The 57,671-nt window shown below is 35.9% G+C and carries 56 protein-coding genes, 1 other RNA gene and 2 pseudogenes (1 of these 59 running past the window's edge); 29 read left to right on the top strand and 30 right to left on the bottom strand.

Annotation, left to right across the window (positions count from 1 at the left end; translation table 11 throughout):
- The 3 genes and pseudogenes from C0512_RS04855 to C0512_RS04865 form a co-directional block, all read left to right on the top strand.
- Positions 1 to 295 (top strand): annotated as a pseudogene (locus C0512_RS04855) (nucleotidyl transferase AbiEii/AbiGii toxin family protein); the annotation flags it as partial.
- A 70-nt stretch (positions 296 to 365) separates the two neighbouring features.
- Positions 366 to 3,368: a DEAD/DEAH box helicase gene (locus C0512_RS04860; RefSeq protein WP_290859364.1), complete on the top strand. Its 3,003-nt coding sequence runs from the start codon at positions 366 to 368 to the stop codon at positions 3,366 to 3,368.
- A 1,787-nt stretch (positions 3,369 to 5,155) separates the two neighbouring features.
- Positions 5,156 to 5,578, top strand: a complete 423-nt coding sequence (locus tag C0512_RS04865) for a hypothetical protein (protein WP_290859365.1) — start codon at positions 5,156 to 5,158, stop codon at positions 5,576 to 5,578.
- A gap of 185 nt (positions 5,579 to 5,763) precedes the next feature.
- On the opposite strand, the gene C0512_RS04870 is transcribed toward C0512_RS04865, so the two are convergent.
- The 4 genes from C0512_RS04870 to C0512_RS04885 all read right to left on the bottom strand — a co-directional run bounded on the left by C0512_RS04870 (position 5,764) and on the right by C0512_RS04885 (position 7,596).
- The gene (locus C0512_RS04870; protein ID WP_290859366.1) at positions 5,764 to 6,006 is read right to left on the bottom strand and encodes a hypothetical protein; all 243 of its coding nucleotides are present in this window, start codon (positions 6,004 to 6,006) and stop codon (positions 5,764 to 5,766) included.
- Positions 5,993 to 6,259 carry a hypothetical protein gene (locus C0512_RS04875; protein WP_114754027.1) on the bottom strand — a complete coding sequence of 89 codons (267 nt, stop codon included), beginning with the start codon at positions 6,257 to 6,259 and terminating at the stop codon, positions 5,993 to 5,995. Before C0512_RS04875 ends, C0512_RS04870 begins: the two co-directional genes overlap by 14 nt.
- Positions 6,260 to 6,271: 12 nt before the next feature.
- Positions 6,272 to 6,640, bottom strand: coding sequence for a DUF5675 family protein (locus tag C0512_RS04880; RefSeq protein ID WP_290859467.1), 369 nt, complete (start codon positions 6,638 to 6,640; stop codon positions 6,272 to 6,274).
- Between the two features lie 152 nt (positions 6,641 to 6,792).
- Positions 6,793 to 7,596, bottom strand: coding sequence for a hypothetical protein (locus C0512_RS04885; protein ID WP_290859370.1), 804 nt, complete (start codon positions 7,594 to 7,596; stop codon positions 6,793 to 6,795).
- 97 nt (positions 7,597 to 7,693) lie between these two features.
- Here C0512_RS04885 and C0512_RS04890 point away from each other — a divergent pair, with 97 nt between their 5' ends.
- From C0512_RS04890 to C0512_RS04940, 11 genes are all read left to right on the top strand, one after another.
- Entirely contained in the window at positions 7,694 to 8,185 is a 492-nt protein-coding gene (locus C0512_RS04890) for a thermonuclease family protein (protein ID WP_290859372.1), read from the top strand.
- Between the two features lie 127 nt (positions 8,186 to 8,312).
- A complete protein-coding gene (locus C0512_RS04895; protein WP_290859374.1) occupies positions 8,313 to 8,801 on the top strand; it encodes a GNAT family N-acetyltransferase in 489 nt (162 codons plus the stop codon).
- Complete coding sequence (locus C0512_RS04900) at positions 8,798 to 9,223, top strand: DUF1801 domain-containing protein (RefSeq protein WP_290859376.1); 426 nt, start codon at positions 8,798 to 8,800, stop codon at positions 9,221 to 9,223. The genes C0512_RS04895 and C0512_RS04900 overlap by 4 nt, the downstream gene beginning before the upstream one ends.
- Positions 9,224 to 9,476: 253 nt before the next feature.
- The gene (locus tag C0512_RS04905) at positions 9,477 to 9,833 is read left to right on the top strand and encodes a cupin domain-containing protein (protein ID WP_290859378.1); all 357 of its coding nucleotides are present in this window, start codon (positions 9,477 to 9,479) and stop codon (positions 9,831 to 9,833) included.
- A 159-nt stretch (positions 9,834 to 9,992) separates the two neighbouring features.
- A complete protein-coding gene (locus C0512_RS04910) occupies positions 9,993 to 10,436 on the top strand; it encodes a hypothetical protein (protein WP_290859380.1) in 444 nt (147 codons plus the stop codon).
- Positions 10,437 to 10,681: 245 nt separating this feature from the next.
- Positions 10,682 to 13,072, top strand: coding sequence for an arylsulfatase (locus tag C0512_RS04915; RefSeq protein WP_290859382.1), 2,391 nt, complete (start codon positions 10,682 to 10,684; stop codon positions 13,070 to 13,072).
- A gap of 102 nt (positions 13,073 to 13,174) precedes the next feature.
- On the top strand, positions 13,175 to 13,996 hold the full coding sequence (locus C0512_RS04920) for a hypothetical protein (protein WP_290859384.1): 822 nt from the start codon (positions 13,175 to 13,177) through the stop codon (positions 13,994 to 13,996).
- Between the two features lie 168 nt (positions 13,997 to 14,164).
- A complete protein-coding gene (locus tag C0512_RS04925) occupies positions 14,165 to 14,686 on the top strand; it encodes a GNAT family N-acetyltransferase (RefSeq protein ID WP_290859386.1) in 522 nt (173 codons plus the stop codon).
- Positions 14,687 to 14,951: 265 nt separating this feature from the next.
- Entirely contained in the window at positions 14,952 to 17,645 is a 2,694-nt protein-coding gene (locus C0512_RS04930) for a T9SS type A sorting domain-containing protein (RefSeq protein WP_290859387.1), read from the top strand.
- A 402-nt stretch (positions 17,646 to 18,047) separates the two neighbouring features.
- Complete coding sequence (locus tag C0512_RS04935; protein WP_290859388.1) at positions 18,048 to 19,019, top strand: tetratricopeptide repeat protein; 972 nt, start codon at positions 18,048 to 18,050, stop codon at positions 19,017 to 19,019.
- 80 nt (positions 19,020 to 19,099) lie between these two features.
- Positions 19,100 to 19,492, top strand: a complete 393-nt coding sequence (locus tag C0512_RS04940) for a DUF1398 family protein (protein WP_290859389.1) — start codon at positions 19,100 to 19,102, stop codon at positions 19,490 to 19,492.
- A gap of 115 nt (positions 19,493 to 19,607) precedes the next feature.
- Here C0512_RS04940 and C0512_RS04945 read toward each other — a convergent pair whose 3' ends face one another.
- The 7 genes from C0512_RS04945 to C0512_RS04975 all read right to left on the bottom strand — a co-directional run bounded on the left by C0512_RS04945 (position 19,608) and on the right by C0512_RS04975 (position 28,805).
- Positions 19,608 to 20,030, bottom strand: coding sequence for a lipocalin family protein (locus C0512_RS04945; RefSeq protein WP_290859390.1), 423 nt, complete (start codon positions 20,028 to 20,030; stop codon positions 19,608 to 19,610).
- 214 nt (positions 20,031 to 20,244) lie between these two features.
- On the bottom strand, positions 20,245 to 21,681 hold the full coding sequence (locus tag C0512_RS04950; protein WP_290859392.1) for an MFS transporter: 1,437 nt from the start codon (positions 21,679 to 21,681) through the stop codon (positions 20,245 to 20,247).
- A gap of 242 nt (positions 21,682 to 21,923) precedes the next feature.
- Positions 21,924 to 23,678: a discoidin domain-containing protein gene (locus tag C0512_RS04955; protein WP_290859393.1), complete on the bottom strand. Its 1,755-nt coding sequence runs from the start codon at positions 23,676 to 23,678 to the stop codon at positions 21,924 to 21,926.
- 68 nt (positions 23,679 to 23,746) lie between these two features.
- The gene (bglX, locus tag C0512_RS04960; protein WP_290859394.1) at positions 23,747 to 26,044 is read right to left on the bottom strand and encodes a beta-glucosidase BglX; all 2,298 of its coding nucleotides are present in this window, start codon (positions 26,042 to 26,044) and stop codon (positions 23,747 to 23,749) included.
- Positions 26,045 to 26,094: 50 nt separating this feature from the next.
- Positions 26,095 to 26,787 carry a glucoamylase family protein gene (locus C0512_RS04965; protein WP_367160532.1) on the bottom strand — a complete coding sequence of 231 codons (693 nt, stop codon included), beginning with the start codon at positions 26,785 to 26,787 and terminating at the stop codon, positions 26,095 to 26,097.
- A 22-nt stretch (positions 26,788 to 26,809) separates the two neighbouring features.
- Entirely contained in the window at positions 26,810 to 27,520 is a 711-nt protein-coding gene (locus C0512_RS04970) for a hypothetical protein (protein ID WP_290859395.1), read from the bottom strand.
- Positions 27,521 to 27,602: 82 nt separating this feature from the next.
- The gene (locus C0512_RS04975) at positions 27,603 to 28,805 is read right to left on the bottom strand and encodes an NAD(P)-dependent oxidoreductase (RefSeq protein ID WP_290859396.1); all 1,203 of its coding nucleotides are present in this window, start codon (positions 28,803 to 28,805) and stop codon (positions 27,603 to 27,605) included.
- A 152-nt stretch (positions 28,806 to 28,957) separates the two neighbouring features.
- Between C0512_RS04975 and ssrA the strand changes: the two genes are divergently transcribed.
- Positions 28,958 to 29,356: a transfer-messenger RNA gene (gene ssrA, locus C0512_RS04980) on the top strand.
- Between the two features lie 722 nt (positions 29,357 to 30,078).
- On the opposite strand, the pseudogene C0512_RS16000 reads toward ssrA, so the two are convergent.
- From C0512_RS16000 to C0512_RS04990, 3 genes and pseudogenes are all read right to left on the bottom strand, one after another.
- Positions 30,079 to 30,867 (bottom strand): annotated as a pseudogene (locus tag C0512_RS16000) (recombinase family protein); the annotation flags it as partial.
- Entirely contained in the window at positions 30,851 to 31,006 is a 156-nt protein-coding gene (locus C0512_RS04985; protein ID WP_290859398.1) for a hypothetical protein, read from the bottom strand. The gene C0512_RS04985 and the pseudogene C0512_RS16000, both read right to left, overlap by 17 nt.
- A gap of 294 nt (positions 31,007 to 31,300) precedes the next feature.
- Entirely contained in the window at positions 31,301 to 31,483 is a 183-nt protein-coding gene (locus C0512_RS04990; RefSeq protein WP_290859400.1) for a hypothetical protein, read from the bottom strand.
- 16 nt (positions 31,484 to 31,499) lie between these two features.
- Between C0512_RS04990 and C0512_RS04995 the strand changes: the two genes are divergently transcribed.
- From C0512_RS04995 to C0512_RS05050, 12 genes are all read left to right on the top strand, one after another.
- Entirely contained in the window at positions 31,500 to 31,892 is a 393-nt protein-coding gene (locus tag C0512_RS04995; protein WP_290859401.1) for a single-stranded DNA-binding protein, read from the top strand.
- 34 nt (positions 31,893 to 31,926) lie between these two features.
- Positions 31,927 to 33,000 carry a DUF932 domain-containing protein gene (locus C0512_RS05000; protein ID WP_290859403.1) on the top strand — a complete coding sequence of 358 codons (1,074 nt, stop codon included), beginning with the start codon at positions 31,927 to 31,929 and terminating at the stop codon, positions 32,998 to 33,000.
- A gap of 52 nt (positions 33,001 to 33,052) precedes the next feature.
- Complete coding sequence (locus tag C0512_RS05005; protein WP_290859405.1) at positions 33,053 to 33,529, top strand: hypothetical protein; 477 nt, start codon at positions 33,053 to 33,055, stop codon at positions 33,527 to 33,529.
- Positions 33,526 to 33,735, top strand: coding sequence for a hypothetical protein (locus C0512_RS05010; RefSeq protein ID WP_290859407.1), 210 nt, complete (start codon positions 33,526 to 33,528; stop codon positions 33,733 to 33,735). Before C0512_RS05005 ends, C0512_RS05010 begins: the two co-directional genes overlap by 4 nt.
- Positions 33,732 to 34,337 carry a PRTRC system protein E gene (locus C0512_RS05015; protein ID WP_290859409.1) on the top strand — a complete coding sequence of 202 codons (606 nt, stop codon included), beginning with the start codon at positions 33,732 to 33,734 and terminating at the stop codon, positions 34,335 to 34,337. Before C0512_RS05010 ends, C0512_RS05015 begins: the two co-directional genes overlap by 4 nt.
- Before the next feature lie 18 nt (positions 34,338 to 34,355).
- On the top strand, positions 34,356 to 34,574 hold the full coding sequence (locus C0512_RS05020; RefSeq protein WP_074590740.1) for a PRTRC system protein C: 219 nt from the start codon (positions 34,356 to 34,358) through the stop codon (positions 34,572 to 34,574).
- Between the two features lie 16 nt (positions 34,575 to 34,590).
- Positions 34,591 to 35,757 (top strand): hypothetical protein, encoded by a 1,167-nt coding sequence (locus C0512_RS05025; RefSeq protein ID WP_290859414.1) that lies wholly within the window; start codon positions 34,591 to 34,593, stop codon positions 35,755 to 35,757.
- Positions 35,754 to 36,476 (top strand): PRTRC system protein B, encoded by a 723-nt coding sequence (locus tag C0512_RS05030; protein ID WP_290859416.1) that lies wholly within the window; start codon positions 35,754 to 35,756, stop codon positions 36,474 to 36,476. The genes C0512_RS05025 and C0512_RS05030 overlap by 4 nt, the downstream gene beginning before the upstream one ends.
- Positions 36,476 to 37,282, top strand: coding sequence for a PRTRC system ThiF family protein (locus C0512_RS05035; RefSeq protein WP_290859418.1), 807 nt, complete (start codon positions 36,476 to 36,478; stop codon positions 37,280 to 37,282). Before C0512_RS05030 ends, C0512_RS05035 begins: the two co-directional genes overlap by 1 nt.
- Before the next feature lie 331 nt (positions 37,283 to 37,613).
- Positions 37,614 to 38,603, top strand: coding sequence for a hypothetical protein (locus C0512_RS05040; protein ID WP_290859419.1), 990 nt, complete (start codon positions 37,614 to 37,616; stop codon positions 38,601 to 38,603).
- A gap of 111 nt (positions 38,604 to 38,714) precedes the next feature.
- Positions 38,715 to 40,316, top strand: coding sequence for a hypothetical protein (locus C0512_RS05045; RefSeq protein ID WP_290859421.1), 1,602 nt, complete (start codon positions 38,715 to 38,717; stop codon positions 40,314 to 40,316).
- A complete protein-coding gene (locus C0512_RS05050; RefSeq protein ID WP_290859423.1) occupies positions 40,316 to 42,967 on the top strand; it encodes a hypothetical protein in 2,652 nt (883 codons plus the stop codon). Before C0512_RS05045 ends, C0512_RS05050 begins: the two co-directional genes overlap by 1 nt.
- Before the next feature lie 27 nt (positions 42,968 to 42,994).
- Here the strand turns inward: C0512_RS05050 and C0512_RS05055 are convergent, their stop codons facing one another.
- From C0512_RS05055 to C0512_RS05115, 13 genes are all read right to left on the bottom strand, one after another.
- Complete coding sequence (locus C0512_RS05055) at positions 42,995 to 43,810, bottom strand: TIGR02391 family protein (RefSeq protein ID WP_290859425.1); 816 nt, start codon at positions 43,808 to 43,810, stop codon at positions 42,995 to 42,997.
- 27 nt (positions 43,811 to 43,837) lie between these two features.
- Positions 43,838 to 44,110, bottom strand: coding sequence for a molybdenum ABC transporter permease (locus C0512_RS05060; protein ID WP_290859426.1), 273 nt, complete (start codon positions 44,108 to 44,110; stop codon positions 43,838 to 43,840).
- A gap of 101 nt (positions 44,111 to 44,211) precedes the next feature.
- Positions 44,212 to 44,661 carry a DUF3872 domain-containing protein gene (locus C0512_RS05065; RefSeq protein WP_290859469.1) on the bottom strand — a complete coding sequence of 150 codons (450 nt, stop codon included), beginning with the start codon at positions 44,659 to 44,661 and terminating at the stop codon, positions 44,212 to 44,214.
- A gap of 11 nt (positions 44,662 to 44,672) precedes the next feature.
- Positions 44,673 to 45,233, bottom strand: a complete 561-nt coding sequence (locus C0512_RS05070) for a conjugal transfer protein TraO (RefSeq protein WP_367160539.1) — start codon at positions 45,231 to 45,233, stop codon at positions 44,673 to 44,675.
- A gap of 21 nt (positions 45,234 to 45,254) precedes the next feature.
- The gene (gene traN, locus C0512_RS05075) at positions 45,255 to 46,154 is read right to left on the bottom strand and encodes a conjugative transposon protein TraN (protein WP_290859430.1); all 900 of its coding nucleotides are present in this window, start codon (positions 46,152 to 46,154) and stop codon (positions 45,255 to 45,257) included.
- Between the two features lie 26 nt (positions 46,155 to 46,180).
- Positions 46,181 to 47,494: a conjugative transposon protein TraM gene (gene traM / locus C0512_RS05080; protein WP_290859432.1), complete on the bottom strand. Its 1,314-nt coding sequence runs from the start codon at positions 47,492 to 47,494 to the stop codon at positions 46,181 to 46,183.
- 10 nt (positions 47,495 to 47,504) lie between these two features.
- On the bottom strand, positions 47,505 to 47,771 hold the full coding sequence (locus tag C0512_RS05085; RefSeq protein ID WP_290859433.1) for a TraL conjugative transposon family protein: 267 nt from the start codon (positions 47,769 to 47,771) through the stop codon (positions 47,505 to 47,507).
- A 6-nt stretch (positions 47,772 to 47,777) separates the two neighbouring features.
- On the bottom strand, positions 47,778 to 48,401 hold the full coding sequence (gene traK, locus C0512_RS05090; RefSeq protein WP_290859435.1) for a conjugative transposon protein TraK: 624 nt from the start codon (positions 48,399 to 48,401) through the stop codon (positions 47,778 to 47,780).
- 31 nt (positions 48,402 to 48,432) lie between these two features.
- Positions 48,433 to 49,440 carry a conjugative transposon protein TraJ gene (gene traJ / locus C0512_RS05095; protein ID WP_290859437.1) on the bottom strand — a complete coding sequence of 336 codons (1,008 nt, stop codon included), beginning with the start codon at positions 49,438 to 49,440 and terminating at the stop codon, positions 48,433 to 48,435.
- Positions 49,441 to 49,443: 3 nt separating this feature from the next.
- Entirely contained in the window at positions 49,444 to 50,076 is a 633-nt protein-coding gene (locus C0512_RS05100) for a DUF4141 domain-containing protein (protein WP_290859439.1), read from the bottom strand.
- Positions 50,077 to 50,095: 19 nt separating this feature from the next.
- On the bottom strand, positions 50,096 to 52,603 hold the full coding sequence (locus tag C0512_RS05105; RefSeq protein WP_290859440.1) for a TraG family conjugative transposon ATPase: 2,508 nt from the start codon (positions 52,601 to 52,603) through the stop codon (positions 50,096 to 50,098).
- Complete coding sequence (locus C0512_RS05110) at positions 52,603 to 52,929, bottom strand: DUF4133 domain-containing protein (protein ID WP_290859442.1); 327 nt, start codon at positions 52,927 to 52,929, stop codon at positions 52,603 to 52,605. The genes C0512_RS05105 and C0512_RS05110 overlap by 1 nt, the downstream gene beginning before the upstream one ends.
- A 14-nt stretch (positions 52,930 to 52,943) precedes the next feature.
- Entirely contained in the window at positions 52,944 to 53,249 is a 306-nt protein-coding gene (locus C0512_RS05115) for a DUF4134 domain-containing protein (protein WP_290859471.1), read from the bottom strand.
- Between the two features lie 254 nt (positions 53,250 to 53,503).
- On the opposite strand from C0512_RS05115, the gene C0512_RS05120 reads away from it, so the two are divergent.
- Together C0512_RS05120 and C0512_RS05125 are read left to right on the top strand one after the other, a co-directional pair.
- Positions 53,504 to 55,345, top strand: coding sequence for an AAA family ATPase (locus tag C0512_RS05120; RefSeq protein ID WP_290859444.1), 1,842 nt, complete (start codon positions 53,504 to 53,506; stop codon positions 55,343 to 55,345).
- Positions 55,346 to 55,364: 19 nt separating this feature from the next.
- A complete protein-coding gene (locus C0512_RS05125; protein WP_290859446.1) occupies positions 55,365 to 56,360 on the top strand; it encodes a hypothetical protein in 996 nt (331 codons plus the stop codon).
- A 25-nt stretch (positions 56,361 to 56,385) separates the two neighbouring features.
- Here the strand turns inward: C0512_RS05125 and C0512_RS05130 are convergent, their stop codons facing one another.
- The 3 genes in view from C0512_RS05130 to C0512_RS05140 are tightly spaced (at most 4 nt apart) and all read right to left on the bottom strand, a layout consistent with a single transcriptional unit that may run on beyond the window.
- Positions 56,386 to 57,021 (bottom strand): conjugal transfer protein TraD, encoded by a 636-nt coding sequence (locus C0512_RS05130; RefSeq protein ID WP_290859448.1) that lies wholly within the window; start codon positions 57,019 to 57,021, stop codon positions 56,386 to 56,388.
- Between the two features lie 3 nt (positions 57,022 to 57,024).
- Entirely contained in the window at positions 57,025 to 57,447 is a 423-nt protein-coding gene (locus tag C0512_RS05135; protein ID WP_290859449.1) for a DUF3408 domain-containing protein, read from the bottom strand.
- A 4-nt stretch (positions 57,448 to 57,451) separates the two neighbouring features.
- A protein-coding gene (locus C0512_RS05140; RefSeq protein WP_290859451.1) for a ParA family protein crosses the window boundary here: on the bottom strand, positions 57,452 to 57,671 show its end. Its footprint extends 548 nt past the window's final position; 220 of the gene's 768 nt are visible here — the last part of the coding sequence; its start codon lies beyond the right edge, outside the window; its stop codon occupies positions 57,452 to 57,454.

A 57,671-nucleotide genomic window follows, 5' to 3' on the forward strand; every position in this document is an offset into this window, starting at 1 on the left:
CGAAACAGAATTCAAGCAAATGGCTGAAGTAGACGTGCCTTTGGAACAATTAGAAGAAGCTAGAGAAAATTTAATTCATCAAATCAATTCTCAAATGACAGACAATGAAAAGAAATTTCTTTTATCTTTCAAAAACAAAAATCCCAATTGGAATCTACTGGAAATGGAAAATATAGACGTAATTGCTAACCTTCCTTCAGTGCTCTGGAAAAGGATAAATCTTGAAAAAATGCCTGATCAAAAGCACAAAGAAGCGTATGATAAGTTGCAAAATATATTATTTCCAACACATTAATAATAGATCCAGGTCTAGCATTCAAACTTACTTGCTATATCGATAAAGTTAGACTATTTGAATAATCCAAATGATGCCATCAAGCCCAATAAATAACTTTCAACTATTCAAATCTGTTTTTGCAGGAAGAGAAGATGTGTTTGCAATTCGATGGGAAAAAGGCGGTAAGAGTGGCTATATGCCTGCCTATTTTTATGATCCATATAGGTATAAAGCTCATAAAATGAATGGAGGAACTTTTCAAAATTATGCTGATAAAGAATATTTACCTTTCACTGAAAAAGAAATTGAAAAACACCTTAACGGCGAACAACATATTGGAATTTATCCTTTGCTTAAAGATAATACTTCATGGTTTATTGTGGCAGATTTTGATAAAGTCGAGTGGGTTGATGATTGCAAAAAGTTTATAACTGCTTGTAATGAAAAAGGAATTTCCGCTTATTTAGAACGTTCACGTTCGGGTAAAGGCGGACATGTTTGGATATTTTTTCAACAACCGTATCCAGCTGCAAAAAGTAGAAAAATTTTCATTTCGATTTTAGTGCAAATAGGCATTTTTTCTTTATTTGACAAAAGTTCCAGTTTTGACAGAATGTTTCCAAATCAAGATTTTCTTTCTGGAAAAGGATTTGGAAATTTAATAGCACTTCCGCTCTATAAGAAATCATTTGAACAAGGAAACAGCTGTTTTATTGATGTATTTAGCCTAGAACCAATTTCAAATCAATGGCATTTTATAGAGAATATTCAAAGAATTTCGACAGTACAACTTGATGAATTATATCAAATTCATAATATACAGCAAAATATTCCAGTTTCGATTGTATCAAAAATATACAATGAAAAGCTCACAATAAAATTGGGGAATGTTGTAAAAATTAATCGCAATGCCATTTCAATCCCATTAATTAATTTTCTAAAAGAAGAATTGAATTTTCTGAATACAGAATTTTTAATAAAAAAGAAGATGGGTAAAAATACTTTTGGAACAGAGCGATATTTCAAACTGGTCGAAGAAACAGAAAACGAAGTAATCATTCCGAAGGGTTTTATTGGAAAGATAATTCGTTTTTGCAGAGATAACAAAATTGAATATGATTTCAAAGATGAAAGGAAAAAGCTAAAAGAGATTGTTTTCTTATTCAATGCACAACTACAAAAACATCAGCAATTAGTTATTGATACAATTGCAAAGAAAGATTTAGGAGTGGTTGTTGCACCGCCGGGTTCAGGAAAAACGATCATTGGTCTAAAAATTATTGCAGACAAAAAACAACCAGCATTAATTATCACACATCGAAAACAAATTGCTGACCAATGGATGGAACGAATTGTAACTTTTCTTGGAATCCCAAAAAATGAGATTGGAAAAATTGGTCAAGGAAAAACCAAAATTGGTAAGCAAATTACTGTTGCAATGATTCAAAGTCTATCAAAAGAATTGGATAAACCTAATGAAGAAAAACTTAGGAATGCTTTTGGGACGATTATTTTGGACGAATGCCATCACATACCAGCGGAAACATTCAGGAATACAATTTCAAAACTACAAACTTTTTATTTATATGGATTGACAGCAACTCCCTTCCGAAAATATAATGACGGTAAATTGATTTTTATACATTTGGGTGAAGTGATCTCCGAAATAAAATCAAACGAAATAAGCAAGGCTAAAAAACCAAAAATCATTATTAGAAATACTGAACTTGAGGTGCCATTCAATTCAAAAACCGACAAATTTGAAACGTTATCAAAAATACTAGTTCACGATTCTACTAGGAACAAAACAATTCATGAAGATGTCATTAATGAATTGAAATCAGACAAAAAAGTAATTATAATTACTGAACGCAAAGAACATATTGACTCACTTTATCAATATTTAAAACAGTCTTATGAAGTAGTTACCTTGAGTGGAGAAGATTCTGAGAGCAGTAAAAACTCTAAATGGAAATTATTAAAAGAAGGAAGCTATCAAGTAGTCATAACCACTGGACAATTCTTTGGCGAAGGAACCGATTTACAAGATGCCAATTGTCTTTTTCTAATTTATCCATTTTCTTTTGAAGGAAAACTGATTCAATACATTGGCAGAGTGCAACGTTCAGAAATAACGCCAACTATTTATGATTATCGTGATATCAAGATTGATTATTTGAATAAAATGTTTCTGAAAAGAAATGTCTATTACAGAAAAATTGACGAACAGGCAACTTTGTTTGATGAACCTCAAGAGGAAATTAGTGTTCCAAAAAACAATTTTAGTATCCATAAAAAAGTAAAGATTCCATTTGAAAAATTGGAATTTCGTTACGGAAGTATCTCTTTTAAATATGAAGTTTCAGAAATGAAAACCGAGCTTGAATTTGATATTGAAAATTTTGAAATAAGACCCGAATTTGAAGTTTTAAAAGCTTATTTCTCCAAAACACTCAAAATAAAAAACATCACAGTTACTATTATCGCTGAATTCGAAGAAGGAAAACTAATTTCGCAATTGGCTTTATCCAATGAGATAAAAAAGATAACTAGAGAATTGATTGAAAGCGTAAAATTCACCTTTATAACCAAGGCTTTCTTGGCAAAATCAAATGCAATTGGCAAAGAAAATTTACTAGATATAAATCAATTGCAAAATGAAAATAATGTCAAATTATATGATTCGGGAGATGAATTATTAAATGATTTTTTACAGAATCAAAATTACAAACACCAAAAGCATTTACAATATTTAGCTGAACATCACGAAAGAACTATTCTTAAAATTCGATTTGTATTGAATCCATTTTCATTTGTTTTTCTTCTAGCAGGAAAAACAGGATTTCATATTGTTTTAGAAACCTTAAATACGGAAGAAGCAACCTATATTTGGCATTTTGATAATGACAAAAAATCACTTCCTGAAAAATTAAAAAAAGTGGATAGCTCGCTAAATACCATTAGAAATGACGGAAGACAATCTTTCACAGAAAATCCTCCCGATAATTTCAGTAGAATACTTCACGATTATTCACCTGAGAGAAAAGGTTTTGTAATTTGGAAAGATTTACTAGAGGAAAGAATTACTTGATTAGGAAATAAAACGAATAATTATAACATTTTTCAAGGTATTCGCATTATCCTATATCTCATTTATCTGCATAAAAATTGCTCCTTTTCCAAGTATTCGTAACATCGATGCTACTGTTTGCTTCTTAGCCCGAATAGAGCTCAGTCGAAGTACTAATTTAATTTCTAATTACAATAGTGCTTTTCGTTTAGTGGTAGTATACAGTTTGAGTCCTCCGTTCCCCACCGCTTCCCACCGCATAAAAGTTTTTGTATGCCCCGGAACGACCCTGCCAAATAAGAAAAAGTATCGAAGGGGCAACAAAAACTTTTCCCAAAGCTTCTTTACATAATGTGGCATTATAGGGCATTAAAAAGAGTGAATAATTTTTTTGGTTTTTTCAATGCCCTATAATAACATTATGTAAAAAAGCCGCTCACCCCACGCTCGAAAGCCCCGCTCCAGCCACACATTTTTTTCGCTTACAGCCTGGATTGTCATCCTGAGCCTGCCGAAGGACAGCTTCAAAAAACACGTGGCTTCGCGGGGCTTACATCGTGTTTTCATAAGAACATTTATCCTTTGCTAAAAAGCCTTATTTCATAGGAAATTCTATCATTGGTCTTTATCAGCTAACCGCTTAAATCGGTAGTATTTGCATTATATTTTGAAGTTGCCATCCATCTCCGAATCTCGTATGTTTGAATCCATTTTTCAAAACACATCTAGGCAACATCAAAATATAAAATCATCCGCAAGAGTATCGTTTTTATTTGCTCACAGAAGTAGTGGTAATTGCTTAAAGGTTTGCTGATGCCACAATACTTTAAACAACTTTTAAACTCATAAACCCTTAAACTCTTAAACAACTTCATGACATCAGCAAACCTTACAAGCAATCAGAAAATAAAGTACTAAGCAAATAAAAACGATACCCTTGCTCTTCCTCCGAAACACATTCTTCGTTATACTTGAAAAAAGCGGAAGTATTTGCATTGTTTTTTGAAGGTGCCACCCATCTCCGCAGCCACTGAGCACTAATAACTGTCCACTGAACACTTTCAGGCACCCTCAAAAATCAAACAGTGCAGCAAGAGTTTAAAATTTTGGTGCCGGATAAAAAGCATGTCTATTGATTTTAGTTTTTTTATCCGTCCCCAAAATTTAAAACCCTTGCAAGACGACCCCAACTCCGATTCAAAAGATAAAGTCTCCGAAAGAAAATAAACTGCTCGCTTGTAAAAAAAGCGGAAGTATTTGAATTGCTTTTTGAAGGTGCCACCCATCTCCGTACCAACTGAACACTATTTTCTGACCACTGAACACTTTCAGGCACCCTCAAAAATCAAAACGTCAGTAAGAGTTTCAAATTTCGGTTCTGGATAAAAAGCAAGTCTTTTTTATTTCGTTTTTTTTATCCAGCCCCAAAATTTGAAACCCTTACATCAAAACCCCGTCTCCGATTGAAAAAAAATCGCATTCCATCGCAAAAGTGTGCTTGAGATTCAAAAAAAATAAAATAAAAAAAAGGTAGCAAAGTTAAGTTCCGGGTTATCAAAAAAGCAAGTTCAAGCCCTCCGGGTTTTTTAAAAAATCTCCACCACCCATACATTTTCATAAAAACCACCCATCAACCCACAAAATCCGACTTCCATAGGACGTATCGGGGTGGTAGTATTTTTTAAAAAAAACTTGCTTTTTTGAAACCCTCCACTTGACGTCAGTGCTTTCTTTTTTTTCTTTTTTTTCTTTTGAAAAAATTTTATGGGGGTTGTGTGCCTTATTCAGAAATCTTTAAACGCCAGGATATGATTAATTTTAAATTGAAACACCACAAAAGCGGAATGAGTTACTCAAAACCTCATTTTTTCATCCTTAACAAAGGATTAAACACCGGAAAACCTTTGTCCGAACCCTGTCCAAACTGTTTTGTGATACAATTCGGCAGCACTGAAGACTCCGAAAACATGGAATCCATCTGTAAAAGCCTATGGAGAGTGAAGTTCTGGCACCAATTTTTAATAGGTTCCGTCATTCCCTACATAAGAATCAACGATTTTTCCAAAAACCTCACCCAAAAATCCAATGAAATGATGCTCGACTTCGAGCTTCACAAGAAAAACATTGCAGCCCTCAAACTCCTAGAGCAAAAAGAAAAGCAATTTCACGACAACATCAACCTCATAAACGATATGCGTCGAGTAATCTTGTACCGCTACTGCAAACGTTAATTAAAAACTGGTCCACTCGGACTAGTTTTTTTTGCACCTTAAACGCTACATATTGACTACATAAAAGCAATATAAATGCTCCTCTTAAATAAATCGAAGAAAAGCAAAGCATTTGACATGTATTGACTGCTAAAAACAAAAAAAGCTCCGAAATTCGGAGCTTTAAAATGGATTTTTTAGGGTTTTTATTCCTTTGGTTCCGGAGTTTCTTCAGATTTCACAGCCGTTTGTGAAACTACTGAAATAATACTTCCGCCCAGGATTAAATATCCGGCTGCCGAAACCAATCCAACCGGTAAAGCTACCGGAGAAGCAAGAACTACTCCGCCCACAGATGCCATTGCAATGCCAACAGTACGAAGAATTCTAAACCATTTTGGGGTTGGAGCCAATGCTCTTTCTACTACGTTCAAATTATTGTTTTTCATAATCTTGATTTTTAAATAGTGTTAATTCAATTTTTGATACTCGTTTTTCTAAAAATTCTACTTTTTGGTTCAGTAAGTCATTACCACTTTTGAACTCCGTTTTGATGATTAAAGCCATCGTTTTTACCTCTACCAAATCTTTCTCCATGCTCTTGAAATCAGTGTGTAATTGCTTGATAAAATAAGCCACAATCGAAAGTAACAAGGTTATGAGTGTTCCAAAAAGTGTTGCGATGATGTTTATATTATCCATGATTAGGACTTTTTAGAATTGAAAATTGTTTTCAATGGTTAACTTATTATTTTCAATCTTAGCCAATGCAACTAACTTCGGATAGATCATTTTGTAAGCTGCAATACTTTGAGTGACTTGGTAATTTCCATCAAGAAATTGGAAACCAAAACCACAAAGAGGACACCCGGCAGTATCTTTAATGGTATTACCAACATGGATGTACACAAAATTGAAGTTTGGTAAACCAACAATTTCAATCATTCCTTCGTGAAGCTTTGTAAATACTCTTTTATAGTCTACATTTTTTGCTCCGTGAGTGTTCAGTTTCAAACCAAAAACACCCGTTGGAATGGCTGTCTGTGAGGGTATTTTCACTTCTCGTATTTTATCCTCTAACAGATATCATTGAAATATTCCGTTGATATACAATTGGCTCAATGTGCTTTCTTTGCCCTGGGCTACTCTTATTATTTTGCTTTCCATTGTTTTGATTGATTTGAGATTAATTAAAAAATCCCTCACTTTTGATGAGGGATTTTTGGAAGGTTTTTCTAAAAAGCATCCTCTACTTTTAAGCAGTTACCACTTGCAAACAAGTAGTAATTTCCACCAACTTGTTGGTAGAACTCAATTCCAATACATTGCAACACGGTTGTGTTTGCAGTTGGAATAGCTCCGTTTGGCAGAGTTGCAGTAATAGTTGTCAATGGAACCGGAGCGAACAAATCAAGGTAACCACTATATTGAATATCGTTTACCTCATTCAATTCTGCATCCATTGGATCATAAGTGTTTGTGGTAGCATTGTACTCAAAATCACTTACCACTGATAACGAATGAATCAAACGGAAATGTGTTGCTCCGGATGGTGCATTTACCAAATTCAATGGATTGAATCCAGGAACAACAAAATCTCCTGTTTCTCTGTCAACTTCATGAGTTACGGAGTAGGGGGCATTGAAAATCCCATTGAAAGAAGTGTTTTTGTCAAACTCAAATCCTTTCAAATAACTACGTTGAGTAGTGATTTCAATTTTACGGTAACCTCTGGCTTCCGTTTGATCTTCCAGGTTGATTTTCTTCATAATTGAAGTTAATCTTCCGGTAACTTGGCTATCCGCCATTTGTTTCATTACTTGAGACAATCCTGTTCGAACTGATTTCCCGGCTTTGGCACAAGCACCAAATTCGTTCATGTTCTCACGTGTTCTCTCAAATTCTGGTGCTGATAATACTTGATCACCAGTTGGTCCGCCTACCATGCCTGCAAAGTAGCCTTCCTGTCCTTTAATTTTAAAGTGTCGAACATCACCAAGAGTTCCGATGTACTTTAAATTGCCTTTCTGTCTTGCCATTTTTTTAAGTTTTAATGGGTTAATAAATAGATTAAATTGATAAGACAAATTTCTATCATTATCTTTGAATATCAACAACTTAAAATATTGAAAATCAATGCAATACGAAGCAAAAGCACCGTTTATAGTGGAAACCCATTGGCAAATTGAAGAAGTGCTTGATGGAGATAGCATAATCATTTGCAATCAATTCACTCAATTGAAAAAAGAAATCCGACTGTATGGTTTAGATGCACCGGAAGTAAAGATTAATCGAAAGATGATGGAAGACGAAGAGAAAAGCAGTTTACCGGCTGAATTACTGCTCCAATTTGGTTTACAGTCCTTGCAGTTCGTTTTGTCGGTTGCACCGCCTAAAACGACTGTAACCATCATTACAGAACAGGAGAATTATTATGACTATTGGAACAGGCAATTAGGCTATGTAATTCTTCCAGGAGGCGAATGTTTAAATGACTTACTATTGATCAATGGGTATGCAAAAGCAACACATCAATATTTTTGTAGTAAATTAGCACACTATCAAATATTAAATCGTGAAGCTCAGCTCAATGAATTAGGTATTTATAGTCAAGTAAAAAGGTTCTGATTTGTTGTACTTATGTTGTACCTAGTGAACCCAAAAGAGTAACAATATCAATAAATACAAACCCTAACAGGCGTAAGGAGTATATATACAAGTTAGCAGTCATTGTTAGACGAAACGCAAAATTAAGATGACAAACAATAAACTTGACATAAAACTTAGACCAACAGAATTAGCGGACTTGAATATTTTATTTGAATTTCAACTTGACAGTGAAGGTGGATACTTAGCTGCATTTATGCCTAAAAATCACACAGACAAATCTGTTTATATCAATAAATACACAAAATTGTTGAGCGACCCAACCGTAAACAATCAGACAATTATCGTTGACAAGATTATCGTTGGAAGTGTTGCAAAGTTTGTTTTGGAAGGCGATGCGGAAATTACTTATTGGTTGGATAGAAAATTTTGGGGACAGGGAATTGCAACAAAAGCATTAAAAATATTTCTTAACCTTGAAACAACAAGACCAATTTTTGGGCGAGTTGCGTTTGATAATTTTGGTTCGCAGAAAGTTTTAGAAAAATGTGGTTTTGTCAAAATCGGTTCTGACTATGGTTTTGCAAACGCAAGACAGACAGAAATAGAAGAATTTATTTATAAACTTGACATATGAACCTACAAGAACAAATTAAAAAATATATTGACAGCCTACCTGAACCAAAACAGGCTGACATTGAATCCTTGCACGAAAGGATACTTCTATTAATGCCAAAATGTAAGTTTTGGTTCTTAGACGGCAAGGACGAGAAAGGAAAAATTGTTTCTAATCCTAATGTAGGGTATGGACTTCAAACCATAAAATATGCTGACGGAAAGACTAAAGAGTTTTATCAAATTGGCATCAGTGCCAACACAAAAGGAATTTCAGTTTATATAATGGGTCTTGAAGACAAAAAGTATTTGCCTGACACTTATGGAAAAGCAATAGGCAAGGCAAGTGTAACGGGCTATTGCATTAATTTCAAAACGCTAAAAGACATAAATATTGACATACTTGAAACAGCGATACGAGACGGAGTTAAACAGACGGCGTAATGATAGAAAACAAAGAACAACGAACCGCTAACAGCAGTAACCGTTGCACAACTCTGAAAAAAAATATCCCTAAGCTTCGGAATTAAAATAAAAAAAACAACCTCGTTTGTCCCGAAGTTTCGGGATTCTAATAGAGGTTTGTTTTTTAGTGTTGTGAAAAACTAATATATTTACTTCTTAATTCATAAAAATCAGTTTGGAGGAAGGTTTAATCGAACTGAGGTTGGTAGTAATTTTAACTAATAAACATATAATGGAAACAGGCATCAAAAAACACATCGTCCAGACAGAACAAACCGATTGGAAACCCTTGACAGAAGACGGAGTTGATACCAAAGGTATTTATTTTAAAATTCTTCGCTATGATGACAAACAGAAGCGACCACCAAGTTTTTTATTGAAGTTTGACGCAGGTGCATCTTATCCGTATCACAATCATCCCGGTGGCGAAGAAGCTTTTGTTATAGAAGGAGAAGTTTACTTCAATGAAGCTAAACTTTCAAAAGGCGATTATCTATACACGCCCCCTGGCTTTAAACATTCGGTAAAAACAGAGACCGGTTGTATAATTTTATTTATAGTTCCAGAAGAAGTTGAAATTATAAAGTAGAAATCAAATATTGATTTTTCATCGTATTCAGTTAGCCTTTTTATAAAAAAAATCGTTTTTATTGTAACATAAAACTAATATTTTTACTTCCACTATTAATTAAAATCAGTTTGGAGGAAGGGTTTGAGGGGCTGAGTTTATAATACATTTGAAAATCACATGAAAAATATACTTCTTTATTTAGTTTTAATATTTTCAATATTTACCTATTCTCAAAAGAAAAAAGATAAAGAAATTTTACTTATCAGCACGCAATATTATGGACAAAAATGTCAATATGTTGCCTTTAAACTTTCAACAAAACAAGTTGAAATAGACAATTGTTATAATTCTGCAACGGGTTTTAACGTTACAAAAATCATTCCCCTTAAATCAGAAAGTGTTCTTCAAACTATATACAAAATGAGCACTTCGACCTTAAAAGATTATCAAAAGCGAATTGATTCAGTCAAAAATTGTGACACTCTCAGTCCAATAAAAGTCAGAGTTAATGAAAATGAAACTTTGACTAATATAAAATGGAAGAGTTTGCCTAACTGCTATCCTCAATCTGTGCGAAATGTTATAAAACCTCTAGAGGATTTATTCGTGAAATACAAATAAAAAAAGGGTTATAATAGCGGTAGCTGTTGCACAACTCTTTAAAAAACTATCTCGAGGCGTGGGTATAATTTTTGAAAAAATATTATATTATAAAGTTTAAAAAAAATATTACACTAATCTTTTGGGTATATTTATTTATTTATTACTTTTAATAAGAAATTTGTTTTTTTGGAACAAAAATTTTGAATTTACAACTCTTTAATTTTGTATAATAAATAATAAACAACCATTTAAATCGATTCTAAATGAAAACCAAAATTACTTCACTACTGCTTGCAGTAATGGCACTAGTTACTTTTAGTAGCCAAGCACAACAACCTGAATTTAAAGGGGTCGTCAAACTTGATGTTCGCGATTCAAAAGCTGATTGGGCACCATTTATTCGTAAGAAAGCTCCAGAAGGTTCACCTAACATCCTGTTTATTCTATATGATGATACGGGCCAAGCTGCATGGTCTGCTTATGGCGGAAGAATCAACATGCCTACGCTGGATAAACTTGCAGCTGATGGATTGACTTATACCCAATGGCAAACAGTGGCACTTTGTTCTCCTACCCGTTCATGTATTAACACGGGTCGTAATCATAACCTAAATGGAATGGGTGCAATAACAGAGGCTGCCACCGGTTTTCCGGGATATAGTGGAGTGTTGCCTCCACAAGCAGCTACTATGGCACAAATATTAAATGATAATGGATGGAGTACTTTTTGGTTGGGTAAAGATCACAACGTTCCGGAAACTGATTTATCAGCCGGAGCGAATAAAAGCCAATGGCCTTTGCAACAAGGGTATGATCGTTTTTATGGTTTTATTGGAGGGGAAACTAACCAATGGTATCCAGATTTAACCGAAGATAATCATGCAATTGAGCAACCGTATGGTCCGGAAAAAGGATACCATTTATCGAAAGATTTAGCAGATCAAGCGATTAAAATGATTAGCGACCAAAAATCGGCAAATCCTTCTAAACCTTGGTTTATGTGGTATTGTCCTGGAGCTAATCATGCCCCGCATCAAGCACCAAAAGATTACATTGCAAAGTATAAAGGAAAGTTTGACGATGGATATGATGCGTATCGCAAATGGGTTTTGCCTCGCATGATTGAAAAAGGAATTTTGCCTAAGGATACGAAACTAACAGAGATTAACCCAATGCCCGGAGATCAAGCCAATGCAGCGGATTTTGTTCGTCCTTGGAATACTTTGACTGCTGACGAAAAGAAATTGTTTTCTCGATTGTGTGAAGTTTTTGCTGCTTTTTCTGAATATACAGATGTTCAAATAGGACGGATTATTGATCATTTGAAAGCCACAGGTCAGTATGATAACACTATTATTCTGTATGCTGCCGATAATGGAACATCAGGAGAAGGGAGTCCGAATGGTTCTGTAAACGAGAATAAATTCTTCAATGGTTATCCGGATGATTTAGCAGAGAATATGAAACTAATTGATGAGTTGGGTGGACCCAACACTTATGAGCATTTTCCAACAGGATGGGCAGTTGCTATGTCGACTCCTTACAAAATGTTTAAAAGATATGCTAATTATGCCGGTGGAACTACCTGTCCGTTGACCATAACTTGGCCAAAAGGGATTAAAGCCAGAGGTGAAGTGCGAAATCAGTTTCATCATGCCGTAGATATAGTGCCAACTATTCTTGAAATTGTTGGATTAGAAATGCCAAAAGTATATAAGGGTGTGGAGCAATACCCATTATCCGGTGTTTCTATGAAATATACTTTTGATGCTGAACCTAATGATCCATCACAAAAACACATTCAATATTTTAATATGATTGGAACTCGTGCTTTGTGGCAAGATGGTTGGAAAGCAGTATCAGTTCATGCACCTCTTACTTCAGTGGGTAAATTTGACCAAGACAGATGGGAATTATATCATACTGATGTTGATCGTGCAGAATCTACAGACCTTGCTAAAAAATTTCCTGAAAAATTAGAGTCCCTGAAAAAATTGTGGATGGAAGAAGCTTTGAAAAATAATGCTTTACCACTTGATGACCGTACTGCTATCGAAATATTAGGTACCGATCGTCCTACAGAAGAATTACCACGTGACAGTTATACTTACTATCCACATACTAGTCAAGTTCCGGAAGCTGTGGCCGTGAATGTGAGAGGAAAATCATTTAAGATTGTTTCCAATGTTGAAATCGAAGCTAATGCTTCAGGAGTTATTTTTGCTCATGGTTCTCGTTTTGGTGGTCATAGTTTATTCATTAAGGATCATAAATTGTATTATGTATATAATTTCTTGGGTATAACGGAACAACAATTAGTCTCTACAGAGACATTAAAACCAGGGAAATACACTTTTGGTATGGAATTTACCAAAGAAAAAGCTGGTAAACATGGCGAATCTATGGGGACAGCTAAATTGTATATCAATGACAAAGAAGTTGCTACCGGTGCAATGACTGCACAGGTTGGTAAATTTACCCTTGTGGGCGATGGATTGTGTGTTGGATATGACAGTGGTGATCCAGTTAGCAAACAATATTCATCTCCAGGTGAATTTGAAGGAGGTATTATTAGTTTTGTTACCATTAGTACAGGAAAAGAGCAATATCTAGATTTAGAAAGAGAAGCTGCGAGAGCGTTTAGAAAAGAATAAACATTTTGACTTGCTAAACTTTTTTAGTAGAATTATAAATCAACGGTCGTCATAATGGTGACCGTTAGTTTTTAAAAATAAATTAAAACACTTTAAAACTAAATGAAAACTTCAAACCTAAAAGTTCAATCTTTATTGCTGATTTTTGTAATGTTCTTTACTATTGGATCAGCCATAGCACAAGACAAACCTAATGAAAGTGCTGCTGATTTAGCCAAGAAATTATCCAATCCTATTGCATCTCTTATCAGTGTGCCGTTTCAAAACAATACTGATGTGGGTATTGGTGCTTATAATGGTTCTAGAAACACCTTGAATTTCCAACCCGTAATTCCTATTTCGTTATCCCCCAAATTGAATATGATTACTCGGGTTGTTCTTCCTATTATCACCCAACAAGATATAACAGCACCCGGAGTAAAACAAACCGGTTTGAGTGATGCTGTTGTAAGTGCTTTTTTCTCTCCAGCTGAAGCTAAAAATGGATTGACTTGGGGTGTTGGTCCTGCCATTTTAGTACCGACTGCTACCGATAATTTATTAGGAACTGAAAAATTGGGCGTTGGCCCCACAGCCGTAATTTTAAAACAAGCAAACGGTTGGACTTATGGAGCCTTGGCAAATCAGATCTGGTCGGTTGCAGGAAATGAAGACAGATCCGATGTAAATCAAATGTATGTGCAACCTTTTTTGATTTACAATTGGAAAAGTGGTGCAGGAGTTGGAGGTGTTTTTGAAATTACTGAAAATTGGGAATCCAATTCTACTTCTGTTTTCTTTATGCCAACGGTAAGTGGGATTACGAAATTAGGCAAACAAATGGTACAACTGGTAATTGGTCCACGTATTCCGATATCCGTTCCTGCTACCGGAAGACCCGATTTTGGTGTGAGAGCATTGGTAAGTTTTGTTTTTCCAAAGTAACTGATTTTAAAAGTGGGGTTTGTTTTTGAGGTGATTTACTTCGCTTGTTTGCTATCGCTCAGTTGGCAAATTGGAAAATAGAAATTACTTTAGTAGGAAAGATGATGAGGGATTAGAAGGTTAACGGTAATTGTTAGAATCTGCAAAACCGCATAGAAAGCAAGAAAAATGATAGAAACAGAACGTCTTATATTAAAACCACTGACTTACGAGCAGTTAATAAAATATATAAAATGCGACAACTCCTTAGAGAAAGAACTGAACTTGAATGAAACTTCAAGAATAATTTCTCCGGAATTAAAAGAAGCGTTTGAACAAACAATTCTTCCAAACGTGGCGGACAAGACAAAAAACTATTTGTATTCGACGCTTTGGACAGCCATTTTAAAAACAGAGAATAAGATGGTTGGTGACCTATGTATTGTTGGCGAACCAAATGCAAATGGGGAAATTGAAATTGGATATGGTACTTATGGGGAATTCCAAAATAAAGGATATATGACGGAAATTGTAGGAGGAATTATTGAGTGGGTAAAATCACAACCAAAAGTAAAATCAATAATAGCATCGACAGTAAAAACAAATATTGCATCATATAAAGTGCTAGAAAACAATAAGTTTGTAAAGATTGGAGAAACTGAAACGCTTTTAAATTGGAAACTTCAAATGAATTTTGAAATTAATATTTGACAAAAAAGAATAACGAATCGCTAACAAAGCGTAACCGTTTTACAACCTCATCAAAAACTATCCCAAAGCTTCGGGATTAAAATAATTATAAAAACAACTTTGTTTTCTCGAAGTTTCGGGGTTTTGAGATTGATTTTTAACTTGTTTTACCAGTAAAGCTTCTGCCCTATTTAGATTATAAAAAAAGTAAGAAAAAGTTTGGAACGATTCGTTGATTTGAAACGAAAAGACTACTTTTGAAAAAATTTTTTAAAATCAAAAATCAATGAATAAAAGTTACTTTTTAGTAATCGCTTTTTTAAGTTTTTTTACAAGCATTGCTCAACAACCCGGAGATTTAGACGCTACTTTTGGATCAGACGGAATTGTTAGATCTAATTTATGGAATGCCGCTTTTAATGTAAAAAGTCATGTTGTTCTTGCTGACGGTAAGACAATTGTTGCCGGTGAAATAAATAATGGCACCTATCCAAAAGGTTTTATAATGCGGTTGTTGACCAACGGCGAACTGGACACTACTTTTGGCACGAATGGAAAAGCTGTTCACCCCTTTCTTGCCGGTTTTAACGTAGTAAAAGTTCAAACCGATGGTAAATTATTGGTTGGCAGTATGTATAACAATGATTTTGCAGTGGCCCGCTATTTAGCTAACGGTAGTTTAGATACTGCATTTGCTTTTGACGGAAGTTATTATAACACCAATCCGGATGCCTTTCCTTTTTCTTCTCATCCTGTTGTTGATTTAGAAATTCAATCGGACAATAAAATAGTTGGCCTCACCACGACCAACGTAAATGATTTAAATTACTATCGGTTGTTCCGATTAAATTTAAACGGAATTTTAGATTCTTCTTTAAACGTTACTGATAATTTTGGTACAACGGATAATCCGGTTGCCTTAAGCATTCAATCAGACAACAAACTAATTGTAAACGGATATTACTATAACGGTTCAAGTCCTTTTGTTTTTATTGCCCGTTATAACACTAATGGCACGGCAGACAGTTCGTTTAATTCAAACGGAAGAAGAGCTTTTTCTATCAGCAATACAACAGCCGTGAGAGCAACCGATTTGCAATTGCAACCGAATGGAAAAATTCTGTTCAGCGGAAAATACTACTCTAACGGAAATGCATTGTTCATGGTTCGATTTAACACGAATGGCTCTTATGACACTACGTTTAGTGGTGATGGTTTTCAATCTGCCACTGTTGATGTAGGCTTTAGTCGTCCCGGAAAAATTGCTTTGCAATCAGATGGGAAAATTATCCAAATGGATACTTATCAAAACATCTCTACAGGTTATGAAGACATGCTTTTTGTTCGTTATTTATCTAACGGAGAATTAGACACTACTTTTAACGGAAGTAGCTGGGGTGTTGTGCTTCCTTTTAATGGTTTGAATGATACAGCAGCGTGCATTTCAATCGTTGATGATAAATTAATTATTTCCGGAAACGCAGAAGCTACTGTCCTTGACAACAACATGGCTTTTGCTAAATTCAATTTGAACCCGCTTTCATTTGATACTACTTTTGGAAATAATGGAAGAAAGCAACTGAATATTCCTTTTCCAACGTATGAAGAAATTAAAAAATCGGTGGTGCAATCAAACAATAAGGTTGTGGTTCTTACCCGAATTTTTGTCAACAACTTGTATTTTTCAGGTTTGCAACGATTTAACGAAGATGGCTCACTGGACAGTACTTTTGGTTCTAACGGAAAAATTGGTCTTGGTTTTTATTTTACAGATTTTGATGCTTTGGCAGTGGATAACGCAAATAATATAATTATAAGTGGTTATACTTCGTTGCAAAGCGGTCTTATTCTTCGCATTACCCCTGCCGGTGCTTTAGATGCAACTTTTGGCGATCAAGGGATTACCTATTTGCCGCAAGATAACTTTAATTTTATTCCAAGAATTAATTCTATAAAAATTCAAACAGACAATAAAATTGTATTGGGCGGCGGGAACAATGTTAACGGCATTATTGATTATCTATTAATCCGCTTGAATGCAAATGGAACTTTAGACTCTACTTTTGGCGATAACGGAATAAGTGAAGTGGGCTTAACTAATACATATGAGATGATTACAGCTCTTGAAGTTTTAAATAATGGAAAAATTGTAGCGGTTGGTTTTACACAAGAAAATTATGGTAATGATCTTCAAGCTGTTATTCTGAAATTCAATTCGGTTGGTTTGCTTGATCCTACTTTTAACGGAAATGGTAAATATTTTACTGAAAAGGCCGTTGATTTTTATATGAATGGTGATATTAAAGTTCAAACAGACGGAAAAATTCTGAGCACTTTTGAATCGATTAATGATAATTTTATTCTTTATCGTTTAAACAGCAATGGAACTGCAGATGTTAACTTTGGTTCGGGTGGCTATGTTAATACATTTGTAACCGGATTTGATAAGTCGGCACAAATTCATTATAACCCAACCAATCAACATATTACTTTAATTGGCACGACGCTTACAGATGATATAGGGAAATTTGCTTTAACCCGTTATTTTGGAAACGGAGATACTGATTTCTCTTTTGGTGATTCCGGTAAGGTTATCACTGATATTGGTCATTTTACACAAGTTATTTCAGCTTCACCAACCTCCGACGGAAAATTAGTGGTTAGTGGTCTTTTGTATGACGATGTTGCCAAAGATTATGATCAAGTGATGGCTAAATATTATTTAGAGGAATCGTTGAGCCTTAGTGACCAACAAGCTGTAAACGTTCAATTATATCCAAATCCGACAACAGAAAAATTGTTTATTCATCTGAAAGATGGCACCGCCGCCAACAACTATAAGGTTACAGATTTGACCGGAAAAGTTTTGTTGAATGGGAAATTTGCTTCTGAACAATGTGTGCACGTTTCGAATTTAACGAATGGTGTTTATTTTATCACCATTGATGAATTTCAACCTATTCGATTTATAAAACAATAACAAACTTCTACTTATATAAAAACGGCTTGACAATACTCAAGCCGTTTTTTTTTAGGTGAACTTTTGGTCGGGGTTTTAGAGAAATGGAAAGGTTTAAAATGAATCCCTATTCATTTCTTTTTTTTTCATTAATTTCTTTTTTAACACTATTTATTTTGGTTTAAAACCAATATATTTACTTCATAACAACTAAAAATTAGTTCATTCAAATTTTTTTAAGATTTGTTATAGAAAAAATTAAACGAAAATTCACATAACAACTAATGATTCTATCGACTAGAAAGTTAACAAAAAACGTTTGTTGAATAGAATCTTTGGGAAGTAACTTTTTAATAAGGAAAATTTATGGGCGTGAACTTCACTTTATGAATCAGATACATTAATTATTTAAACAAAAGAGAAATGAAAAATCTTTTACTACTTCTTATTTTTATCTCTATCTCCTCAAACGTAATTTCACAAACAAATGAAAAGTCAAGTTCAGCATCATTATTAAAAGAATTAGCTGAAAATGGTTGTAAATGTGTTGATTCAATAAACACTTATAACAAGCCAAAAATTGAAGTTACTGATGCAATTAATAAGTGTATCAGCAAACAAGTTGGAGCTTATCAAATGGGCTCAAAGCTAATGCAACTTGACGATTTAAAAGAAAATGCAAAAGTTGTTGATGGGAAAAAAGAAATAAATATTTCAATTAATGTGAACGAAAACTCAGTTGAATATAAAAAATATTATTATGAGTTTGAAAGCTATATGATGACAAATTGTGCTTCGTTAAAAGAAAAAATTGCAAGTAGTGATAAACATAATTCTAAATCATTTTCTGAAAACAAGAAGGCCATTGAATTTTATTCAAAGGGATTAGATGAATCAAAAAAAGAGAATTATGAAAAAGCAGTTGACTATTTTGAAAAAGCAGTAAAAGAAGATCCAGAATTTGCCTTTGCTTGGGATAATTTGGGAATAAACTATAGAAGATTAAACAATTTTGATAAGTCAATAGAATGTTATCAGAAATCATTAACAATAGATCCTTATGGTTTAATGCCTTTACAAAACATTGCCATAGTTTACCAATATAAAAAAGAATATTCTAAAGCGATCGAAGCTTATGGTAGATTAGCCAAAATAGACGTAAATAATCCGGAGGTTTTTTATGGGATTGGAAATATATATGCAACAAATCTAAATGATTATGAAAATGGATTAGATAATATGTGTAAAGCCTATACTATTTATGTTCAACAAAAATCACCATATCGAGTAGATGCAGAAAAAATAATTTCGCTTATTTATATTGAAATGAAAAAACAAGGAAAGGAAGAGGAATTTAATAAAATTTTAAAAGCTAATAATATATCACAGGAATAGAATGCTGATTTGTTAAAGCTTATGTTTGATTTATTGATTGGAAAAAAAACGAAACTTTGAATAACCTTAAAAAACATCTTATGTTTACCGTAACACAAATAGAATTAGCTCACGCGAAAGTGAAATCAGGAGCTGATTTTCCGCATTATATTCAGGAAATAAAAACAATTGGGGTTAGTGCCTTTGAAACGTGGGTTTTGGATAGTCACACCGTTTATTTTGGTGAAAATGGTTTTCAGACCAAATCAGCCCCTAATTATGAAGCGTTGATAATAGCTCAGGAAAGTAATAAAGAACTGTTTAGGCATTATCTAAAAATCCATCAGCAAGGGGAATCAGACTATTTTACGTTTTGTAAGCATTGTGCTGAAACAGGGATTGAAAAATGGTTTGTTTCTTTAGATAAAATGACTTGTACTTATTTTGACAAGGTTAAAAATGAAGTCTTGGTGGAGCATGTTCCTTCTGTTTAAAAAATATAAGCAATTTGAAAAAAAAGAAAAAAAACGGAAACAACTAATCAAAGTCATTCCCATTTTTCAAATACAAACCTAAAAAATTTATGTTTTTAGTGGTTGTAAAGACCGTTTAGTCTCTTTCGTACACTTCAATAAGACCATTAGCGTCTTTTAATTTTAATTCCGATAAAGTAAGATTTACGATGTCTTGCACTTTAGTTTCTCCTTCTAAAATAGTCGTTAAATCATTATGAGATCTAGAGTAAGTTCCTGTTCTGGTAATTAATTCACAAGGATTATTTGATGAATCATAATTACCTTGATTCACATCGTTATCAATTTTAAGGTCAAGATAATCTTTGTCACAACCACTTTGATTTTGAGGAGCATCAATTAAATATTCTTGTCCGGCTAAAGTGGTCCCTACTTTAGTAATGTTCCATTTTCCGGCTAAAGGAGCAAGCGTTTCCCCATCGTTATCATCATCGCTACAAGAAGTTGCAAACAATCCTAAACTTAGGGCAAAGGCGAATAATAAACTACGATTTTTCATAATCATTTCTTTAATTTGTTAGGTGTAAAAGTAATTGCATGACCTAAGAGGCATGTTATAGAATTATTTCTTTCCGTTACATAATTATATTTTCCAATTGTTGAGTGAAATATTAGGCCTTTTAATCTGATTTATCTGAGTCCAACAATCCCTTAAAACAAAAAACCTGACAGTAAGCAACTGTCAGGTTTTTTTAATTATAATGTATAGCTGATTAATGTCCGCCGGAAACTTTTTTATCAAAATCAATTCCTTGGTTTCTTAAAATTCCGCTTACTCTCCAAGCATAAAAAACTAAATAGGCAAAACAAACGACTCCCACAATGTAACTGAAATGAATGTTTGTTGCATCCGAAACCGCTCCTTGTAACCAACTTACGATTCCGCCTCCCATGATCATCATGATAAGGAAACTACTTCCTTGACTGGTATGTTTACCTAGACCACTAATAGCTAACGTAAAAATACAAGGCCAAAGTGTACTACAGAAAAGACCAACACTGGTGAAAGCATAAACACTGACCATACCATCTGTAGCCATTCCTGTTAATAAAGCAACGATACCCAGAACAGAAAATATTAATAACATTCTGGCCGGATTACCTTTGCTGGCCATATCTGCAATGATTAATACTAAAATGATTAATCCGTATACATAGAAAGGTGTTAAATCATGGTTCATGAATTTATTTACACCTAAGAAAACACCAAAAGCAAGGTAGGGAGCTATGAAACGCAATATTTTTTGCAAATTCATATCGTTAGTAAACGCTTCTACTGCCCCAGTCCATCGACCAATCATCAAACTCGCCCAATACAAAGAAATGAAGGGAGCAATATCTTGTGTTTTGAATCCTAAATTGTTTTCCATGTAGGCAGGAAGGTTACTTGCGGTAGATACCTCTACTCCTACGTAAACGAAGATTGCAATCATTCCCAAAATTAACTGCGGGTATTTTAAAGCCGAACTTCTTGCTGAAGTTTTATCACTTTCTGTTTCAACTACGGCTTGAGGTTTATCCGGTAGAGAAGAAAACTTTAATAATATGGCAACCAATAAAAAAGCGGCTCCCAAAACTAAATAGGGAACTTTTACACTCTCAATACTCATTTCAGAATTGCCGGAAGTAACTGAACCGAAAATGGCAAAACTTACGATTAAAGGTCCAATAGTTGTTCCTAAGTTGTTGATACCTCCTGCTAAAGTTAATCGTTGTGAGCCGGTAGTAATTGGTCCGAGAGCAATTGCAAGCGGATTAGCGACCGTTTGTTGCAAAGAAAAACCAAGAGCTACAATAAACAAACCGGATAGCATTAAGGGAAAAGAACCCGTATTAGCAGCCGGATAAAATAATAATGTTCCTAAAGCAGAGATAACAAGTCCTAAAGCCAAGGAATTTTTATAGCCAATTCTATTAATCAAATCACCTTTGGTCAAATAAGAAATAATCATGTAAATGATAGAACCCACCGTATAAGCGACATAAAAAGCCACAGAAACTAATTGGCTTTGCCCTTGGGTTAAATCAAAAGCTTTTTTGAAAACGGGAATTAAAATATCGTTGCTGGCGGCAACAAATCCCCAAAAGAAAAAAACGGTTACTAGAGGAATAAACTGCCCCCACTTGGTTTGTACTTGTTCTGCACTCATTTGGTTTTGGTTAAGAGATTAGTTTTGAACTTGTTTTGAAATTAAATTTTATTAAATCCTGAAAAAAAATGTGTCTATACTAAAAGACTGCTAATTTTTTGCTGAAATAATTCCTAAATATACATTTATGTCAAAATGTAAAGCCAATTATTTGTAAATAGTTTTCAACGAAAACGTTTTCAAAGCAACATTTTTTTGAAAAAAGAAAAAAATACAACGTTTGCGAAGAGCCTAAATTCGGTTTATTCGCTTTTTTTAATTTCTGATTTCGGGCCAATTCCGTTGTTATTAAACGCTTCTATTTGAAAATAATAAACATCCGAACGGTCTAAACCATTAAAATAATACTCCGTTTTTCCATAGACCATGATGGAACCGTATAATTTATCTGGTGATTTGCCGAAATAAATGACATAGCCGTCTGCAGAAGGTTCCTGTTGCCATTTGAACCAAACATTTCTGCGTTCGCCTTCCACTTTGGGTCCGGAACGAAGCGGAACAAAGTTTTTAACCATCTGCGGTTTATCGCCGGAACCTTTTCCAAATACCCGAAATCCGCTTAAAGCAAACTTACCGGTTGGCATTTGGTAATTTTCGAGTTTTATAAATCGAGCTTTAAAGGGTGTTTGAAATTCGATATATTCATGCGGGACATCTTTTCTACTTTTGCTTTTGTCGGCAATGATTTTCCACTTTTTACCATCGTCAGAAGCGTATAAAATATAGTTGTGCCCCGTTGTGGTTTTGGGTTTTCCCATGATGTCAGCATCTTGGTCGGCAAAATTGATTTGGATGGCATTAACCGTGCTGCTTTCGCCTAAATCTGACAGGAAATATTCGCCTTTATTGCCCGTTTTTGCACTCCAATAGGTTTTTATGTCTTCGTTAACGGCAAAGTTTGGTTGGTAGCCACCCAAAGTAGAAGAAACCTGCACCGGTTTATTGTAATTCAACAGCATCCAGCCGGCAAAATTCTCGTTTAAATGATTCTTGTTTTGAGAAGGCAAATAGGTTGGATAATCACCGTAAGCTGTATTGCTGTACATTATTCCGTCTTTATCAAATCCGGCAGGCCAAATACCTACTCTTCTTTCAAAATTGTTTTTAACGCAAATTCCGATGGTGGAAACGTGCCAATATTGTTCTTTGTTATCTTGAAAAGTTGCTCCATGCCCTGCTCCTCTGGCAAAACCGCCGGGTTTATAGGAAAACGGATTATGTGATTGGTATTCAAAAGGGCCTAGCGGACCATCACCCACATAAACCCCATCGGCATACCCGCTGAATTCTGTTCCGGGAGCACCGTATTGCAAGTAATATTTGTTATTGTATTTGGTCATGAAAGCCCCTTCCGTAAAAGGTTGCAAAAATGTATTGTCGTTATTTTCACCAAATCGTTCCCAGCCGTGTTCATGGTCGTTTAAGGCTAAAACAGAAACTGGTTCTCCTTCCGGTTGAAACGTTTTTCGGTTTAGTTTTAATCCGTATAAAGGATATAAATTGCTTGAACCATAATACAGATAGAGGTCATCTTTTTCTTTATCCCAAAAGATTTGTGGGTCCCAAGCTCCTGCTTCTTGCTTGTGAACAAGTTCTTTCCAATCGTCTACTTCGGGATTTTTACTCATCCAAATGGGAAATTCTTTAGTATGGGTGGAACCAATTACTAAAAGTGTATCGTTTACAAAAGACAAAGAAGGAGCACATAATTCATCCCAAACTTTGTGTTCGGGTCGAAGAAATTTTCGGGGAACAAATTTCCAATCGAGCATGTCTTCGCTGTGCCAATATCCCCATTGGTTAGTGGAAAATAAATAGTATTTCCCTTTGAAGAACGTAATGACCGGATCGGCTGTAGCCCTATGTTTACCTTGTGTTACAAATGGTTCAATGGGACAATAGCCGTAATCGATATTGATAGGATTACAATATGTTTTTTGTTGAGCATACGTTTGTATTCCCAATAAAAACAACAGCAATAAAGTGATTTTTTTCATACTGCAAGTTATTTAAAAAAACCCTTCGAACGAATCCAAAGGGTTTCCTCGAACAAAAACTCAAAAAATTATTTAACTAACTCAATGCTAACTTTTTGTTGTACATCAGAATTGGTTCCGATAAAAAATTCAAAAACTCCAGGTTCAGCAACAAAATCTAAATTGGAATCATAGAATTTTAAATCTCCCACAGACAATTCAAATGAAACGGTTTTTTTCTCTCCTTTTTTAAGGGCTATTTTTTGAAAGCCTTTCAACTCTTTGATGGGTCTCGTTACTGAACCCACAACATCTCTACTGTATAATTGAACTACTTCTTTACCGTCGAAATTACCTGTATTGGAAACGTCGACAGAAACAGTTATTTTATCTGAGAAAGTCATTGTTGGACTGGAAACTTTCAAATTGTCGTATTTAAATGTGGTATAACTTAACCCATATCCAAACGGATAGAGTGGTTCATTTCTTTCGTCAATATAATTTGAAAGAAATTTTACAAACTTACCTTCTTTATTCGTTAATGGTCTTCCAGTATTTTTATGGCTGTAATAAATTGGAATTTGTCCAACACTTCTTGGGAAAGTAGCGGTCAATTTACCGGAAGGATTTTCGTCTCCAAACAACACATCAGCGATGGCATAGCCTGCTTCTGTTCCGGGAAACCAAACGTTTAAGATGGCGGAAAGGTTTTTATCTTCTTCCACTAAAACCAACGGACGGCCGGTAAATAATACCAAAACAACAGGTTTGCCAGTTTTTAATAATGCTGCCAATAATTCTTTTTGAACACTTGGAATTTCTAATTCCGTACGGCTACTGGATTCTCCACTCATTTCAGAAGATTCCCCCAAAGCAGCTACTATTATATCCGCTTGACCGGCAATTTGTAGAGCCTCGTTTAGTAGTTGTTCTTTCGTTCGGCTATCTCTGTTTAATGTTTTGCCAAACATAGTTGCCCGCTCTTCATAGGCTGCATCTTCGGTTAAATTGCTCCCTTTGGCATAAATTACTTTAGCGGATTGTCCAAGCACTTCTTGCATTCCCTTTAAAAGTGGAATTGCCATTTCATGTTTTGTTGCCACACTCCATGTTCCGGGCATGTTGACTGCATTATTACCCAATGGTCCTACAATGGCAATTGTTCCTGCTTTTTTCAAAGGCAATAGTTGGTTGTCATTTTTAAGTAAAACAAATGATTCCGCTGCTGTTTTTCTGGCTTCTGCCCTATTTTCTTTGGTAAAAATATCTGTTTTATTCCTTTTTAAATCACAATATCTATAAGGGTCTTCAAATAATCCTAAATCATATTTGGCATTCAAAATTAATCGAACGGCATTATCAATTTGTTGCATGGACACTTTGCCTTCGTCTAACGATTTTTTAAGTGTGTTTAAAAATCCACCGCTAACCATATCCATTTCAATTCCTGCCTTTAAAGCCGCAGCGGAAACTGTTTGAAAATCGCCAATACCATGTTCCATTAATTCTTGAACGGCGGTGTAATCTGTTACTACAAATCCTTTGAATTTCCATTGGTTTCGTAAGACTTCCGTCATTAACCATTTATTAGCGGTAGCAGGAACACCATCCACTTCATTAAAAGAAGCCATCACTGAACCAACTCCGGCGTCAACGGCAGCTTTGTAAGGCGGAAAATAATCATTGTACATACGAATGCGACTCATGTCGACTGTGTTGTATTCTCTACCCGCTTCAGGAGCACCATATAAAGCAAAATGTTTGACACACGCTAAAATGGTTGAATTGAGAGATAAATCAGTTCCTTGATACCCTTTAACCATTGCTTTTGCTATTTGACTTCCGAGGTAAGGGTCTTCCCCTGAACCTTCAGAAACTCTACCCCAGCGAGGGTCGGGTGAAATATCAACCATGGGTGAAAAAGTCCAATTGATTCCATCAGCACTAGCTTCCTTTGCTGCAATTTGAGCACTGCGTTCGATTAAACTTAAGTTCCAAGTGCTGGATAATCCCAATGGAATTGGAAAAGTGGTTTCATATCCGTGAATAACATCCATTCCGAAAAGCAAAGGAATTTTTAAACGCGTTTGTTCAACAGCAATTTTTTGAACCTCTCTAATTTTAGAAGCTGATTTTATATTGAATAAACCCCCTACTTTACCCTCTTTAATGTTTTTTGCAACATCTGAACTATTTGCCTGACCGGTTGTTATGTCGCCGGATGTGGGCAAGTTAAGTTGTCCTAGTTTTTCCTCCACTGTCATTTTAGCGATTAACTCTTCAATAAATTGAGCTTTGGAAATTGGGTTTTGGGTCTTATTCGTCGTTTGGGCAGTTCCCAAAAAAGTGAAGAATAAAAGTAATAAGGAGGTTTTAATAAAATTCATTGTTGTATTTTTTCTGATTGAACTATTTATAAAAATAGTCCGTTTTTATTTTAAAATCCATGTTGAGTGGATGAAAATCCTAAATTTTGTAATCCTGTTTTTACTTCAGGAGCTTGCATGAATAAATTCCACAAGAAACCTGTTCTGTAATTTTCAATCATCGGAACGATAGTTCCCTGATCGATGGCTAAATATCGTTTGGTTACCCAATTATGGTGAGGCGAAAAAGCATCATAAGGTCCGGCAACTCCAATCAATTTGTCTTTCCAATCTTCACTTTCATAAAAGTAACGAAGGGCTTTCATTGATTCTACAGGAGTGTACGGGAAAGAAGATAAGGCAGCAGTAGGAGAAATTACTCCTCTATCGTTGCCCGGTTTGTGGTCAGTGTAGCCAACCGAACCGTTATTATTTCTCGAATAACTGGCGGTTAACCCCCAACATTCTTCGCTATAACCAGTCCAACCTACGGGATTTGCAACACAATAGGCATGCATGATTTTAGCATGATTTTGTGTTAACTCCCAATAATTTGCATATTGGTCAGTTAATCCCCTTGGGTCTAAACCCAAATAGGAATAATGTGCCCAAAACATTGGACCAACATTTCCTGTTGCTCCATTATAATTAAAAACAACCGGAATATTATATTTTAATCCCGGGTGAACAATGCTTCCATTTCTTGCCCATGCCTGATGATAAGCTTCATTAGGAATAGGATGAGTGGGAGATGATGCTCCCATGATATACGTAATTAAACATTCGTTATATCTTCCAAGGGTATAGTTCGCCGTTTTTTTCTACAAAAACACCCTTTTTTTGAGTAAAAACGTAAAGTGTATTTTTATTTTTTTCAATAGCATGAATAACGTTGTTATCTACTATTTTCCATTTCTCAATTTTGGTGAATTTCTTATTTTCAAATTCATAAATTCCATTTCTTACAGAAGCGGCATAAATTTTATTATCCACTACAAAGCAATAGGAAATTTGGAATGGAATTCTGATTTTTTCTATGGTTTTTCCATCAAAAACAAACAAATCATTGAATGACTGAAAGTATATTTTTTGTTGAAATTTAAAAATTTTCCAAATTTCTTCATTATTTGAATAACCGGTAAATAGTGCTTTCCCTTTACTCAAAGAATGATAAATCATCTCCCCGTTGGTTCTAATCCAGTAGCCAAATTCAGTGTAAGAGCCACAATAAATTCGGTCACCATCTGAAAAAACTGAACGAATAATGGTTTTATTAGGAAGAATATATTTATCCCATTTAACACCATTGTACCGCAAAAAATAATGATTATTGGCAAAATACATCGCATTGTCATTACCTTGTGTTACGCTCCAAATTTGATTATCACCGTTATAATTTGATTTGGTGAAATTTTCAACAAAAGGAAGTAACTCCTGTGAAAAACTATTCAAGGAACACCATAAAATGAAAAGAAAAAGGCAATTTTTTTTCAACATTGGGTATAATATTCTCCAAATGTAAAAAACAAATCGGACTTAACCATTAAATTAGGCTACGTCAATAAGAATCAAAGGGATTTTACTTCCCCTCTACATACTCTTGTAAATAACTGAATCGAGGTGTGAGCATTCCGTTTTCAGTCATTTTTGCCCGTTGCAAAATTCCGTCTTTATCGCCGTTAAAGAAAGCCGGGATGACATGTTGCATAAACATTTCGCCAAAGCCTTCACTGGCATCTTTTGGTAATTCACAAGGTAAATTATCTACGCTCATGACCATTATTGAGGCCGGATGCGAAAACGGTACTTCTTTATTTTCAAAAGGTAAATAACCAAAAAATGGGTCGGCAATAGTCGATGCTTTTATGGTGCAAGCAATGGGACCATTGACATCACAGGAAATATCTGCCACTACTTTTATTTTACAATCTGACTTTTTGAGCATTTCCTGGGTCAAAATATAGGGAGCATTATTGCCATAAAAATGACCTGCCATAAATACATCGGCTACTTTTGTAAAACGTTCAAAATCGGAAATATATTCTTGTGGATTTTTATAAAAATCTTGGTTTTCAAGTTGCTGACCGTCTTTTCGTTTATTGTAATCTAAAACATCTATTTGAACATAAACCGGCTCTGAATATAGTTTAGTCAAAAAGTTTTCAACGGAAACTTCTTTGATTTTAATGGCATCTAAAATTTCTTTAGCCCCCATGCCTACTTTCCCTTTTCCGGTAAGGACGATTTTTATGGGAGGCAAAACCTGTCTTTTTAATTTTGCTATTAATTCGTCTTTCCCTTTTAATGTTTCAGCTTTTGGAATATTGAATAACTCATATTTAATTCCGAAACCACGAAAAGCGTTATAAGCACCTACAATTCCGGCATAACGCCCGAAACCTATTAATCGTCGGTTTTGTTCATCAACAATGGTTTCGTGGTCATATAAATCGATGTTTTTGTCTAGAACTGCTTGGAGTAATTTTCGATTATACGGTTGTTTTTTGATTGTATGTGAAAAGAAAAAGTATTTTTTGTTTGGAAGTAGTGCCTCAACAGGAACTTCTTTTACACCAATTAAGACATCGCAAGCAGACATATCATTTGTTACTTCCAACCCTAAATCAGTGTAGGCAGAATCAGGAAAAACTCTGATGTCTGAAGCTTCTATTTTTATATTTGCTTCAGGAAATTGTTTTTTTAACCGCACCAATTCTTCGGGTGTAAATACAACTCTTCTGTCTGGCGGGTTTTTACGTTCTTTGATGATTCCGAATGTCATTTGTGATATTTTTATTGTAATGCTTTAAAAATGTTTCAAATGTAACATTATTGAATAAGTCAGGCAAGTTTTATTTATGACAAATTTTCATGTATCTTTGTGGCTTGATTTTTGTGTTTGCTTGGAATAGCAGACAACAAATGCAAAAAAATGGGGTCGACCGGTTTTGACAGCGGGTGGAACTAAACGGTAAGCACGTCGAGCATTGGACATTTGGCTCGTAAATATCAAGGTTCACACTTTATAAACGGCGAAAATAATTACGCTTTAGCTGCTTAATCTGAATTATAGTAAGATTTGCCTAGTTCCTACCAGGTAGGAAAGCTAGATTCACCTCGAAAGCCTTGGTTTGTGGCGTTTGATTTAGGTGAACCGAAAAAATAAACCTAGAAACGGTAAAGCTTTAAATCCGTTTTGACAATTATAAAGCTAAGCAAGAAGTGGCTGCCTTTGGCCTTGCTTTTTGTCGAAAATTCAATCGGAGGATAAACGCGTAGAAAGCTCTTTGGTTGCTTGTTTGGACGAGAGTTCGATTCTCTCCGACTCCACTGGGAGGGATGATTGAAGAATCATCCCTCTTTTTTTTGTAAAAAAGACAACCTTTTTCACTCATTTTCAAGTGATTATGAGAAAAAATATTTAACATGGTGGGTGTTCGATAGGTACCCTCCTGATAGTATAGGTTGCTGTCGAACACCAAGTTTACAAACTCTCTTTTTTGTAAAATATCAGCTCTTAAATACACTGAACGAATGTCAGTTAGCAATTCTAAGTTTTTCTCTAAAATAGTAAATGCGTTAGTTTCATTTTTGCTAAGTCTTTCTATTGCTGCTTTTGCAGATAAGATAGAACTATTGAAATTTGAATGCCACCTTTCATAAGTTTCTTTAGATATTTCGTTATTAATCCATTTCTCCTCGAGTGAGAACATCTTCTCTTGGGTATCATCTACTAGCTTCTTCTTTTCAATTATTTTTTGTTTATTAGACTTGATATGGTCTTCCAATGTATTTTTACATTTTGTTTTAACTTCCAACAACATATTTTCTGGTAAACTCATTAATTCGCAAACACTTAAAAATTGATTGTGTGCTTTGATAGCACTAATGTTATTGTGTTTTGGTACTTTACATTTATAGTAGTAAAAATACTTTCCCGATTTACCTCTAGAGGCTGCACCAGTAAGCAAATTACCGCAGTGACATTTGAGTATGCCCCTTAACGGAATTTCTTCATCTAATACTGACCTTGTCTTGTCTGGTTTTTTCATTTTGTTTTGCACCATTTGCCATGTTGTAATATCTATAATTGGCTCATGTATAGCGGGAAAAATTCCTCCTGGTAAATCTTTATATCCCTGAACTTTTAGCATGCCAACATACACAGGATTTAATAAAACCCTTTCAATAGCAGTGTTACCTTTTGTTTTAAATCCTAATTGATATGCTTTTTCTTTTATTTTATATAAAGGCACGTCTTTTAGATATGCATCATATATAAAACTAATAATCTTCGCTTCTTTTTCTTCAACAACTAATTTTCTATCTTTCTGCTCTCCTACTTTAATGTATCCAAATGGCGGTCTTGTGCCAATGTAACGTCCCTCCTTCGCTCTAGCCGTATAAAGTCCCCCTCTAATCTTTATACTCCTATTGATATTATCTTCTTCAGCAAGTAATAATTGTAATCCCGCTCTAAAAAAACTACCGGGAGTATCATAATCAAATGTTATACCCTCAGTTACACTAACCACCTGAATACTATATTTCCTTTGTAACATTTTAACCATACTCATTGCCTCTCCCGCATCACGACTAAATCTATCTAATTGATCCACCAACAGATAATCAACTACTTTATAATGCTTAGAAATAAACTCTTGCAACTTTATAAAATCTGGTCTATCAAAGGTCTTAGCACTCTTACCTCTATCAATAAAAGTATCAACTAATTTGACATCGTTAAATTTAAGCCATTGATCTGTATAAAGCTCTTGCCTTTCAATAGAACCATTACTTTGACCTAATTGGCTAAATCTTAAATATCTAATCGCTCTTTTCATATAGTTCTTTTAACGTTGTGGAGATAATAATTTCAACAAGTAAATTTAATATTTTTTGTTCTTTTTCTTTCTCAAAATCAATAAAATTTTCAGTTATTTTATTATCAATCAAACTTTTATCATCACCTTTTTCTTCCATTTTAATCCTCCTTAACTAAATAAAGCAAAGCCCTGACTGACTTTGGAAATTTTTTCTAACTCACACCCTGTAAGCTCATTATTTTGAATTTAGTAAGAAGACTAAATGATAATCATAAAATGGCTACTAATGGTTTTTTTTTTCCTCCAAAGTCTTATGTAGAAGCTTTAGAAAAATTTTAAGCTATCATTTTCTTAAAACATAAAACCAATAAATCTAATTGGAATAGAACTTTTTCCAATGCGAAACGGATAAAAAGGCAGCTAAGGTGTAATGGGCATCCTCCGCACCACCCTACCAAAAGACTACGGCATAAACGGTTTCCTCCCCAAAGGGTACCCCTCCAATTATTCCGTTTCCTTTTGGTTTTTGCAATTGCCCATACCCTATGAAGGCTTTCTTTTTTTCCGTTTTTTCTTTTGGAAAAAAGTTTTGCGGAGCAGGAAGAAAAGGAAATGTAACAGTATTATAAATCATTTAAACAAGAAAAACTATGAACATTACAGGAAGACTGACAAGGGATGCAGAAGTACGCACAACGTCACAAGAAAAACAAGTAGTAAACTTTTCAGTAGCGACAAACGACAACTACCGCAACAGACAAGGAGAACGTGTAGAGCAAACAACATATTTCGACTGCTCCTATTGGATAACCCCAAATGTAGCCAAACTACTTACAAAAGGCACTTTGGTAGAATTATCGGGACGAGTAAGTACAAGAGCATGGACAGGCAAAGACGGAGAGCCAAGGTCAGGACTGAATTTCCATACCTCGCAAATCAAACTGCACGGAGGTGGAAAGAGAGCAGAAACCGTACAGGTTACTTCACAAACTGAAAGTAGCAAGGGAACACCAAAGGGAACAGAGGACGACCTCCCATTTTAACAACGAGTATTTAAACATTTAAAATCATTATATCATGGCACACAACATTAATTTCAACGAGAGAACAGGACGTTATTCATTCTTTAGCGTACAACAAAAAGCATGGCACAGTTTGGGGCAAATCGTGGAGCAATACCCAACAAGCGAAGAAGCTATCAAGCACGCAGGGTTAGATTACGAAGTCGTAAAATCCCCAATATTTACCAAAGGTTCGGGCATTATCGAAACAGCTAATGGCATCGAGATAGGCAGTAGCGAATTGGAAGTACCCAACTATTTCGCCAACATTCGCACCGATAACAATACAGTATTGGGAGTAGTCGGTAAGGATTACCACATTGTACAAAATCGTGAAGCCTTTAATTTCTTTGATGCCATTGTAGGCGGTGGTGAGGGTATTCTCTATGAAACCGCAGGAGCGTTAGGCAACGGAGAACGCATTTTTATCACAGCCAAACTGCCCGACTATATCCGAGTAGGCAATGGCGATGATGTAACGGAAAAGTACATTTTCCTGACCACTTCGCACGATGGTAGCGGAAGTATCACAGCCGCATTTACACCTATCAGAATTGTTTGCCAAAACACCCTTAACGCTTCGTTACGCAGTATGACCAATGTAGTACGTATCAAACACACTTCGGGGGCAAAACAGCGTATCGAGAATGCCCACAAGATTATGGGGTTAGCTAACACATTGAGCAACCAGTTAGAGGGCATATTTAATGAGTGGGCAAAGGTAAAGGTAACAGACCGAGAGGTAAGAAAGTTAATCCAAATGGTACTTTGCCCGAACAAGGAAATGCTTGACCTAATCAAAAAAGGTGCGGAAGATGAAGTTTCCACCGTGTTCAAAAACACCGTTGATGATGCCTTTTCTTATGCAATGATAAGCGATACCCAACAAATGGACACGACCAAAGGTACTTTGTTCGGAGCATATAATGCAGTTACAGGCTACTATCAGAATGTAAGAAATTACAAAAACGATGAAGCCAAATTACAGAGCATTGTATTGGGCGGAACTGCCCAACTCAAATCACAGAAAGCATTTGAACTATGTACCGCCTTTGCAATGGATGGTGCGGAAACCTTTAACCTTAATTAAATAACAAACAGGCTACCGCTTTAAACGGTGGTAGCCTATAAAAACAACAACTATGGCAAATTGGTGCAGTAACACGGTTGTTTTCGAGGGCAAACCCGAAGCAATCAAACAGATACAACAGCTTTTCCAAGCAATGAAGGAAAAGGAAGATAAGACCGAAGAAGGGCAACTGCCCGACTATTCGAGCGATACCAACGGAGGGTATTTCTTCGATATTTATTGGAACGAGGGAGACGAGGGCGTATTTCAGTATGAAACTAAATGGTCGCCCAATACAGAAGTGTTAAGAAACATGGCGGAAAAATATAAAGTGAATTTTATACAGGACTATGAGGAAATGGGAAACGGAGTATATGGCAGGGCAAGTTATCAAAATGGGATTTTGGACGATGTGTGTTTGAGCGATGAAGAACTGGAAACCTATTCTTTTGATGAAGAAACGGACACTTACCATTTCGAGGGGGAAACATACGATAGCGATTGTGAGATATTGGAAACGCTTTTAGAACGCAAACTATCATTCCTATGAAAATAACAGACTTGAACGGATGCTCCATTGAGGTAACGAACCTTAAAGAAGCTATTGAAATGGCAAGGCAATACAAAGAGTACCGCCACGAGGATAAAAGTTTCTCCGAGTTCGACAAACGACAAAAAGCCTATTGGGAGGATATGCACGAGAAACTCAAAGCAATAAAAAAGCAAGTAACAATAACTAAAATCGAAAAGCAATGAACACAAATTTTTTCAATCAAATACAGCAGTTGGACTTTACAGGAGTATTGCAACTGAACATTTCAAAAGGAATAGAAAGCAACCTAATTGTAACGGTTATGCTCAACAACGAACAATGCGGAGATAACGCCAAAAACGGTATTCCCCCATTGACATTTAACGCCACGCCCCAAGAATTTGACGAGGGATTTTTTGAGCAGATAACCAAACCTATACAAAAGGTATCGGGATTAATGGTGGATATGGAAAAATTCCTAAAACAATTGGAAGAAGTTAAAAAGCAATCCGCAATCGAAAAGGAAAAAACCGAGAAAGCCAAAAAGGAGAAAGAAGCCAAAGACAAGAAGTTTAAAGATGCAATGGCAAAGGTGGACGAGTTGGAGAAAGAGGGCAAATTCCGTGAAGCGTGGATAAAAGTTCCTGATATAACGGAGTGTCCCGAAAAAGCGGACGAGATACGCAAACGCAAAACATCATTGTCCGACAAGTTTGGAACACCGAGCCTTTTCGGGGCAATGGAAGAAGCAAAACCCGAACCGCAAAAAGAGGAAGAAGTTACTGCCGATTATCCCATTGATGAAGCGGACGAAGAACAATATTAACACTTAAAAACGAGCATTATGTTATTAGCAACCCAATTAGAGCGAGTATTCATACTCAAAGATAAAGGACAGGACATCAAATTGACCGACCCCGAACCACGTTGGAGCGTGGAAGCCGTAATGAATTTTTACGCCAATATGTACCCGATTTTGACCACTGCCAAAGTATCTGCACCGCAAATCAAAGATGATGCAGTAGAGTACAAATTTGAGAGCGTAATGGGAACGAAAGGTTAACCAAAATTATAAAACGATGAATTATGCAACACAATATCATATCGGGAACAATCAGCATACCCGAACAGAAACGACAACAGCAGTTATACCGACAATTGGGCGAGTTCGCAAATTGGCTACAAAGACCAAAGGACACAAGCCAAGTGCAGAAAGACAAACAGAAATCCGTACCCATAGCAATGCTACCAATGGTATTCTAAAATGTACGTTTCTACCAAAATTGAAAACAGCACAATCTGTACAGGCTTGTCAGAAAACGGAGAGGGATTTCTATAAGTCCCTTTCCAAACTTGGCGACCATTACAGTATTGAACCAATGCAGACCAAAAATTTTGAGTTTCCCTACAATATAGCATTGGCTATGTGGGATATGGAAGCCAAAATAAAACGCACCCATATCAATTGGGATAGTTTCAAATTGGTACAGGACAGTAAGAAAATCTACTTCACAAGTGAGGAACGATACAGTACAGGTACAACCTTGTATTATATTCCTATTGTACCACTCTTTCAAATGCTCAAAGACCCCAAGCGTAAAAAGACCACACAGCTACTTATATCAGTATGCAGTTATCTGTACCATATCGCCCAAATTCCATATTACAGGCAGGAAGACAGTTATTTGTATTGGCTCTACGAAATGATGAACGATTGGGTGGAACAAGACGATGAAATAGACGAAACCGAAGCGTACAAAAGTGAGTTGAGAAATGCCGAATATTTAGGCGATAAAATTGAACAAAAGCTATTCAACCGTATTAATCTAAAGGTATTTGAACAGCGTTTGAGCCGATTTAAAAGCCTTGATACATTCGACAGGGAATGTTGGCAAGTTGCTTGTAATGCCTTTGCACTTTATACGGAATATCCCACAGCAAGCATTTTCAGAAACGCACCATTGCCTGAACAAGACCCCTATGATGATGATTACGAAAATGAAGTAATCGGAATGGAAAAGTACATTTCATTTGTCGCAGATACAAAAGGTTGGCTATATGAAAGCATTGCAGACAGCATCAACAATGAATTTAACGAATATGGAGCAATGGAAGAACCTACCATATCCAAGCGATTTGATGGAAGCGAAATACCAACAACCAACCTCGATTTTGAGAACCGTCTGTTTGATTTATTGAATGATTTGAGTGGATTATTATACGAATACAAAATAATAGAAAAATGAATAATACAACCGACATAACAGACCATTTTGGCACATTGTACCATCCAAAATCTGCTTTGGTTTTTTATGAAGCCAAAGGAACTGAAACCTATATGTATGTGGAGCATTTCGATATGGACAGCAACGGAACGCCTATCAATGCCCATCCATTAACCGTAAAGGAAGCTAATGTTTTGGCAAAAGCTTTACAGACCGATGAAGAAAAGAACCAAGCCTTTTTAAAACCAAAAGGAATCTTACCGACAAACATTCTGCATTTCAATCCGAATGTTGAAAAAGGTACAGTATTATGGTACACCAAAGCACAGAAAAGGCAACTGTATTTTGTGGATAGTTTGGGCATCCCTAATGGAATAGCACAAGTACCGCCCATGCTTTGGTTGGCGAACAAAAGCAGTCTTACAGTATTTGCATTGGCAAACGACAGAAGACCCACCGAGAAAACGCCATTGCATTATGCACCTTTCTTCAATATCTACGAAAAGGGCAATGTTTGTATGGGTACTGTTGGCATTGATATTAAAAATTCGGCTTCGGTTGAGGAATTTATACAGGCGTGGGAACATTATTTTTTCAATTCCTATTTCAGCCATTCCTTATGCGAGAACTTGACAAAAACAAACATTGTAAACCTTTGGAAAGACCTTGTTGGTACTGACAAGCCTTTTCCGAAAGAAGCATTGAAAAAGAATAACAAAACCCTTAAAAATCTATTGTGATGGGAACAGAAAAAACCGCAGTGCATTTTACGGACAATTACCTGCTCAGTCCGACCAATCCGATTTCGCTAAACCTTATCGGGGCAGGTGGCACAGGCTCAAAAGTATTGACCGCCCTGATGGAAATAAACGAGAGCCTGATAGCGTTGGGACACGCAGGGTTGCAGGTACGCCTTTGGGATGATGACATTATCACGAGTGCCAATTTGGGCAGACAGCGTTTTGCAGAAAGTGAAACAGGATTATACAAATCCGTTACCTTGATCAATCGTTGCAACCGCTGGGCAGGAACAAATTGGAAAGCCGAAACGGTAAAATTTGAAAAGGATAAATTCGGAAGATTGCCCGAAAAAGCAAGGGCAATCATTACTATTACGTGTGTGGACAATGTACAGGCGAGGTTTGGCGTTGCTGAAATCCTAAAAGAAACAAGCTACCGAAGACACTACCAAGATGAACCAAAATATTGGATGGACTTTGGCAACAGCCAAGATACAGGGCAGGTACTGCTATCTACTATCGGAGCGATAAAACAACCCAATTCAGAGAAATACCGAACGGTGGCAAGCCTGCCTTTTGTTACGGATGAATTTGGCGAATTGCTGAAGCAATCCGAACAAGGGGACAACACGCCAAGTTGCTCACTTGCCGAAGCATTGGAAAACCAGGATTTGTTTATCAATTCATCATTGACACAAATGGGGTGTTCCTTGTTGTGGAACTTGTTCCGCACGGGAATGACCGAATACAAGGGATTTTTTCACAATCTGAAAGATTTCCGAACGCACCCGATAAAAGTAGCCTAAATGCCAAAATCGGCGGGCAAAAATGCAATTCCTTACTACGGTCGGAAACGAATTTTTGCATTTAAAATTGGTGCAACCCCTTTGTCAAAATGTACCGCTACACATTTCCCTTCCCTTACATCTTACCAAGCAGGTTGCTAGATTTTTACATGGGATATTCACTATCCCATTTGTTGTGTTTAAGACTGACTTCTTTTCTTTTCAAATAGCGACCAAAGAAAAGAAGCAAAAGAACGTCGCAGAATTGATTTGGATTTTATCTTTTTGAAAGTTACAGAACCTGTTAAATTGATTAAATTTGAGGTCTGCTAGTAACACTATAAATTTCAAAATGATTGAAACAGAAATCTCAATAACTATAAACAGGAAATCCGATATTACCTTATTAGAGCAAACAATTGTGGGGAACAAGTTCCAATTTCCAGTTTACATTCGGGAATTTGAATTTAGCTATCAAATAAATTTTACAAGTGATTATGAGGAATGGGAATTAGACACGGTCATTCTCAATTCTTTTCCTGGATATGAATTTACCACCGACCTTGAAAAAGGACTAAAAGAAATACGGGTTCAAATATCCAGATACCAATCTGAATTATCGACCGATGGCTGGGGAAGACGGATTGAAAATCCTTTAGATGAAACGAAATATCTTGTAAAAGCGTCGGCAAGTAAACCTGAAAAATTCAACCCTAAAATCAAAGTATTGTTTGAAGATAAAGAGCATTACTACTTTGTAAATATTGTAGATGGTGTTAACAGGACTACTGAAGAAAAAGGTTTTTTACTTCTGGATCATTTTAAACCCAATGAAACTAATGAAGCAACATTTTTTAAAGATAGATTGTATAAATCTCCTTTAGAAGCCTTTCATTCAGGATACTATAAGTTATCTGAATTAGTGGATAAGGATTTTAGAACATACCTTGAAAACAGAAAGAAAGAAATCAGGGAAATTCAAAAGCAACCACGAAAAATCATCAGTGATTTTATAACTGCTTGCAACAGTTCAGATGAAAGTAGTATCCTGCTAAATCTTGACGAAAATATCGTTTTTGAAGCACGTAAAAACTGGAAAACTTTATTTGAAACCGAAAACATTTCAAATTTCAAAGAATATCTGAACTCATCCGAACAACAATTGTGCAGTAAGAATTTTAAAATTCGTTCATCTTGGAGTTTTAGTTTACCAAACGTGACTATTGGTGTAAAATATTTTCCACCAGCTACAGAACAGGATATGCACCCCACTCAAAAACATGAGCAGATAAGGTTTGTACTAGATGATAAAAAAATCGTCAGTATTCTGTATGAATGTTAGTCAGGTATAGCTAAAGTCAGTTTGGTTATGTCCACGATATAAATTTCAAGATAGTTTATTTTGTAAATTTGAAGAATAGTAGGTTACTAATAAATCAAATAGGAATTTTTAATGGCAGTATTACAAAAAGGCAAATCAAATTATCCATTTTGGGGAGCATCCATAAATCTAATCACTGGACTAGATCCTTTAGGACTGCAAACAACATCAGAGGCTACCTATGCCACTATGTTGCCAGGTATTTCTAACTTGACTAATCGTCTCCGTTATTATGGTTTTTATTGCTGGCTGTTAGATTTTTATTTCAAAAATGAAAAGCAAGGCAACTCAAAAGAACAATATCGTTTTATCCGCAGAGCTGAATTGATGATTGCCATAATTATGCAAAGCGAGCGTAAAGGAGTTCAACAGATAACAGGAAGTAACTTTGCTTCAAACCTAATAAATACAGCTGAGGACACTTATTTTGACTTAGCCGAAGGAGCAGACAAGGACAATACCGATAAAAATGTTTATTGGAAATATCCGTCCGGTGCATTCGGACAATATTATTATGGAGCAATGCAGGCACTTTCCTTAATTATTACAGCAATAAATGATGATGGAGATGTTATTTACAACATTAGTAAACCACACCCAAGACAAAAAGTTTCTGGGAAACAATTAGCCGAGGCTTTTGAAGTTTCATTGTCACCACAAATAAAAGAGTTGTTTTATAGTAATATTAAAAAAGGAAAACTTTACCACTCTGATATTTCAGAACTGATAAAATATTTTGCGATTGACACGATACAAACAGAAAATGCCGAATGGCAACTATATGTGGAAATGTTTTTGGACAAAGACGAACCAAGTCAAGAAATGGAAGAACGTTTTACTTTTCACAGAAAGGAAACAATTTTGTCACTGTTAAATACAGCTGTTAAAAATGAAAATAATTACGACTGGTATAGATTTCTATTGGAAAGTTACCGAAAGAAATTGGGCACAAATAGTTATCCTGAAACGGAAACTAATATTGGCTGGTACTGCTATCAATTAAATGAGTATTGGCAATACAGTTGCGGAACAATATTTTGGGCTGTATTACAACATCTTTACGATTTTCAACAAGACCAATATCTGCCATTGTTTGTAAAGAAATTTTCAAGCAGTATTACAAATGAAATATGCAAAGAGCTAAAGCAAGCCATAGAGCCAACAAGTTCACTTGCAGAAATTTTGGTGTTAATCACTGATACAGAAGACGAAGAAAACATCAAAAAGGAAATTGATGCAACAAACGACCCTGTTATGGCAGCAAAATATGGCTTTATGCTTTTGCTTCAAATATTCAAGAATAATAGAGAGCAACTTCATCCATTGAAAGAATTTATGAGCAGAAAAAAGATAGAAAGGGATGGGAATATGGTTGATGGCATCTTGACAGTTCACACAGCAGAAAATGACACACTTCAAGATTTTGTTGAACAATTTATTTTACGCAAAATTATTTACAGGCACTCAATGGTTGCACTCAGAAAAATGGGCAACGGCTCACAGGCTACCCACAAATTTTTTATTGAGGAACAATACATCCGTTTCATAGATACATTTCCACCAAGAAACACATCGCCAAGAATGAACGCCTTGCAAAACATAATGTTTGATTTACAGGTAATCAACGACCAAAGGGTTTTATCGCCATTACATAAGAAACTTTTGATTGACTGATGATACTAGAAAGAGAAAACATACTAACATTAATAGGAAGCAGAAGATATCATTCTGCAATTCTTACTACCTTCAGCTTTGACTTTTATTTTTTTGAAATGAAAGCAATGAAATGGTTGCGTTCTTGTGGCGTGAGAAACATCAACGTTTTTATTGACGGACATTATTATTCAGAGTTAATGCAACAAGCTACAGGAGAAGAAATGCAACTTTCTGCCGGTTATTCACTTTATCCTGTTTTCCAAAAGTCAGTATTCCATCCAAAAATTTGGATGTTGTTTGGTGAAAAAGAAGGGTTGCTTATTGTTGGTTCCGGAAACCTTACAAATTCTGGAAATGGTAACAATGATGAGATTTGGGGAGCATTTCATTTTGATATTCGTTCAACCGAAAATTCATCAATCTTTTCGTCAGCTTGGGATTATCTATCAACTCTTTCTTCGTCAGTTAAGGGACAGATGAATGAAAAAACTACAAAATGGATACTTGAACATTCTAAATGGCTGAATGAATTGCCAAAGACAAGACCATTTCAATTTTTCGAAACGTCGCAAAAAGAGAAGGTTGCTTTCCTGTTTAATACTGAAACAACTTCTATTTGGAACGAACTTTTAAAACATCTTAGCAATGAGAAAGTAGTAGAAATAACTACCATTTCTCCATATTATGACAAGAATGGGAAAGTATTACAAGAACTCAATTCTCTTTTTCCTTCAGCCACAGTAAAAGTTATATTGGATGAAAGTGGGTTAATCCCTTCTACAATGCAAGTGAGCAAAGCTTTTACATTTTACGATTGGTGTTATGCCGGCGTAAGCAAAGTGCAATATGCAAAATCTGGAAACTCAAAATCAAAACTTCACGGGAAGATTATTCATTGCAAGACAAAAAATGGAAAAGAGTTTTGCCTGTTCGGTAGTGCCAATATTACACCTGCAGGGTTGGGATTATTGGGCAAAAATTCAAATGCAGAAGTTTCACTTCTTATTCAGTCAGAAAAAGGTGGATTGTTAAATCAATTAGGCATAAAACTGAAAACAAGCAATAGTAAAAGCCTTGATGAATTTGCAACGACTACAAGTAAATCAATTTATGAAACTATAATCGAGAATAATCAATACAAACTGCAACTGCTATCGGCAGAGTTGATTTATGATGAATTTATACTTCATTCCAATGGTACTTATACCGATGAATTCAGGATTGTCTTCTTCGATAAGCAAAACCGATTTTTGTATTCCAAAACATTCTCAAATTATGGGAAAGAACTAAAAACAAAACTTAATTTGGAATTAGGCACTTTCCAATATGTGCAATTGACAAATATTAATGACGAGATTATCTCTAATAAACTTTTGATTTCAGATTATTTCCTCTTGGCGAAAACGCATCCTAATCCAAAGACAGAGGAAATTGAAAAAATTTATAGCGAAATCCAAAATGGAGAGCTGAGTAAAGTTCTCGACCTGTTGCATTATGCAATCTTTGATGAAACAGAAAATGAAACAGGAGCTAGCTTTTTAGATAGTAGGAGAAACACGTTTACAAAGCTGAATGATTACAAAGAACCTGAAAAACTTTACGATCGCTCTTCTTATAAAACAATAGAAAATTCTGGATTTGAAAAAAACCTTCTACTCTCTTCTCTTTCCCTACGTGTCTTAGATGTTTTGAAGTTCATAAATTTAAATGGACTTTCAACGAATAAGCAAGCTGATATAAGTATTGATGAGCAAGAAGACGATTTAGGTAACATAAATGGAAATGAGGAAGGAGAAGTGGCAACTGTTCGTAACCTCTCTTTTGCTGTGCTTAAATCTGAAAAAAGAAAGTTGATGAACTACTTTGATAACCTTTACCATTACCAACAAGAAATTCTTTATGGGTATAATCGACCAAAAACATATAGGCCTACACTTACAGATTTGACTAAATATTTAATCGCTCTTGAGTTGATAAATGAATATGGAGGGAAATCTGCAAAGTATGACGAACAAGGAACACAACATTTTTTCAGTTATTTGCCCTTAGTAGATAACTATGATAATAACAATGTAAAAGGTTGTTGTTTAAACTTAATTGGCGACTTTTTGATGCTGGCAAGAAGCGGATTTAAAGCGTATGAATTTGACTACACCAAAAAGAAAATTGAGGAACTAAAAAAAGAGGCGCTCATAAGCACAATTGTTTGCTTGGTAAACAATCGCTGGAAAGATGATGAATTGCATTACTTTTTTACGATGGTTTTAAATGCACTTCATCATTTAGGTTGCAAAAATGCAGATGATTTCAATGCCAACTTCGAAGAGTTGAAAACCAAAATTAACAGTAGAATTTCTGAGTTGAAAAACAGGACAAAGGGATTTGAAAAAAACTTAGAGATATTTTACAGAAAACTTTGTCCATCGTTTATAAAGGTAATTAAACAGATTGAAGATAAGACCTTTGATACCTCCGCAGTTCAGGGTCAAATTATTTACAAATCGCCTTGGGGCTATAGCTACGTTCAGTCCGTTACAAAAACAAACGATTTCAGTTTAATCAGACCAGGCTTTATGTGGGATGATAATAAGGAAGATTACATAAAGCATAGCCCAGACGAAATTTATTTACCTTTAAAGCTTACATCTTTTATATGTACTGATTTGTAGGTTTAGCAGAAATCGAACTACTCTGGACTATCCGTCTTTTGGTTCCTTAAGTCCTGTTCTATAAGTGTTATCGAGTTTATTATGGATTATTGTTGCTACAACCAAAACTTCTGTCATTTGTGAGAGTTGGGTATCCTCTAATATTTTTGGATTGTGCGCTTTTGGATTTCTATACATAGAAAAAAACCCTTTACAGAAGTTTCCAAAGCCCTTATGTTCACTTTCTTCGCTTGGATTATTAAGGGTATTAAAAGCAAGCATAGGTCTTTTTTCCTTTCCCAACGCAAAACAATCATCAACTAAATCTGCTCCGTCTGAAGTATAGCCACTCTTTTGCCTAAGCCTTTCTGCAACACTTTTTGTAATTTCAAGTATAGCGTGAAAATAATTTTCCTTTAACCATTCAGCTTCACAGTAAGGCAAAATTTCTGAATGAACTCCAATGCCGTGTACTTTTTCTTTGATTTTAAGTGACCTGCTTTTAGCTTCTGAAATGGTTTTAGCCCTATCAACTTGTCGGGGTTGCCCAGTTTTATCAATTTCTATCCCTTCATAAACGAGTTTCTCATTCATAGTCGTTCTATCTTTTTCAAATTCATCTTCTGAATTATATCTTTTTGGGTTTAATAACCTGACAACAAATGCCAATACATTATTTCCGCAACTGTCTTGTTCTTGTCTTTCTTTTAGCGCATAAAAGAGTCTATCTGTTTTGTTTGTACCGTATTGAGATTGAGAAATACCAGCACCAGATAAATGTTCTGTAATTTTGGTATGGGTCAGCATATTTGAAACTATATCAGATATATTTCGCAGGGTTATGTCATCAAAGGATTTTGTCATTCAATAATTGTTCTATTTTAAAATTAGTTATCTTGATTTTTGTATCTCCACATTTTGTTTTTCTTTATCTTTCTTTTCACGAGAATAAACCCATAATGACAAAAGTCCATAAATAATCAGTGCATAAGCTACCCATTTACCAAACTTTTCAAGCAATTTAATAGTAAGCGAACTTTCATAAGATGAAAATCCTTCTGCTCCCATAGGGCTACGTCTGTAAAACTTTCGCCGGTTAATCCAGTAGCGAAGTCCCAAGCCTGCAACCAAAAATATGATGCCTATTATCAATGATGCGATCATAACAAAAACACTTTATATTCACCTTTTAAATTTACAAAAATTTAGCTTCGATTACTCAAAAGAAAGAAATCCTGCTTTTTGTGGCAGGATTTCTTTCTTTTTTAATCAGTACTGTTAAACTGAAAACTTATCTGCTTTTCATTCCCGAAGCTGTCCGAAATCCAAACCACAAAGGATTGTGATACGGCAGATGTTGAGGTGTAATACAACCGAAACTGCTCCGTTGGTAATTGGTACAGATCGTTAGGCAGATACGGTGGTTCATCGTAGTATCGCAACGTTCCCTGTCCGTCAAATTGAAAGTAGCGGAGAAAATATTGCGTGTTGCTGTAATTGCCTGTTCGCTGTATGGTAATCCGTATCTCTACGGTCTGCCCACTGGCAACATCTTTGGGTACAGGCATTACTTTGACCTCAAAAGGGAAATCGTTCTGTATTTCGAGTTCATCGTCTTTGCTACAAGATACCAACGTAACCGAAGCTGTGAGGATTGCTAAGAACATATATATTAGTAGTAATCCTATTCTGAATTTATTGAAAAATATTGTCATCATTTTACGTTTTAAAAATTAAATCTTAATCCCACACCTGCTGACGGTCGGAGTTGTTCCAAATCCGTACCCCATAAGATTTTTGCACGTCCTTGCAGGACTAACACAAAACGGTCAGATAGATACGTTTCAAAAGTGAGTCGTCCACCTGCTCCATAGATGAAGGTGTCCTGGCTCAGTATTTTCGCTCCGTCATACAACATTGCTTCTCCACGGTTGATGCTTTCATAACCGACTACGCCTGTTATTCCAGCATTCAAAGTGATATTTTTACGGGCATCGCCTAACAAGAAGAAACTGTAACCACCCTCTGCGGTATAAGTTTCCTGTGGTATGCGAAGGTCTTTGTAATTGTGATATTGATGCGTATATTCCAATGCCCAAAGCTGATAGTTACTGTTTTTACCGTTTACTGTCATTGCTACATTGATATAATAATTGTTAGCTATTTTATCATCAGATAGTACACCAGCACTCACTTCCAATCCTTTTTGTTTGGGTAACATTCTTTGTGCCTGTGTAACCGTGATGATCATAAATATGAGCATCACGGTATAGATATACTTTTTCATATTATTTGCTTTAAAAGGTTATTAAAATTTTAAGTGCATATTGTTAATCAAACGAGCATTGATTAAGTCGGAATTTTCTATCTGAAGCGTTTGATGCCTACCTCCGTTTTTCTCGAAAATCTCAATCAACAGTACCTTGTCATCGACAATTGTAAACTGATCTAAGAGGAACACATTTTGTTCAATTATTTTTCCTCCAATCTCATCCAGTGGTCTGTAAATACGAAGTGGTATCATTGGTCTTTCCTGAACTACGGTACGCTTAGCTACCTTTTTGTCCACCACTTTGAAATTGATAAAATCAATTTGGAAAGGCACATTTGTACGGTTTCTCAATTCCGTATGAAAATAGTATTTACCGTTGTGGATGTAAATTCCTTTTAGAATAAACTGAATTCCGAAATTTTTAGCCCCAATATGCTTTACGATACGTTTGTCTTTTTTGTAGATAGTTTCCAGTAACAAATTTGCCAACGAAGGAGAATCTATTCCCAATTCTTCAAACAGAGCTTCGTTTTCCATACTTCTGTTTGCGGATTTGCGGATCTTTAGCAGATCAATATTCAGTATCTCAGGACATGCGGCATAAAGCACATTGAAATTGTAGAAATGTCCATCATCAGTAATCACCGAAAAGTTCGTTTCTTCCTTAAAATCTTTAAGTGCAGCTTTGACACGCAATACATTTTCCGCATCCTCAGCCTTTCCTGCAATTAAGTTCCCACTACCTAAATCCACATAACGGATAGCCGCCGGAAAAATAAGATGGGAAGTCTTGTCATAAGTTACTTCCATATTGTAAGGTTCGATTCTACCTAAAGGAAGTGTTGTATTCTTTGATAAATTTTCCTGTGCATTAGACAGGGTTACATAACCAACAAATAAGGCTAAAGCCAATACGTTTTTTAAAATCTGTTTCATCTTTCTGAGTTTTTATATAATTACTATTATTTTTTAGGTACCAAAAAAAGCTGGTGACCTGCTTTGAGTGTTATCTTGGGGGTATTCATTTTTTTGGAAAAATAACCGGAAGTTCCCTGTACTAGTCCTTTGCTTAAATCTGCTGTCAGTTGCTGACCCGGAGATGAAGTCAACATTATATTCGTTCCGGTAGAGGTTCCCATTCCTGAAGCAATTTCTTTTAAAGCGTTCATCTCAGGAGCATAAGGAACATATAACCCCTGCTGTCCATCCAGATCATAGGCTATAATATCTACAGGAAGAATAGAACCTTCCAATTCCATCGAAGTTACTTGTAACATTAACCTACCATTGTTCATTTTTACCGATGCAGTAGTTAATAATGTCCCTATTGGAATAATCCTGTTTCCAACACGTGCCGATTCCAATAAACGAAGACGGACACTACTGCCTATAGAAACGGTTTGCATGTCATGCACACAGGCACGTATGCTGTTTTTAGGAGCAGAAGGTTCTAAAACGCTTCCCACAGTATGGAAATTTCGATTACGCTGCTGACTCCAGTCGGCCAGAAATTCTGCATTTGTCGGTTCTCGATACAGAGAAGATATCGGTTGCTTTTTAACAGAAAAGACCGGTTCTATCGGTTCTCTCCGAGTATTTCCTTGAGCACTTGTTTTAGATTTAATTGTATCGCCTGTCTGTGGGAAATACTTGGCGGCCATTTCATATGACTTCTCCATTAATATTAACTGGTTTTCCATCGGATTTTGCGGACTTTCTTTTTGTGCCAGTTGCCCTTTCAATTCTTCCAGTTCCTTGCGTAAAGCATCGGTTTCACGATTTCCTTCGTAAAATGTTCCCAAAGTGTTTTGCATATTACGGTAGCTCTTCAGAGCTGCATTAGTTTTGCTCTGTGGTTTTCCGTAAGAATTGACAACAGCTTCTTCTTCCAGTTGTTCAATATCAGGTTGCTCCATTTCAGTACTGTCCGTATTCCAATAATCAGATAAAGCCATCAGTGTAGCTTTTTTTTCCCTTTCTTTTTGTTCCATCATTTCCTGCTCGTAAGCCTTTTGCTTGTCTGCCTGCAGTCCTGCATCAGTAGCCTGTGGAACAGCATCATTAATTCCTACATCTTCAGGCAGCTTTTTATTAGGCTCTGGAGCGAAAATCATATACAAACATCCTAAAAAGACTATTATCATTAACCCGAAAATCATCGGTTTCTTGAACCGTTCAATCCTGCCGGATGAAATATTCTGCGGGTTATCGGAGTCCGTTTTTCGGTTTCCTTCTGTTACCAGAATATCTGGTCTCTTTTTTTCGTTTTCTTTCATATTATCATTTTTATTGGTTATTATTAAACTTTTGTACGCTGTCTGCTTTGGGTATATTCATCTTTTTGATAGCTGGAATCTGAATATGCCTGATTTCCATATTTTTATCTTGCTTTGTGAATTCAGACCATTCACTTGCAACAGTGATAATCCCCAGCAATACATATAGTCCCAAAGCAATTAATATGGCTTTTTTTCTCTGTTGGGGAGAAAGGTTTTCACACCATTCTTCTATCCGCTTATTCAACGCATCTAAATAGTCTAAAATCTTTTTCATAATCTTTTATCGTTGAATGACCTGTATATCCTTGTTTTCCAATACACCGAATTTTTCAATGGTAAATCCCTGCGGGTTGTTATCCGAACGCACCGAGTTAACCAAAAGGCAGGAAGTAATAAGACTTCTCTGGGTTACATTACTGGAACGGATGATGAACTGCTTGGCAAATGTTTTTACCAAATATGGATATTGGTTAAAATCACATTGGATGCTGTCCACCTCAATACGTTGCTGTACGTTACCGCTTATGATGCGATTGTAATAGCCCTTTTCGGATAAGTCCTTATAGTAATCGAAAGCACTTTTATCAGCCAGGTAAAAAGCCCGTTTCATATTACTTTCAATTGCCTGCTTATCTGGTGCTAAAGTGAAAAACAACTCGTGAAAGCGACGGATATGCTCACGGGCTTCTACCGGCTTGTTGATCGAGGCATCCTGAGAAAGTGCCACCATAAGGGATTTCCCATTATCCAGCACATAAATTTTTTGTCTTTGTTTTTCGGCAAACTGATACGAATTCCATACGGTATAACCGGAAATGCCGATGCACAGCAAAGCAAAAACAAGGGCAAAAAGCCTGATTTGTCTAAAACTATTTTCTATGTTCCTTAAAATTTTAAATTCCATTTTTCATTTATTTTAAATTGGTTAATACGCGTTATTTTTTCAAAAGCTGTCCGCTGATATTGCCTGCCACTGACCCTGTACCAGCACCTGCAAGATTTCCTGCTTTTTGAGCCGATTGGTTCACGTTGCGGTTATAATTACCCATACCTCCGGCCTGAATAACCCAACCTGTTACAGTCGGTATCGTGAAGTAGCCAATAATTCCAATAATCATGAAAATAATATACACGGTGTTCGAGGTATCGGGAATAAATGCCGGATCTGACAAGCTCTCAATATCATTTTCCAGAATGAGTGATTGTATCTTGGCAAGCATAGAACTGAACAGGTCAGCTACCGGAAGCCATAAATACACACTAATGTATCGGGTGAGCCACTGGGTAAGCGTGGATTGAAAGCCATCCCATACCGAGATTGCAAAGGCAATCGGCCCCAAAATGGACAGGACTATCAGAAAGAATGTCCGTATTGTATCTATAACGAGTGCTGCTGCCTGAAAAAGTACCTCCAGTAATTCCCTAAAAGAATCTCGGACACTTTTTTCCATATTATACATTGTCCTCTCGATATACATTCCCGACATCGTTGCAAGGTCTGAAGGCGACCAGCCCAATTCTTCAAGCTTTTTGTCAAATTCCTCGTTTGATACGAGATAAGCTGTTTCAGGATTACGGAGCATGGCTTCCCTTTCCAATTGGTCTTTCTGTTGTTGCAATGCATGCAGGTCAAGCACCTGACCCTCCAATATATTATGCGTACCGGTTACTACAGGGCTCAATACAGCATTAATAGTTCCCAATACAATGGTAGGAAAGAACATAATGCACAAGCCCAAAGCAAAAGGTCTTAAAAGCGGATATACATCAATCGGTTCCGCACGGCTGAGTGCCTGCCAGACTTTAAGAGCAATATAAAACAAGGCACCTAATCCCGCAACACCCTTCGCTACAACAGCCATCTCCGCTGAAAGCGGAAGCATTTCGTCATATAATGAGCGTAATACCTCATGAAGATTGTTAAATTCGACAGCTAAAATCATACTTTACCAGTATTTTTGATTGGCAGTTCCATAAAGTTGCAAGACACGTTGGCTGTCATTTTGTTTTTTGGCTCTTAAAAAACTTATGGAAATATTCTTGTTAGTATAGTATCGTACCAGATTATGGTAGTCTTTGACTTCTTTATATACCCTGTCGATAATATCCATTCGCTCCTTATCATTCAGTGACAAACTTGAAGCATTTATAATCTGCTTCAGTTCTTTAAGCAGTTCTGTACTTTCATTTAAAAGCTGTGAATACCCATTGGCAATTGCAGCGAGCTCCTGCGGTGCGAAATTGGGATCGTTCATCATCTTTCCAAAGTTTGTCACGTAGATTTCTGATATATCACCTACCATTAGTACTGTCTGTTGCACCTTACGTGCGTCTTTTACCAGATTGTTGACAGCTTTCAGGGCATCATAGTACTGTTTCCCTTGATTATACACTTTTTCAACTTCCTTGAAGTTTTTGATCACATTGGTAACTGTGGAAGAAGTCTGAACGATTTCCTGTGCACTGTTCACAATACTCTGTGCCAAATTGGTAGGATCGGTCACTACCCATTGGGCTTTTGCGGACGGTGTCGCAACTAACATCAGTACTGCACACACCATGAACATTAATTTTTTCATTGTTTTAAAAATTTAAGGATTAATAATTAGTTATATTTTCTCTTCTTTGGGAAGCAATACGTTTGATTGCCAATTCTACATTTCCGTTCAGGCTTTGCGCGAGCTGCATCACTTCCATCTTTTCTGTTTCTTCGGTAGTATAAGCGAGATACTCTTCGAGTGAAACTTCAGTGGCATAGACCGCCGAGTGCGTTCCACCCAAGCCTATCCATACCTCTTTGTAAAGTCGTGAGGGATCATTGTTCATGTTGATAGATAATACCTGTGCTTTTTCCTTGTCGGTCAATCCGAGCATTGCCTGAATGTCATCGAATTTGTTCATGTACTTGCGTTGGTCGAGCAAGATTTTGCAATCTGAATTATTGATAATGCTCTCCTTGACAATGGGCGACTGGATTATGTCGTCAACTTCCTGAGTTACGACAATAGCTTCTCCGAAAAATTTCCTCACCGTTTTAAATAAATACTTGATGTACTCCGCCATTCCTTCTTTTGCAATGGCTTTCCACGCCTCTTCAATTAGAATCAGTTTACGAATGCCTTTGAGCCTTCGCATTTTGTTTATAAAAACCTCCATGATGATGATTGTTACTATTGGGAACAAAATTTTATGATCCTTAATAGCATCAATTTCAAACACTATAAAACGTTTGGATAGCAAGTCTAACTGCTTATCAGAATTGAGTAGGTAATCATATTCACCACCTTTGTAGTAAGGTTCCAAAACATTCAGAAAATTGGAGATATCAAAATCTTTTTCCCTAACTTGTTTTTCTTCCAATACCTTACGGTAATCGCCTTTTACATACTCATAGAAACTATTAAATGATGGATAGGAATCATCTTTTTTAATACGCTCGATATAACCACTCACGGCATTGGAAAGAGCAACCTCTTCTGAACGGGTTGGCGGTTCATCATCACGTTTCCAAAGTGTCAGTATCAAAGTCTTGATACTCTCTCTTTTTTCAATATCAAAGACACCATCATCAGTATAGAATGGATTAAAAGCAATAGGATTGTCTTCCGTATATGTAAAGTAAACACCGTCTTCTCCTTTGGTCTTTCCTTTGATTAGTTCGCATAAACCTTGATAACTGTTTCCAGTATCAACTAATAGTACGTGAGCACCCTGTTCATAATATTGTCTAACCATATGATTAGTGAAGAACGATTTTCCCGAACCTGACGGACCCAAAATAAATTTGTTCCGGTTCGTAATAATCCCACGCTTCATAGGTAAATCCGATATATCCAAATGAATAGGCTTTCCAGTTAGTCGGTCTGCCATTTTAATTCCGAATGGTGATGGCGAATTCTGGTAATTTGTTTCTTCGGTAAAGAAGCACAAAGCCGGTTCAATAAATGTGTAAAAGCTTTCTTCACTTGGAAAATCCGCAGCATTACCTGGGATGCCCGCCCAATAAAGCGTTGCCACATCAGTAGTGTTGTGTCTGGGTTTACACTCCATCAATGCCAAAGCACTGCCAGTATTGTTCTTTAATTGCTTCAACTCATTTGGATCATCCGACCATGCCATTACATTAAAATGGGCACGGATAGAAGAAAGCCCGAAGGATTGTGCTTCGTTCAAATACCGTTCAATCCACTCTTTATTTATCTGATTACTTCGGCTGTAGCGTGCCAACGAATGCATGTTCCTTGCTGACTTTTCAAATTTTCTAAGGTTTTCATCACTATTATCAATAAATAGGTACTGGTTATATATGTGATTACAACTCAATAGCAAACCTACAGGAGCAGCAAACGATAAACGGCAGTCACTTCGGTCGGTGGAAAGTTTTTCATAACGATTATCTGCTGACACTGTTGCTGGCAAATCATCCGTATCGGACAAGGTGTGCAGGCATAATCTTTTATTCCCTATGCGCAATTCTTCAGCACTTAGAGCAATATCCTCCATCGGACTGTTCGCTTCTTTGGAAAGGGTAAGATATTGTTCCAGCAGCCCCTGCCTTTCATCATTCCCTATAATATCTTCTTCAGTCAGGCGAACAATCTCTACAAATCCAGAATCATTCATAATTCGTTCAAACTGTGCTACGGCTTCCATGAAACGTTGAATTACTTCTTTATCCCTGACTTCTTTCGGAATTAAAGTTCCTTTGCAAAGGGATGAAAAATTGCTCTGCATCCGCATACGCTCTTTGGAAGTTTTGGTCAGAAACAGGTAGCAATAATGGTTCAAAAATGGTCGCTCGTTGAAATGGCGTTGATAGGATTTTGCCAAAAAACTCTGGTCTTCCTTTGGCATATCTGGTGCATAACTCTCTTTAAGGTACCAATCCTGTTTATGGATAACCGTATAGTCTGGCAGGGTTTTGATGGCTTTATACCAAGCGGAATGAATAGCTTCATATTCAGCCGAGGCTACTGTAAACAGTTCTGGTAAATGAACTTTGAAACAGGCGGTAATATCGGCATCTTTAGAAAGAATGCAATTATTTTCTATAGCCATCAATGGAAACTTATTCTCTAAAGTTGATATTTTGGATGCATTTCTCATTACCTATTGTTTTTTGAAAGTTGAACATACCGACGAATAGATTTTCGACAGAGGATGTACTGAGGATGCCTTTTCTTAGCACCAATTTTCATTAATCCGTGTTCGCCATATTTTTTATTTAGAGAAAATGTCTGCCAGATGATTAGTGACCCTCCACCGGCTCCTAGAAATAGGCAGATGTACGAATTCACTCCTGCCATATACAGAATCATTATCAAAATGAGAATACCCAAAAGCCCTCCTGCAAAAATGAAGAGATACTGAGATTTAAGCCCCTTAAATTCAACTGTCCTTCCGATTCCTTTATTAATGTTGTAGCTCACCATATTTATCACCACGATTAAAGGAAAAAAGCTTGTAGTATCGTAGCTGCCACAATTAGGAATATACATGCTCCAAACCAGCTAGCTGCTGTTTTTGATGTATCAGGATCACCACTGCTAAATTTGTTATATACCTTGACGCCTCCAATAAGCCCTACCACAGCACCTATGGCATAGATAAGCTGTACTGCCGGTGCGAAATAGGAAGTGACCATTTGCGTTGCCTCATTAATACCGGCTACGCCGTTACCTTGTGCAAAGGTTTCCGATACTATCAGAAGTACTACTCCTAACAACAGAACCTTTTTTGTTTGTTTTTTCATAATTAAAACACATTTAATTGTTATTTTTTTCCACACTTTGCGAACTTTCACTGCAAAGGTGTTGCGGAAATTAAAGCATTATAACAAATTGGCAGTGATAGGAATTATTTGGTAGTAAGTGGCCTACCTTAATAAGAATTATTTTATATTAGTAGCATTAAAGTAGCAATGATATAATTTTAAATAGTATGTCAGTGAAATACATAATTCTCGTCAAATCTGAACGTTCAATCTAAAAAAAAGGTTTTAAAACAATGCAAATACACTATATCTGGATAAAAGAATTCAATGCCATTAAAGAATCAGGAGTAAACCTATCTTCGAAATTCCTAATCCATCTGGAAAAGAAAGATGGCTTTTTTTTACTGATTATCAGGCACAATCCTGACTACATAAGTAATTTCTTCCAGGAGGAAAATGTGACCGATGTCTGTGCAATTATTGGAAAAAATGGAACAGGAAAGTCCAGTGTGCTTAAATATATTAAGGATAATATGCCTGACGGATTAAGCACTAGGATAGAAAATGATATCATTCTCTATTCAGTTGATGAAAAGTATTATATATCTTATCCTGAATTAGTAAAACTTGAGTTAGAAAATAATACAGATGTTGGTTTTAAAATGCAGAAATATACCAAAATCCGTTCTTCCTCCGGATTAGGTCATGCCGACTACATTTATTACAACTACCTTCTGGATTATAATGAAGACTACACCAACTGGCATGGGTTACAAAATATTTCTACCACCTCTCTATTACTAAAAGAACGCAAAAGGATATTGGAAGAAATGCAGTCTGTGGAATTTAAGAAGGGACTGCTGATCCGTACAAGTGACCTGCAGCATCTGCATATGATGGAAGTTTACCAAGCAGTAATTTTTATCAATAATACAGGGGAAGAGTTACCTTTTTCAAAACCAAAATCACTGCATTTGATGCTCGATAGTAAAGAGGACGATTATTTTTTTGGAGATACAGAAAAATATCAGGATGTAGTTGACCTCATAAAATATCTGGAGAGCATAATTCCTCAATACAGCAGTCCGGAAGAAACTTTTATAGGTAACTTATGGTACTCCGTATTTATCAATTTCCTTATAACAGAAAGAAAATACAGTGTAAGCAATCCCTATCAGCATGTAATCACTCGGGAAGAAAATGAAAACAGAGACCGTTTTATAGAGCGTTTTTTTACCAGTATGAATGGCGTAACATTTCCCCATACTTCAAATGGTGAAATATATGATGTTGGTATTCCGAAATTAGATAATTTATCAATACTGGTTCCTGCCTTTATTGCATTGGCCTCTAGATTAATTCAAAGTAATACGATAAGGATAAAAAATGAAGGCGAAGCTTTTTTTCACTTCAATACTGGTTCTGAAAACGAATTTAAAGAATTCCAGAATTTATATGTTAAGATAAAAGGGATTACCTCATTTATCCAATTCAGGTGGCATTCATTAAGTTCGGGTGAACAGTCTTATTTATCCTTAATGTCAAGATTTTACTCATTGGTTCATGAAGAATCGGTTCGTCTGCAAAACAGATTGATTATTTTGATTGACGAAGGAGATGCTGGTTACCATCCAGAATGGCAGAGACTGTTTTTTAAAAATACGATCCGGTTTTTAAGTTCACTGTTTCATAACCACAGCATACAGCTTATTTTCACATCAAATACTCCCTTCCTTACATCTGACCTGCCTAAGTCAAATATACTATTTGTGCAGAAATCAGAAGACGGAACACCTTACTTTCTTGACAAACAGAATCATAACTCAAATACATTTGCTGCCAATATCCATACGCTCTTTTCAGATTCTTTTTATATGGATGGAATGCTGATCGGAGAATATGCAAAAGATAAGATAAATGAAATCATAAAATACCTAAATGACCAAACTGTAAAAGTAAGCAATGACAGCTATAAGAAAATTATTGACAGCATTGGAGAACCTGTACTGCGTAAAAAACTGCAGGACATGTGGTTTGAAAAATTCGGGCTGCAGGAAAAATTAGAAGTACTAAGAAAACAAGTTGCAGAAGTAGAACAGAAAATTAAAGATAATAATGATAAAAGTTCCCTTTAGCTTATCCGAACTTGACAGAATGGCAATCACCTTCTATAAAGATTTGGAGAAAGAGTTTAATATTAAAAGCGATTTGCAGAATTGGCCAAATGATGAGCTAAAGCCTGTAATGGATTATTTGGCACAACGTCTAGAAACCATCATCTGCGGGAGGCCCCATGAACTGGAATCAGAAATGCAGTCATTAAAAAATCTTGTTGACACCGCAAAACAAAATTATAAAAGCAATAACCCGAAGAATTCTAAAGGGAAAGATATTACGGATGCTGATTTACATTCGTGGTTTAAAGGTAAAATTTTCAGGGTTTTTGATTATGACAGCAGCAAAGATTCTTTTACAACAAAAGATTCGGGAAGATTGGCATATAGGCACGCGAAGAGACTTGATATGAATACATGTCCTTATTGTAACGCAAATTTCACTTTCACCGTAAGAAATAAAAGACTGAAATCCCGACCACAGTTTGATCATTTCTATAATAAAGGCAGGCATCCTTATCTATCGCTCTCCTTTTACAATTTGATCCCCAGCTGTGCCCTTTGTAATTCGGGAGCTTTAAAAGGACAGAAAGAATTTTCAATGGCAGAAAACAGTCATCCCTTTATAGAATCAGTAGAAAACATCTATCAATTCAGGACAAAAATCAGTGCTGTAGATTTTCTTGTTTCGGCTGGCAGTTTTGAATTAAAAATGGTTTTATGCGAAAAAGTTAAATTTAGAGATCCTGTTTCTATCAAGGCGCGAAATAACATGGAAGTCTTCGCCTTGAACGATCGTTACAAATATCACAAAGACATAGCAGAAAGTGTTATCAAGAATTCACATATCTATTGTAACACCGCTATTGGTGACCTATACAAAACATTCAAAGTAGATGGAAAAAGTATCTTTAATTCTGAACTTGAAATAAAGGAACTGATCGTGGGCAATTATTTACGCATCGCAGATTCACATAAGCGGATACATACAAAACTGGTAAGGGATATAGCTGAAGAGTTTGGGCTTGTAATTTAGATTTTAGCAAAAAATATTGAGAAGTCTACACAAACTTCCCAATATCAAAATCCTTCAAATCATTTTTCCGCAAATTGGAAGAACTGGCATCTGTTTCAGAAGAAAAGCTACTGTCCAATAGCTCAGCTATTTTATGTGAAGCACTTTCAATGGAATTTTCTAATAGACTGAATAATTCGGTCCCCTGTATTTTCTGAACAATATCTACCGCTGTTTCCTTCTGAGATGGCTCCAATTGTTCTTTTTGCAGCAGCATCCCCACGGAACTTAGTTCTTCAAAGGTAACCCCTTGAGCAAAACCGTCATCCCCACTAGATATTCCATACCTGTTCCATTCTTCTTCCTCTTCTTCAAAATCAGGCATATTGCTGAAAATAACATCCAGCTCTTCCTTGCGGATCTGAATACTTACGTTTTCATTTTCGTCGTATTCAATGTCTAAATTATTAAGATTTAGCTCTGCTTCTTGAATTTGGTCTTCAGTGGCGTTTTTTGGCACTAAAAGACTTCTTACTTGTTTGGACTGTCCCATAATATCAGGCAGGTTCGCGTTAGGCTTTTCCTGCACTGGCTTCTGCCCTTTCCTTTTATGGATAACAATATTATCTTGTGCCAATAAGGCAATAACCACCAACAGGCATATCACAATTACGATTTCCATAATTTATAAAATGGGTTTATATTTTTCGTTAAAACTCTTGGTAATCTGCTCCCCAAATTCCTGAAAGTGGTAATCCAACAAATTATCTAAATAAGCATAGATGGTTATTTTGTCTTCGCCTATTACCTGTACAATCCTTGAAAGCTTTTCGTGAAAATCAGGTCGAATATAAACTGTTTTACCATCACGAGCATTAGTATCGGGTTTTCTAAAAAAGATGATTTCGTACTTAGCTTCGTTTGTTTTTTTCGCTCTGCTCTTTTCTTTGATTGCAAGCTTTTCCTTTGGTAATTTTTCCTTTTGCGGTTCTTCGAAGGGTTCTGGAGGAAGTTTTAACCCTTCCTTTTTAATGCCATCGACCATCAAGTTCATCATCAGTTCCTCGTTAATTTCCGGCGTGGCTTTTTTCTTGTTTTCTTTCTCCATAATGCTATAATTGAATGATTTTTAAAAATTCTACCATAAACAAGTCTAACTGACAAGCTTTCATCAACCGCTCATCGGGAGGCATTACAGTCGATCGGAAAACGGTTTTACTGTCCACTTCGCTTTCTTTACGAAAACGGGTGCTACTTTTGATTTGACTCTGCATCAAGCTTAATCCCAACTGCTCTATGAGTTGGTCATAAACATCATATAAAGGAGTACTT

This window comes from Flavobacterium sp., assembly GCF_013822155.1.
GTDB lineage: Bacteria > Bacteroidota > Bacteroidia > Flavobacteriales > Flavobacteriaceae > Flavobacterium.

What these genes read in the sequence shown, in the direction of transcription:
- C0512_RS04860 (WP_290859364.1), top strand. Translation starts at nt 366, where the DNA reads ATGATGCCATCAAGCCCAATAAATAACTTTCAACTATTCAAATCTGTT.
- C0512_RS04865 (WP_290859365.1), top strand. Translation starts at nt 5,156, where the DNA reads ATGATTAATTTTAAATTGAAACACCACAAAAGCGGAATGAGTTACTCA.
- C0512_RS04870 (WP_290859366.1), bottom strand. Translation starts at nt 6,006, where the DNA reads ATGAAAAACAATAATTTGAACGTAGTAGAAAGAGCATTGGCTCCAACC.
- C0512_RS04875 (WP_114754027.1), bottom strand. Translation starts at nt 6,259, where the DNA reads ATGGATAATATAAACATCATCGCAACACTTTTTGGAACACTCATAACC.
- C0512_RS04885 (WP_290859370.1), bottom strand. Translation starts at nt 7,596, where the DNA reads ATGGCAAGACAGAAAGGCAATTTAAAGTACATCGGAACTCTTGGTGAT.
- C0512_RS04890 (WP_290859372.1), top strand. Translation starts at nt 7,694, where the DNA reads ATGCAATACGAAGCAAAAGCACCGTTTATAGTGGAAACCCATTGGCAA.
- C0512_RS04895 (WP_290859374.1), top strand. Translation starts at nt 8,313, where the DNA reads ATGACAAACAATAAACTTGACATAAAACTTAGACCAACAGAATTAGCG.
- C0512_RS04900 (WP_290859376.1), top strand. Translation starts at nt 8,798, where the DNA reads ATGAACCTACAAGAACAAATTAAAAAATATATTGACAGCCTACCTGAA.
- C0512_RS04905 (WP_290859378.1), top strand. Translation starts at nt 9,477, where the DNA reads ATGGAAACAGGCATCAAAAAACACATCGTCCAGACAGAACAAACCGAT.
- C0512_RS04910 (WP_290859380.1), top strand. Translation starts at nt 9,993, where the DNA reads ATGAAAAATATACTTCTTTATTTAGTTTTAATATTTTCAATATTTACC.
- C0512_RS04915 (WP_290859382.1), top strand. Translation starts at nt 10,682, where the DNA reads ATGAAAACCAAAATTACTTCACTACTGCTTGCAGTAATGGCACTAGTT.
- C0512_RS04920 (WP_290859384.1), top strand. Translation starts at nt 13,175, where the DNA reads ATGAAAACTTCAAACCTAAAAGTTCAATCTTTATTGCTGATTTTTGTA.
- C0512_RS04925 (WP_290859386.1), top strand. Translation starts at nt 14,165, where the DNA reads ATGATAGAAACAGAACGTCTTATATTAAAACCACTGACTTACGAGCAG.
- C0512_RS04930 (WP_290859387.1), top strand. Translation starts at nt 14,952, where the DNA reads ATGAATAAAAGTTACTTTTTAGTAATCGCTTTTTTAAGTTTTTTTACA.
- C0512_RS04935 (WP_290859388.1), top strand. Translation starts at nt 18,048, where the DNA reads ATGAAAAATCTTTTACTACTTCTTATTTTTATCTCTATCTCCTCAAAC.
- C0512_RS04940 (WP_290859389.1), top strand. Translation starts at nt 19,100, where the DNA reads ATGTTTACCGTAACACAAATAGAATTAGCTCACGCGAAAGTGAAATCA.
- C0512_RS04945 (WP_290859390.1), bottom strand. Translation starts at nt 20,030, where the DNA reads ATGAAAAATCGTAGTTTATTATTCGCCTTTGCCCTAAGTTTAGGATTG.
- C0512_RS04950 (WP_290859392.1), bottom strand. Translation starts at nt 21,681, where the DNA reads ATGAGTGCAGAACAAGTACAAACCAAGTGGGGGCAGTTTATTCCTCTA.
- C0512_RS04955 (WP_290859393.1), bottom strand. Translation starts at nt 23,678, where the DNA reads ATGAAAAAAATCACTTTATTGCTGTTGTTTTTATTGGGAATACAAACG.
- bglX (WP_290859394.1), bottom strand. Translation starts at nt 26,044, where the DNA reads ATGAATTTTATTAAAACCTCCTTATTACTTTTATTCTTCACTTTTTTG.
- C0512_RS04965 (WP_367160532.1), bottom strand. Translation starts at nt 26,787, where the DNA reads ATGGGAGCATCATCTCCCACTCATCCTATTCCTAATGAAGCTTATCAT.
- C0512_RS04970 (WP_290859395.1), bottom strand. Translation starts at nt 27,520, where the DNA reads ATGTTGAAAAAAAATTGCCTTTTTCTTTTCATTTTATGGTGTTCCTTG.
- C0512_RS04975 (WP_290859396.1), bottom strand. Translation starts at nt 28,805, where the DNA reads ATGACATTCGGAATCATCAAAGAACGTAAAAACCCGCCAGACAGAAGA.
- C0512_RS04985 (WP_290859398.1), bottom strand. Translation starts at nt 31,006, where the DNA reads ATGGAAGAAAAAGGTGATGATAAAAGTTTGATTGATAATAAAATAACT.
- C0512_RS04990 (WP_290859400.1), bottom strand. Translation starts at nt 31,483, where the DNA reads ATGATTTATAATACTGTTACATTTCCTTTTCTTCCTGCTCCGCAAAAC.
- C0512_RS04995 (WP_290859401.1), top strand. Translation starts at nt 31,500, where the DNA reads ATGAACATTACAGGAAGACTGACAAGGGATGCAGAAGTACGCACAACG.
- C0512_RS05000 (WP_290859403.1), top strand. Translation starts at nt 31,927, where the DNA reads ATGGCACACAACATTAATTTCAACGAGAGAACAGGACGTTATTCATTC.
- C0512_RS05005 (WP_290859405.1), top strand. Translation starts at nt 33,053, where the DNA reads ATGGCAAATTGGTGCAGTAACACGGTTGTTTTCGAGGGCAAACCCGAA.
- C0512_RS05010 (WP_290859407.1), top strand. Translation starts at nt 33,526, where the DNA reads ATGAAAATAACAGACTTGAACGGATGCTCCATTGAGGTAACGAACCTT.
- C0512_RS05015 (WP_290859409.1), top strand. Translation starts at nt 33,732, where the DNA reads ATGAACACAAATTTTTTCAATCAAATACAGCAGTTGGACTTTACAGGA.
- C0512_RS05020 (WP_074590740.1), top strand. Translation starts at nt 34,356, where the DNA reads ATGTTATTAGCAACCCAATTAGAGCGAGTATTCATACTCAAAGATAAA.
- C0512_RS05025 (WP_290859414.1), top strand. Translation starts at nt 34,591, where the DNA reads ATGAATTATGCAACACAATATCATATCGGGAACAATCAGCATACCCGA.
- C0512_RS05030 (WP_290859416.1), top strand. Translation starts at nt 35,754, where the DNA reads ATGAATAATACAACCGACATAACAGACCATTTTGGCACATTGTACCAT.
- C0512_RS05035 (WP_290859418.1), top strand. Translation starts at nt 36,476, where the DNA reads ATGGGAACAGAAAAAACCGCAGTGCATTTTACGGACAATTACCTGCTC.
- C0512_RS05040 (WP_290859419.1), top strand. Translation starts at nt 37,614, where the DNA reads ATGATTGAAACAGAAATCTCAATAACTATAAACAGGAAATCCGATATT.
- C0512_RS05045 (WP_290859421.1), top strand. Translation starts at nt 38,715, where the DNA reads ATGGCAGTATTACAAAAAGGCAAATCAAATTATCCATTTTGGGGAGCA.
- C0512_RS05050 (WP_290859423.1), top strand. Translation starts at nt 40,316, where the DNA reads ATGATACTAGAAAGAGAAAACATACTAACATTAATAGGAAGCAGAAGA.
- C0512_RS05055 (WP_290859425.1), bottom strand. Translation starts at nt 43,810, where the DNA reads ATGACAAAATCCTTTGATGACATAACCCTGCGAAATATATCTGATATA.
- C0512_RS05060 (WP_290859426.1), bottom strand. Translation starts at nt 44,110, where the DNA reads ATGATCGCATCATTGATAATAGGCATCATATTTTTGGTTGCAGGCTTG.
- C0512_RS05065 (WP_290859469.1), bottom strand. Translation starts at nt 44,661, where the DNA reads ATGACAATATTTTTCAATAAATTCAGAATAGGATTACTACTAATATAT.
- C0512_RS05070 (WP_367160539.1), bottom strand. Translation starts at nt 45,233, where the DNA reads ATGAAAAAGTATATCTATACCGTGATGCTCATATTTATGATCATCACG.
- traN (WP_290859430.1), bottom strand. Translation starts at nt 46,154, where the DNA reads ATGAAACAGATTTTAAAAAACGTATTGGCTTTAGCCTTATTTGTTGGT.
- traM (WP_290859432.1), bottom strand. Translation starts at nt 47,494, where the DNA reads ATGAAAGAAAACGAAAAAAAGAGACCAGATATTCTGGTAACAGAAGGA.
- C0512_RS05085 (WP_290859433.1), bottom strand. Translation starts at nt 47,771, where the DNA reads ATGAAAAAGATTTTAGACTATTTAGATGCGTTGAATAAGCGGATAGAA.
- traK (WP_290859435.1), bottom strand. Translation starts at nt 48,401, where the DNA reads ATGGAATTTAAAATTTTAAGGAACATAGAAAATAGTTTTAGACAAATC.
- traJ (WP_290859437.1), bottom strand. Translation starts at nt 49,440, where the DNA reads ATGATTTTAGCTGTCGAATTTAACAATCTTCATGAGGTATTACGCTCA.
- C0512_RS05100 (WP_290859439.1), bottom strand. Translation starts at nt 50,076, where the DNA reads ATGAAAAAATTAATGTTCATGGTGTGTGCAGTACTGATGTTAGTTGCG.
- C0512_RS05105 (WP_290859440.1), bottom strand. Translation starts at nt 52,603, where the DNA reads ATGAGAAATGCATCCAAAATATCAACTTTAGAGAATAAGTTTCCATTG.
- C0512_RS05110 (WP_290859442.1), bottom strand. Translation starts at nt 52,929, where the DNA reads ATGGTGAGCTACAACATTAATAAAGGAATCGGAAGGACAGTTGAATTT.
- C0512_RS05115 (WP_290859471.1), bottom strand. Translation starts at nt 53,249, where the DNA reads ATGAAAAAACAAACAAAAAAGGTTCTGTTGTTAGGAGTAGTACTTCTG.
- C0512_RS05120 (WP_290859444.1), top strand. Translation starts at nt 53,504, where the DNA reads ATGCAAATACACTATATCTGGATAAAAGAATTCAATGCCATTAAAGAA.
- C0512_RS05125 (WP_290859446.1), top strand. Translation starts at nt 55,365, where the DNA reads ATGGCAATCACCTTCTATAAAGATTTGGAGAAAGAGTTTAATATTAAA.
- C0512_RS05130 (WP_290859448.1), bottom strand. Translation starts at nt 57,021, where the DNA reads ATGGAAATCGTAATTGTGATATGCCTGTTGGTGGTTATTGCCTTATTG.
- C0512_RS05135 (WP_290859449.1), bottom strand. Translation starts at nt 57,447, where the DNA reads ATGGAGAAAGAAAACAAGAAAAAAGCCACGCCGGAAATTAACGAGGAA.